A 57,671-nucleotide genomic window follows, 5' to 3' on the forward strand; every position below is an offset into this window, starting at 1 on the left:
TCAAGTATTCCAGATGGTAAAGGAACGATAATAATTGCTAAAATAGCAACTATTAAACCTACCATAGAAAGACTTTTAAATTTTACAAGTGGCTCTAAATAAGGAGCTACTAGGCTAAGCATAGTATTTTTTTGTTTTGCCATTATTTTAAAATCTGCTCTAAGGTAATATCAGTTAAAAAAGAATTTATTTTATCTTGTAAGTTGGTAATTATAGGATATATTTTACAAGTATCGTGCCTATTACTAGGACACTTATCATCTCCTGTGCATTCAAAAACTAAAGGCTCTTTTTTTTCAGCAGATATTATGACATCTTTTATATTTATTAAATTTGGTTCTTTTGCCAGAATAAAACCACCATTAATACCTTTATAAGATTTTAAAATATGCGCTCTTGCTAAATTTTGTAATATTTTTGCTAAAAAGCTTCTTGGTATATTTAATTCACTTGCTAAAGTATCTACATCTATTGGACTTTTATGTTTTGCAATGTAAATTAAACTAATTAAAGCATATTCACTAGCTCTTGTAAATAACATTGTTTTCCTTAAAATATTTTTATTTAAATCTTAACTTTTTTTATTTAATACATAGACTAAGCAATAATCATTCTTGATTAGGAGTTTAAAAAATATTTATTTTATACTAAAATTAAAAAGGAATTTAAACTCAAAAAATGAGTTTAAATTCTTAAAAATTATAAAGAATACACGCTTAATGATATTTCTTCTAAAGCCTTTAAATAAGCTTTTGCAATATCAAGATTTGTAAAGCTTGCAACCTTACTCTCACTTGCTGCGCGTCTTATTTTAAATCCATCACTAAGGCTATTTTTTGCATCTCTTGGGGTATTAATTACTAATGTAATTTCTCCATTAACAATTTTTGAAATTATGTCATCTTCATCGCCTAATTTATTAACACTAATTGCATTAATTCCGTGATTATTAAAATAAATTGCTGTATTTTTAGTAGCTAAGATTTTATAACCTAAGTTCATAAATCCACGAGCAAGCTCAAGTGAATCAGCCTTATTTTTATCATCAATACTAAATAATACTCCGCCAAATTCTTCTATCCTAACGCCACTTGCAACAAGACCTTTATAAAGTGCTTTATTAGCACTTGTGCTAGTTCCCATAACTTCTCCAGTGCTTTTCATCTCAGGCCCTAAAACTGTATCAACTAAAGATAATTTTGAGAAGCTAAATACAGGAACTTTTACATAATACATTCCTTGTATTTCTTCAAATTCTTTAGTAATTCCTTGCTCTTTTAGGCTTATTCCTAAAGCAGCTTTTAAAGCTATATTTGCTAGGTTTTTATTAATTACTTTACTTAAAAACGGCAATGTTCTTGAAGCTCTTGGATTTACTTCTAATACATAAAGTTTATTTTCAAAATATACAAATTGTATATTTAAAAGTCCTTTGATTTTTAAAGCAAGTGCAAGTTTTTTAGTGTAATTAATAATTTCTTCTTTTACCTCATCACTTATACTAACGCTAGGAGTTATTGCTGTGCTATCTCCACTATGCACACCTGCTCTTTCAATATGCTCTAAAATACTTGGTATATAAACATTTTCTCCATCACAAATAGCATCTACTTCAAGCTCTTTTCCACATAAATATTTATCAATTAATATAGGTTTATCAAGGCTTACTTCTGTTGCTTCTTGCATATATTTTTTAAGTTCTTCATCGTTAAATACAACTTGCATAGCTCTACCACCTAAAACAAACGATGGACGAACTAATACAGGATAGCCTATTAAATTAGCATTTTTGATAGCTTCATCAACGCTAATTGCGGTAATTCCTTTAGGTTGATTTAAACCCAAATCACTCATTAATTTTTCAAATAATTTTCTATCTTCAGCAGTATTTATGCTATCTAAACTTGTGCCTAAAATCTTAACTCCATTTGCTTCTAAAAACTCGGCTAAATTAATAGCAGTTTGACCACCAAAACTAACAATTACTCCTAAAGGTTTTTCAATATTAATAATTTCTAAAACTTCTTCATTGCTTAAAGGCTCAAAATAAAGCTTATTAGCTACGCTATAATCAGTTGATAATGTTTCAGGATTGTTATTAATTATTATTGCTTCATAGCCCATTTCTTTAATAGCCCAAATAGCATGCACGCTAGAATAATCAAACTCAATTCCTTGACCAATTCTAATAGGACCACTTCCTAAAACTATTATTTTTTGCTTATTGCTAATTTCATTTGTGTCTTTAAATTCTTTATTATAAGTTGAATAAAAACTTGGAATTAGATTTTTATAATCCATCGGCTGAACGCATTTATAAATAGGTCTTATATTATTTTTAGCTCTTAGTTCATACACTTCTTTTTGCTTGCATTCCCAACGATGTGCGATAATTTTATCAGCTAGTCCTATTTGCTTAGCTTTTGTAAGTGCTTGAATATCAAATTTTTTCTCTTTTAATTCGTGTTCTGTATCAATGATTTGCTTAAATGTGTCTATAAATAATCTTTGCATTTTAGTAAGATTCATAATCTCATCAACACTAATTCCACGCCTTAAAGCTTCTCCTATGAAAAATATTCTTTCATCTCCAGCTTTAATTAAACGCTTTTTGATTTTTTCATCTGTGTATGTTTCGCCGTTTTTAAGACCTAGATGACAAATTCCATATTCAAGTGATTTAATAGCTTTTAAAATACTTTCAGCTAGGCTAGTTCCTAAGCCCATTACTTCACCCGTTGCTTTCATTTGAGTGCCTAGATAACGATTAGCATCTTTAAACTTATCGAATGCAAATCTAGGAGCTTTAGTAACTATATAATCAAGATTTGGTTTATACTCAAGATAGCTTAAGCCACTTGCTTCATTTTTAATCTCATCTAAAGTTTTGCCTATTGCGATTTTTGCTGCGATTTTTGCTATAGGAAATGAAGTTGCTTTACTAGCTAAAGCACTTGAGCGTGAAACTCTAGGATTTACTTCAATAATAAAATATTCTTTTGTAATTGGGTTTAAAGCTATTTGAACATTACAACCACCTTCAATTTTTAATGCTCTTATTAATTTAATAGCAACATCTATCATTTGTTGTTTGATTTTTGGCTCAAGTGTTTGAGTTGGTGCAACAACCAATGAATCACCCGTATGAATTCCAACAGGGTCAATATTTTCCATATCGCAAATTAATATAGCATTATCAGCTCTATCTCTTATAACTTCATATTCAAGTTCTATAAATCCTGCTATTGATTTTTCAATTAAACATTGTCTAGTAGGAGAATAAATTAAGCCTTCGCTAGCTATTTTTTTAAGTTCAGCTTCATTTTCACAAATTCCGCCACCAGTTCCACCCATAGTAAATGCTGGACGAACAACAACAGGATAACCACATTCATTAGCAAAAGAAATTGCACTCTTTGTATTATTTACAATAACACTTGGTGGAACAGGTTCATTTAATTCATTCATTAATGCTCTAAATAATTCTCTATCTTCAGCCTTGTTAATAGTATCTAAGCTAGAACCTAATACTTTTATATTATATTCTTTTAAAATCCCTGCTTTATCTAATTCTATTGCCATATTTAAAGCAACTTGTCCGCCTAAGGTAGCCAAGATTGCATCAGGGCGAGTTTTTTTAATAACCTTTGTTACAAATTCTAAAGTAATTGGCTCTATATAAATCTCATCAGCAATATTTTTATCAGTCATAATAGTAGCTGGGTTTGAATTGATTAATATTACATATTTACCTTCTTCTTTAAGTGATAAACAAGCTTGAGTTCCTGCATAATCAAACTCTGCTGCTTGACCAATTATAATAGGACCACTTCCTATAACTAAAATTTTATTTACATCTTGCATTTTATTCTCCTTTAAAAATAATTTTTCCATCACAAATTGTAAGCTCTACTTTTGAGCTTAATACACTTCCTAAATAAGGCGTATTCTTGCCTAAACTAACAATTTCATCTTCTTTTAATTCCCAAGTTTTATCTAAATCAATTACTACAATATCAGCTATCGAACCAACTTTAAGCTCCCCTGCATTTTCTAAATTAAATATTTTTTTAGGATTAGTGCTAAAAGCGTTTAGAATTGTCTCAAGTTTTACTAAATTAGTTTTTACTAATTTTGTATAAAGCAATGAAAACGCAAACTCACTTCCTATAATTCCAAAATAAGCCTTATTAAATCCACCTTGCTTTTCGTCTTTTGAATGTGGTGCATGATCTGTTGCTATTACTTCAATTATGCCTTCATTTAAAGCATTTATTAAATAATCTCTATCAGCTTTGCTTCTTAAAGGCGGATTCATCTTCCACATTCCATTATCTTCTTTAATATCTTCATCACAAGAAATTAAATGATGTGGAGTTACTTCACAACTTATATTTACTCCAAGTTTTTTGCCAAACTCAACCATCGCAACACTTTCTTTAGCACTTATATGACATACATGATAATTTGAATTGCATTCTTTACAAAGTAGCATATCTCTTGCAACTTGCACGCTCTCGCTTGAACTTGAAATTCCTTTAATTCCTAATTTTTTAGACTGAACTCCATCGTGCATATGACCGCCTTCAACTAGGTCTAAATCTTCGCAATGTGCAATTACATATTTATTTAATTTCGCACATTCTTTCATTGCATCTTTCATAATTTTTGCATTTGCAACACCTCTTCCATCATCGCTAAACGCAAAAACAAAAGGGGCTAATTGGCTAAAATTAACTAAGCTTTGACCTTTTTCTTCCATAGTAATAGCTCCATAAGGAAGAACTTTCATACAAGAATCTTTTTGAATTAAATCTAATTCAAGTTTTAAATTCTCTAAAGTATCAGGCACAGGTTTTAGATTTGGCATAGCACAAGCTGTAGTAATTCCACCTTTTGCATTCGCCATTGAGCCTGTTTTTATACTCTCTTTATGTGAATATCCTGGCTCTCTTAAATGCTGATGAATATCAACAAAACCCGCACTAACAAGCTTACCTTTAACATCAATTATTTCTCCACTATAATCAATATTAGGAGCTATTTTTACTATTTTTTTACCTTCAATTAAAATATCGGTTTTAACAAATTTATTATCTATAAATGCATTACAATTTTTAAGAAGCATTTTAAATCCTTTCATACACATAATCAAGTATTGCCATTCTAGCAAATACACCATTACTCATTTGGGCAAAAATCTTTGATTTTTCACATTCAACCAAACAACTATCAATCTCTACTCCACGATTAATTGGGGCTGGGTGCATTATGATTGCATCATTTTTTAATCTTTTATAATTATTAGTTGTAAGTGCAAAAGATTTTCTATATTTTTCTAAATCTAATTCGTTTTTATCGTGTCTTTCGTGTTGAATGCGTAAAAGCATACAAACATCAACCTCATCTATAATTTCATCTAATTTATAGTATTCATTATAAGAATTATCTTGATAAATAGGAGGTGCAGCTAAAAATACTTTAGCTCCAAGTCTTTCAAGCGCATCTTTGTTTGATTTTGCTACACGAGAATTTTTTATATCTCCAACTATTGCTATTTTTAAACCATTAAAAGTATTAAAATGCTCATAAATCGTTACTAAATCAAGCAAACATTGAGATGGGTGTGCTCCACTTCCATCACCTGCATTAACCACTTTAGCATTAAGTCCTACTAAATCATCAAAATAATTATTTTGTTTATGTCTAATTACTAAAACGCTAGTTCCAAGACTTTCAAAAGTCTTGCAAGTATCATATAAACTCTCGCCTTTATTTACACTTGAACTACTAGCAGAAAAATTAAGCACTCTAAAGCCAAGCTTAAGCTCAGCAACTTCAAAACTTGTCCTTGTTCTTGTAGAATCTTCAAAAAATAAATTAGCTATGATTTGATTTTCATAATTTTTAAAAAAGCCATCGTGTTGTTTGTAATACAAAGCTTTTTTTATAAGCGTATAAAAATCATCATTGCTAAGATTTTTAGTTGTTAAATAATCACGCATTGTCCTTCTCCCACGAGAGTAAGGCCTAACCGCCATTAGAAAACAATTTTAAATAAAGGGGATTGTATAAGTGAAGTTCAAAAAAATCTGTCAATAATAATATTTTAAACTTAAAATAAAATTAATTTTTATAAATTTTAGTAAAATATATTTTAGGAATTTAAATTCCTAAAATATTTAATTCTCTCTAAAGAATTTTTGTGCCATTTGATTGGCTTTTGCTTTATCACGACCTTTTTTAAAGCTTTTATAAATTCCACTTACATAGTTTTCAAAAGTTTCTTGAGAATCAAGAGCTTTTTCATCTTTTTCTATCTTGGTATAAATACCATTCTCATCAAGCGTGTAAGCTAATTGATTATCACTTAATTGAAGTCTTAAAATCTCTGCTAATTTAGCGTGCAAACTCTCATTTAATATAGGTGTCATTAGTTCAAGCCTACGCTCAAGATTTCTTGGCATCATATCAGCACTGCTTATATAATATTGTGGAGTTGCGTGTTTAAAATAAAAAATCCTAGCGTGTTCAAGATATTTTCCAACTATACTTCTTACTCTTATATTTTCGCTAAAGCCTTTAAGATTTGGTTTAAGACAACAAATCCCACGAACTATTAAATCAATGCTTACACCTTTGTTTGACGCTTCATAAAGTGCTTTTATAATGTCTTCATCAACAAGCGAGTTCATCTTCATTATAATTTCACCCTTTTTACCTGCTAGGCTTTCAGTTTTTATCATTTTTAAAATCTGCTCTTTTATCTGAAACGGGCTCATTGATAGAGTTTTTAAGCGTTTATTTTTGCAATAGCCTGTAAGTATGTTAAAAAACGCTGTAATATCAGTATTTGCTATATCAAAATTAGATGTAAAAAAGCTAATATCAGTATATACTTTAGCAGTTGCTGCGTTATAATTACCCGTGCCTAAATGTGCGTAGAATTTAAGCGTACCATCGTCTAATTGGCGAATTACTTGAGTAATTTTTGCATGCACTTTAAACCCTGCTATTCCATATACTACATGAGCTCCTGCGTTTTCTAATTCTTTTGCCCAATAAAGGTTATTTTCTTCATCAAAACGAGCCTTTAATTCAACCATAACCGTAACTTGCTTTCCATCATTAGCGGCGTCCATTAAAGCCTTAATAATTTGCGAGTTTTTTTCTAAGCGATATAGGGTCATTCTAATTGATATTACTTTTGAATCCTTACTAGCTTCTTTGATAAAACTTGCAACTGGGTCAAAACTCTCATAAGGCTGATAACATAAAATATCTTGCTTATCAATTACTTCAAATACACTTACATTCTCATCAAATGGTGGCAAAATCTTAGGCACATAAGAAGCATTACATAAATGACTTAATTGCTTATTATTTACAATTTGTAGCATTGATGATAGGGCTAATGGGGTTTTGTATTCGTAAATATCTTTATTAAATACTTTTAAATGTATGCTTAAAAAGTTTTTAATCTCTTCACTAGCACCACTTTCAATTTGAATTCTAACATAAGCACCTTTTCTTCTAAGTTTTAAGCCTTGCTCAAGTAGCATCATAAAATCATCTGCTTCTTCTTCCTCAATTATAATATCAGCATTTCTAGTTACTCTAAAAGCTGCACTTTCTACCATAGTAAAACCTGGAAAAATATCTTCTAAATGCTCTTTTACCACGCTTTCAATAGGAACGAAAAGCCCCCTATCAGCTTCAAAAAATCTAGGCAATACTCTAGGAATTCTAACCATAGCGAATTTATCGTGCTTTTCATCTTCGCTTTTTAACTTAACAGCTAGTGAGAAAGATAGGTTATTAAGTGGTGGAAATGGGTGCGTTGAATCTACTGCAATAGGAACAATTACTGGCATTATGGTGCTAAAGAAATATTCTTTAGCTTTGCCTTTTTGATTTCTTGTTAAATCATTATAAGTTTTAAGCTCCACACCCACTTTTGCTAATTCGCTCATTATAGAAAAATAATTTTGTTCTAAAGTGTCTTTTTCTGCGTGTAAATATTCACGAATAGCGTTTAATTGCTCTAATGGTGGTAGTTCATTTTGTGGCACTACTCCTGCTGCAAAAAGTTGCTTAAGTCCAGCAACTCTAATCATATAAAACTCATCTAAATTCGTGCAATATATACTAATAAATCTTAATTTTTCTAATAAGGGTATTTTTTTATTGCACTGATCAAGCACCCTTGAATTAAACTTAAGCCACGATAATTCTCTATTAAAAACCAATTCCTTCTTCATTAATTATCCTTAATTTATAAAACCACTTGCTACTACTAAATCACCTTGATAAAATACTGCTAATTGTCCTTTTGCTAAAGCATATACGCTTTCTTCTAATAAAACCTTTTTTTCATTTTTTAGCAATTTACAAGGCACTTCTTTAGTGTTATATCTGATTTTTACCTTGCAATCAATCTCATCAAAATCACAAAAAGCATTTACATTTTTTAATTGAAATTCTTTTACAAATAATTCTTCTTTTGAACCTACTATTATTACATTTTCTTTTGCATCAATTTCTAATACATAATGTGGAGTTAATGCACCTTTTACACTAAAACCACGCCTTTTACCAATAGTATAGTGCATATAGCCTTCGTGCTCTCCTACAACTTCGCCCTTAGTATTTTTTACTAAGCCTTTTTGATTAACTTTTACATAATCTTTTAAAATATCGGTGTAATTTGTGGTTACAAAACATATTTCAGAGCTTTCTTTTTGTTCGCTGATTGATTTTAACATAGGGATTTTTAGTGCTTGTTCTTTTATGTCTTTTTTAAATTTATCCCCTAGTGGAAAAAGCACATCATTTAAGCTTTCTTTATTTACATTTGCTAGAAAATATGTTTGGTCTTTGCTTAAATCTACGGCTTTTTTAAGCATATTGTTTTCTATTTGAGCGTAATGTCCTGTCGCTAACTTTGCATTTTTGCTTTTAGCATAGTCTAACAATGCTCCTAGTTTTATTTTTTGATTGCATAAAGCACAAGGATTTGGAGTAAGTCCATCTTCATAAGTCTTAATAAATGGATTAAAAACTGCTTTGCTAAATTCATCAGTAAAATCAATAATATCATAAGAAATTCCTAAAAAATCAGCCACTCTTTGTCCATTTTCTATATTTTTTTCGTGATAGTTTAAACGATTGTGTAATTTCATATAAACACCACTTACATTAAAACCTTTTTCTTTAAGCATAAGAGCTGTATAAGAGCTATCAACCCCACCACTCATTGCTAAAACTACATTCATATAATTTCCTTTCCATCTAAATACATATTTTTTATTTTATTCGTTCTTAAAATTATTTGAGCTAATACATTATCCTTATCATAGCCAAAATCATCTAGTAAGATAAAATCTGCCTTAGCACCATTACTTAAAGGCTTTAAGCCATTTAAAAATAAATGAGAATTATCAAAACAAGCCGCCTTATAAATTATGTAAGCTAATTCGTTTAATTCAAATTCATTATGAGTAAATATAAAAGCTCTTAGCTCATCAAACATATTTAAACTATTATTTGAGCTAAGCCCATCTGTGCCTATGCTAAGATTTAAATCATTTGCTAAAAGATTTTTAAGTTTAATTGCACGAGAGCCTAAAAATCTATTTGATTTAGGACAAGTCGTAATTATATGATGAGATTTAAAAATACTAAAATCATCAACATAATTACAATGAGTAAAAATAGCTCTTAAATCATCAAATCCACTTAAAAAATCCTTAGCAATTAAACTAGGATTAAATCTAGCTAAATAATTGCTTAAAGCGTTACTTTTGCCTTGCAAATACTCCTTTTCATAAGCACTTTCTAAAAAATGTGTGCTGATTAATAAATCATTTTTCTTAGCAAAATTAAGTGCATATTCATAAGTCTTATCGCAAATTGAATAAGGACTATGCAATGATATATGATTATTAAGGTTTGAAAATCTTGAAAATCTCTCTTCAAAACTCTTAATATTATTTTTTAAAGCTTCATCATTAGCACCTAAAATCTCGTGAAAAATAATGCTTTTTATCTTGCTATTTGATAGGATTTCTAGATTTGCTCCAAAACTTGAAATTTCGCCTAGATACCCTACCCCGCTTTGCATTAGAATTTCAATTTGTATATTAATCTCTTTACTTAATAAATCCTTATTTATTACTTCACGATTTTTGATAATGCTCTCAAGCCATTTTGCAAAATCTCCATAATAAAGCTTAGATAGACAAAACTCTAAATGTGAATGCAAATTGCATAATACTGGGCTTAAAATATATTCGCTTTTATCAATTATTTGAGCGTTTTTGTATTCACTTAAAGCCTTGTTAAAATCACATATTTTAATAATCTCTTCATTAAATACTAAAGCTTTATTGGTTTGTAAAAATTCATCTTGGCTAAAGTCTAAAATAGCCTTAGTTTTCATAATTTTAATCATTTTTTTCCTTTATGAAATATTACGAAACTTTTTTTAATAAATGTTGTTAAAAATAGCAAATCGGATAATAAAAATCCTTTTTAGATAAAAATTTAATCCATAATTTAAATTCTTTTGATTAAAAATATGTATTAAAGCTTGATAAAATCACCAATTTTAAAGTATTGCTCATAATATTCAGATAATTTTAAAACCCCTTCATTACCCATTACTAAGGCACTATCATTATGAATTTTAAGGGCAGAACCATATGGCAGAGCAAAAACAGAAGAATTTTGATTTAGCTTAAAGTATTCATAAAGCTTCATTGAATATTCCCTATCTTGAGGGATATATTCAGTGATTATTTGGTATTTTAAAATACCTAAAGCTTGCAAATTACTAGGATACAATATAGGTAAATCATTACAAGTTTTAATATCTTCTGATAATACACTAGCCCCAGCACCCCAACCAGCATAGGTTATAGAATTTTCTATTTTATCTTTTAAAATATCTAATAAATTTAGCTTTTGTAATCTATGTAAAAGAACAAATAAATTACCGCCACTTACTAATATCCCATCGCTATCGTTTAATATATTAATAGGGTCATTGTGTATAGAAACTATTTTTGAGTTTATTTTATTTTTAAGAGTTTTTTCGTATTCATCAAATCCATCAATTACTTGAGCATAAGGAACTAGAGCTATTTGTTTAGTTTTAGCAAAAAAATCATTTAATATACTAGCACACCAATCAAAAGAATCTAAGTTTTTATATCTATCACTGCTTAATAATAAAATATTTCTCATACTATTTTCCTTTTAAAACTCATATCTATAATTAATCATACTTGTATAATTTAAACTATCATAAAAATTATGATTTGAATTTTGCTTATCATAAATCAAAGCGAAACTCAAAGATTGATTATAATCTAATTTATAATCAAAAATACTAGAAATAACTATTTCATTATCTTTTCTTTTTGAATAATAAGATGAATCAACCTTTTTATAAATTGTATGATTATAACCAAAACTTGGCTTAAAACTAACTTTATTTAATATAGGAATAATAGCCCCGATTTTTATACCATAATTTTTAAAATCAGAATTAGCACTAAAACTATCTTTTGCATTTTCTAAATCATAATTTAAATTAAAATAATAAATATTATCATTATATGCAAAAACATTATTAAGACCTAAAGAATGATGGATAAAATTAGAATCTTTATCCATACTATCAGCAAATATTCCTTTAGATAAATCATAAGAAATTAAATATAAATAATTATCATTTACATTATTTTCATAATTAATACCCATATTTAAGCTATGCAAAAACGCAGCTCTTCTAAGTAATACAAAATCATAACTAGCATTTAGAGTAATTTTGTGATTATCCCTTACATAGCTTGGATTAATTGCTAATGTTAATACATTTAAATCAGGATAATTTTCGCTTTTATTTTTTAAATATTTTTTATTATTTAAACTCGCATAAAGCTCTGCAAAATAATTATTTCCTAAATCTAAATTATAAGCACCATCTATATTAAAATTAAAACTTAAAGAACCACTTGCTTTTTCATTTTTAAAATTTCTAATCTTCTCACCAACAAAATCAGTGAAATTATCATTGCCATAAAGCGGGTTTGTATCATAAGCAAAACCCAAATTAAGCCCTATAAAATAAGGCTTAGCAACTTCTTTTGTCAAATTATCTAAATTATTTAGCATATTATTAATTCTAACTTTTTGAGTAGAACTTAAATCCAAATTATTTAGCATATAATTTAATTCATCTCTCATAAGCTCTGGATTATTATTTTCATAATATAAATTAGCTATTGAAAATCTAGCTTCAATATTGTTTTCATTAATAATTAAAACCCTATCGTAAGCTGCAATTGCTTCTTTTGTATCTTTTAATTTTTCAGCACTTTTTGCCAAAATTAGGTTAAGTTTTTCGTCACTACAATCAATCTCACATTGAGCTTTAGCTAATTCTAAAGCTTTTTTATAATTTTTCTTATTAAACTCATCTATATAATTAGCAAAAGCAAGAGAGCTTATTAAAAATGATAAAATAATCTTTTTTATCATTTTTGAACTCCGTAAGTAGAATTTCTTTGCCTATTGTTTTGATAGTCTTTACCATTTAAATATCCCTTATTTGCATAATTTATTTTATTTTGTATGCAATAAGTATTGCCATTACATATTTTAATAATATCTTTAGATATTGAATTGGTATCTAAATCCCTTATTCTTTCATTATTGTATTTATAATTATTTTTATAATCTTGATAATTTTTATTTTGATAATATTCTTGTTTTGCTTTTATCATTTCTTCTTTAGAATTTAAAAACTCATTAAAACTTTCGCTATTTTTATAAGATTGTTTAGTATTTACTTGACTTTCTTTACCTGTATTAATAGTTTCAAATTCCTTAGGCACTATCTTTTCAATCTTAATAACCTTATCATTATCAAATCTTAATTGATTTCCTGCTTGAACTAAAGAAGTTTTATTACCTACTTTAACATCTATTGCACCTTCTAAACAACCTACTTTATCAACTTTTCCAAGACTTCCAACAAACACGGTTCCTCTAATTCCAATCGTTGCTGTTTTTGCTTGAAATTCAAAATTCTTTCTAGCTATTTTTGAAATATTTCCCGATATTACCTTAAAATGCCCATTATTTACTTCAAGACTTACTTTTGATTTTTTACCATCAATTACATAATCTTTAATATTTAAAGTTGTATTTTTACCTAGCGTAACTATTGTATTATCTATGAATTTAATTTGTAATTTTGCATTATTTTTTGTGATTATTTTGTCATTTTCTTCTAAAATATCATTTGTTTTTGCAATTCTTTCTTTGTTGTCACTTAAAATTACAACATCTCCTCTTAATGTAACTATTTTTCCAATATTTGCGAAAAGTGAGCTTGCTAAAAACACAATTAAAGCTATTTTGTTCATATTTTCTCCTATTTTTATAATTTGATTACATTAAAACTACTTGGTTTTAATTTTTCTAATTTGATAATTCCTAAATTTTTATAGTGTAATCTCTCTCCTTTTTTTAAATTATATTTTTTACCGCCTACTCCAACTTCAATTTCTCCTGAAACACAATCAACAAAACCATTATTAACATCTCCACTAAATCTAGTTCCACGAATGCCAATGGTCGCTGTATTTGCTTGGAAAGTAAAGTTTTGTCTAGCTAGCTTAGAAATCTCTCCACTTACTAAATCGTAGCTTCCTTTTTTAGCTTTCAAATTCACTTTAGAATTTGCTCCATTAATTAAATATTTATTGATTTGTAAAGTTGAGTTTTTACCTAAAGTAAGAGTAGTATTATCTATAAATTTTATTTGAACTTTTGCATTATTTTTAGTAAGAATAATATCGTTTTCTAATAGCTCATAATTTTTATGATTTACATTAATTGTTGATTGATTTCTTAAAACCTCAACATCTCCTACATAATTTACAATACTTCCAACATTAGCAACTAATGAAATTGAAAAAAACACCAATAAAAGCAAAATACGCATAATAAGTCCTTTTTTAAGATTTAATCAGTGATTTTATGATATTAACTTTAATTATAAATTAAAAATATATTAAATAAAAAATATAATCAAAAGTAAATTTTATTTATAAAATAATAAATTTATAAATAATTCATCACAATAATTTTTATCTTATTGTGATGAAAGAAGATTAGAAGTTATATCTATATACTAGGTTAAAGCTATAATCTATGTTTAGATTACCACCGAATGTTTTTTCAAATTCTAAGCCTATATTTGAACGATTATTTAGCTTATAAGAGCTTGATAAATTAACAAATACTCTTGAATCTCTTTTACCATTATTAATACTTATAGTATCTAAATCTTTTATAGTTTTCTTAGAATTATTTACCAAATCGCTAGCAAGTCCAACGCCTGCTCTAAGTGATAAATCATTTTTATTAAAACCTGTAAAGATAGCTGTTTTTAAATTAAGTGGGATAAAAGAATCTGATTGTAAATATAATTTTTTATCACTACTTGTTAATTCTTGCTTACTTACATAACCTGTTATTAATTCAATTTGTGGTTCTAAATAAAAATTATTAAAATCTTTTCTATATCCAATCTCAGCACTAGCTAAAAAAGTATAAGAATTATTTGGTTTTAAAGAATTTGTAACTTCGTTTTGATTTTTAACATATAAATTAAAATCATTTTTATAATTTATATATTTTGCTATTACATCAAAATACAATCCATTATCATATATAGTGCTAGAGTATGCTCCAAAACCATAACCTTTTATACTGCCATCTAAATTATCACTTAAACTATATTTACTAGCATTAAAAATAAGCCCTGTGTAATTTACATAATTATTGCCTTGATTTAATTTATCAGCACCTAATTGCATTTCATAAAACTTAGTCTTGTTTGCGTGTTCGTAAGAGCTTTGACCTGTATAAGCTCTAAACCAAATTCCAGCATTTGCATCTGTATTATTTCTTAATTCTCCCATTCTTTTTTGCAAGTTATTCCATTCTAACACATAGCTAAAAAATACTTGATTTAACGAGCTATCAATCATTTGCGTAACTTCTTTATTTTCTTGAACGAAGAAATAATCTTTAACACTAGGCTTATTTAAATCATCGTTAGGTTTAGGTTCTGGCTTTGTTTCTGGCACAATAGGGGTTGTATTTTCAATATCTTCTTTATTTACTTTTACTAAATACCAATTAGCTTTGCCATTTTCATTAACAAACTCAACATTAGGTGTATAAATACTGATATTTTCTTTATAATCAAGTGCTTTTAAATAATCATTATTAATAGTATTATTAGTATTTACAAGACTTGCTAATAAAAACTTATTAGTATTAGCTAAATCAGGTTTAATCATAAAAGTATTTTGCCCACCTAGTGTGCTTATACTTGATGTTAGAGTATTGTTTAAACTAAACATAAAATTAGTCTTGCTAGCATTTAAATTAGCTACATTTATATTTGCATCAATATTTGCATTATTTAGCTTTAAAATAGAATTATTATCTTCTGTGATTATAGAACCACTAAAATTAGAATTATTCATAATGCTAAGAGTTGAATTATTTTTTAATTTCACATTTGCAGTCACTTCAATATCTTTTGCAATTGAATTAAATTCATTAGCAAAAGAAGTAAATACTAAAGAGCTATTTATATGATTTGCATCATATTTATCAAGATAAATCAAATTCTCTCCTATACTAAGATTTGATTTATCTAAAGTAATATTACCTGATGTTAAATTGCTATGTTTTAATATTTTAAAGGTTGAATTATTTAGATTTATATTATTTATTTTGCTTGTTCTATTTTCGTATTCATCTTGAGTATTTGTATTAGGAGCAGTATTTACACCTAAAGAATTAGCTAAAGATTGATTTAGAAAATAAGAATGCTCTAAAGGATGACCTTGTAATATCGTAGTTCCACCATTTACACTTAATTCATCAGCTTTTATTTCTCCATCAAATACAAAAGTCTTAGAATTATTCAGTTTTAAATCAATATTATCGCTAATTTGTCCGTGATAAATACCTATATCATTAGTGTTATTTATACTTAGAGTTGATTTTTTAGAATTTGAATTAATAATCTTAGTTCTAAAATCATTTGCTTGAATTTTATCAAAACTTAAATCAACTCCATTTAAATCCAAATATCCACCATTAAAAACTAAATTAGCATTATTAATTTGATTTGCATTAGTTATTTTTAGCCCTGCATTGTTTAGAAGATAAATTGAACTAAACGCTTTATTGCTTGTATTTAAAATCGTTAGCCCTTCGCCACTTCTTAATCCACCTGCACTTTCTTTGCTAATTTCTAGCGTTCCTTTTCCCATTTTATGCAAATTATCATTAGCTGCTGTTTTTGCATTAAATTTAAGTGTCTTACCATCATCTATCACAACTCCACCCAATAAAACTTCTTCGCCATTTAAAGTAGAATTATCTTTAAAATAAAACACACTTGAGCCAAAATTCTCATTCTTATCTAAAGCAATACTTGCAGCTTTACTAAATACTAAATCTTTATTATTAGCACCATATTTATCTTTTATATTTTGATTAATTGTATTTGAATCATAATCACTACCACTTAAAGTAGCAGTAAAATCATTCTTAAAATCATTAATTATAAAACTATTTATAAGAGCATATTTTGTATAAGAGCATACATAATAGCCTTTTCCTGCATCATTACAATCACTTCTACTAACTACTCCTACTACTAGCCATTCTTTTTTCAGATTATCCCATACATAAATAGCACTTCCGCTATCTCCTGGAGCTGAAGTATTTGAAAAATCAAGCCTTATATCTTTATAATAATCCTTTGCACTTAAATGTAAATATCCTGTTTCTGTTTTGCTTTTATCTTCATCTACATATAAAACTCCACCTGTTAAAAACTCTGAAGGATTAGCTACTTTTTTAGGAAAAATATTTGTATTAATATTACCAATTTTTTGAATTCCACTACCAGTTCTTGCATATACGCTAAATCTTTCTGGATTATTTAAAATTTCACCTTTTCCTATATTATTATCATCTTTTTCACCGCTTGTTTTAATATATTCTTTATAAGCATCAATATCCCACTTACTAGAACTATTTTTATTAAAATACTTATCTTGATAAATTACGGTTTGGTCGTTTTTTAAATTTTCACTAACATTTGTGTTTTTAAAATAAAATTCTTTATCAATTAGCTTTGCACTTTCATTGATATTTAATTTACTCATTTTAATTACAGCAAAATCTTTTAAGTCATCAACTTGAACTAATTCACTACAAGAGTTATTCCATTTAAGATAATCTTTAAAATTTGTATCACTTGCTACTACTTTTGATTTTACTAAGCCAAATTCATATTCTTTATCTTTTTGTATTAAATCTTTTCTATATGTAGGACTAATCATATGAGCTGCAGTGATTGCAAAAGAGCCACCTATATTAGTAAGCTCGCCCATCAAATCTCCTGTAGTATTTGCTGCATTAAAACTTGGCATAGGAACTTTAAAATCAATAGTTTTTCCATAAATATCTGTAACTTCTATATTATTACCTACTTTAAATTTGCCTTTATTATTTCCAAAATCTAAATAATCTTGATAAGCAAAATTAGGATTTACAACACCTGCAAATAAATTAACACTAAGTAAAATGGCACTATATTTGATTTTCATAGTGGCTCCTTATATTAAAATTATGTTTTATAATAATATCAATATACTTTAAATTCTCTTTAAAGAATAATTTTTATTAAAGGAAAAAATATGAAATTATTAAGCATAGCTTTAGAAAATTCTGCAAATTCTCATCTAAAACATATATTAAAAAAATTAGATAATATAGAATTATACGGGATTTATGATATTAATTTAAAAAATGAAATTCCTATTTTAAATTCTAATAATTATTGTGATTTTACAGAATTTAATGCTATGGGTTTTGTGCAGATTTTGCCACTTATTTTAAAGGCAAAAAAAGCTATAAAAGATTTGGTTCAAATAGCACTTAATGATAAAATTGAAAAGATTTTATTAATTGATTCTCCTGCTTTTAATATACCATTTGCAAAAGCCTTAAGAAAAGCAGGTTTTAAAGGCAAAATTATTTATTTTATCTTGCCACAAGTTTGGGCTTGGAAAAAAGGTAGGATTAAGGTGGTTGAGAGTTTATGTGATGAATTAGTTGGGATTTTGCCTTTTGAAAATCAGTATTTTAAAAAATCTCATTATTTTGGAAATCCAAGTAATGAAGCATTGAAAGATTATTTTAAAGAAAACTCAAATTCTAAAAAATTAATAGCCTTTTTACCAGGTTCAAGAAAAAGCGAAATCAAATCTTTAATGCCGATTTTTAGGAATTTAAAACAAGATTTTAAAGACTATGAATGCGTAGTTTGTGTGCCAAATTTTTTAAAAGATAAATTATATTTATATGGGGATTTAAGCGGCTTTACTATCTCATATGATACTAAGGCTACTTTAAAAGAATGCGAGTTCGCTTATATTTGTAGTGGGACTGCAAGTCTTGAAGCAGGGCTTATTGGAAATGCTTTTTGTTTATGTTATAAGGCTAAAATGATTGATTATTTCATAGCAAAAACTTTAGTAAAAATCAAATTTATTGGACTTTGTAATATTATTTTTGATAAGCTCAATTTGGGCGAATTTCATAAAGAATTCATTCAAAATTTAGATAAGACAGAGTTATTAAAAGCATTTGAAAATGCAAATAAAGATGAATTTTTAGAAAAATCAAAAAAATTAAGAGAATTAACTAAAGGTGAAATAGCAAATAATTTAGCAAAATTAATCAAGGAGTAATAATATGGAAATGATGACACAAAAAGGATATGAAAAATTATTTAAAGAATTAGAGCATTTAAAGGTAGTTGAGCGTCCTAATGTGGTAAAAGAAATTGATATTGCAAGGTCTCACGGAGATTTAAAAGAAAACGCTGAATATCACGCAGCAAGAGAAAAACAAAGCTTTTTAGAAGGCAAAATCGCAGAACTTAGCGAAATTTTAGCAAATGCTAAGATAGTAAATCCAGCAGAATTTAATCACGATAAAGTAAGATTTGGTAGCACGGTTTTGATAATGGATTTAAATACAGAAGAAGAAAAAACATTTAGCATAGTAGGAAATAGTGAAAGCGATTTAGATAAAGGCTATATCAGTATAAACTCACCTATAGCAAAAGCTATGATAGGTAAAGTTGAAGGCGATGAGTTTAATGTAGTATTACCTAAAGGTAAAGCTAGTTATGAAATACTTGAAATTTATTATAAAGAGCTTGATATTTAATGCTTGTATTAAAAGAAGGAGCAATTTTTATAGCCGATGTGCATTATGATAGCACTAGGCTTGATTTTGTAGATTTTATAGATTTTTTAAAAAAGACTAATCCACCACAAGTAATACTTCTAGGAGATATTTTTAATCTTTTAATAGGTGGAATTTCAAGTTGTAAAAACGATAATTTAGATATTATAAAAGCATTAGATGATTTAGCTTTAAAAATAGAAATTATTTATTTTGAAGGAAATCATGATTTTAATTTAACTAAGCTTTTTAACAATGTAAAAATCATTAAAAATCAACCAATTTTAGCAACTTATAACGATAAGATTTTTGCTATATCTCACGGAGATATATTCTTGCCAATCATCACTAAAATAGCTCTAAGATTTTTAAGATTTAGCTTTGTAATTTTTATATTAAATTTATTAAATATTTTAAGTTTTGATAAAATTTATCAAAAGATTTGCAATCAACAAAAGGTAAAAAAGCTATATAAAAAATTAGATTTTTTTAAAAAATTAATGGAATTTAGAATTAAAAAATATAAAAGTTTTTTTGTAAAAAAAGGCGTAAATATTGATTATATAATAGAAGGACACTTTCATCAAGGAGATGAGTATTGCTTAGAAAATATAAAATACAAGAATTTAGAAGCTTTTGCAAATGACCGAAGTTTTTTTATACTAGAATATGGCTTTATAAAAAAATATAACTTACCCAGAAAGGAGTAAATATGGCAGAAGATAAAGTCTTAAAGGCTGATTCTAATGAAATGGAACTTGTAGATTTTCGTATCTATAAACAAGGACAACATAAAGTCTATGAAGGAATTTATGGAGTTAATGTTGCTAAAGTTAAAGAAATCATAAAAATACCTGCACTTACAGAATTACCAGGTGTTCCTGAATATATTGAAGGAGTATTTGATTTAAGAGGAGTTGTAATTCCTGTAATAAATTTAGCTAAATGGATGAATATAATTGAGCCAAAAGATATGGTATTAAAACCTAGAATTATTATTGCTGAATTTTCAAATATTATGATAGGTTTTATAGTTCATGAAGCAAAAAGAATTAGAAGAATTAATGCAAGTGATATTAGAGGTTCTGATTTTTCAACAAATACAGGCGGATTTGATAAAAGTCAAATAACAGGAATTGCTAAGATTGAAAATGATGAAGTTTTATTAATCTTAGACCTTGAAAGAATTGTTGAAGAGCTTGGAATTTACTCTCCAAAAATTGATATAGAAGAAAAAGAAATCAAAAAAATGACAGGAACAGCAGTTGTATTAGATGATAGCTCAACTGCTAGAAAATTGGTTCGCGATGCACTTGATAAAATGGGCTTTAAAGTAATTGAAGCAAAAGATGGTGTAGATGGACTTAATAAAATGAATGAACTTTATGAAGCATACAAAGGCGATATTGCTAATCAAGTAAAAGTTATTATTAGTGATGTTGAAATGCCACAAATGGACGGATTCCACTTCGCTTCAAGAGTTAGAGAAGATATTAGATTTAAAGGTATTCCAATTATCTTCAACTCATCTTTAAGTAATGAATTTTCAACTCTTAAGAGTAAAGATGTAGGTGGAGATGCCTTTTTAACCAAATTTGATGCTAATGTATTTTACAAAGAAGTATCAAGAGTAATTGAATCATATATTAAAAAGTAAGGAGCGTAGATATGGAAGATATGCAAGAGATATTAGAAGACTTCTTAGTAGAAGCTTTTGAATTAATTGAACAAATAGATCACGATTTAGTTGAGCTTGAGAGTAATCCTGAAGATTTAGAATTGCTAAACCGCATTTTCCGTGTTGCTCACACTGTTAAAGGAAGTTCAAGCTTTTTAAACTTTGATGTTTTAACAAAACTAACTCATCATATGGAAGATGTTTTAAACAAAGCTCGTCACGGCGAATTACTAATAACTCCTGATATTATGGATGTTGTGCTTGAATCAATTGATATGATGAAAGACTTATTACATTGTATTAAAGATAATGGCAATGATACAGCAATAAATATGGATATTAGCTCAATTTGTAGCCGTCTAACTGCAATTAGCGAGGGTAAAATTTTAAGCGAAGTTAAGGCTGAGCCAAAAAGTTTAAATGAAAAAATTGAAGAATTAATTGAAAAAGATTCAAATAGTAATGAAGAAGAAGTAGATGTAAATTCTTTAAGTGCTGATGAAGTAGAAGCTGAAATTGAAAGATTATTAAAACAAAGAAAAGCTGAAGATAAAGCAAGAAGAGAAGAGAAAAAACAACAAGAAGCAGTGGTAGAAACTAAAAAAGTTGAAAAAGTAGTTGAAACACCTGTTGAAAAGCCGGTAGAAAAAATCTCTGAAAGAGCTAGTGAAAAACAAGATACAAGAGAAGCTAGAAATGCAAAACAAGCACCTGTAGCTGCTGATAAAGGCAACTCATCAAATATGGAGCAAACTATTAGGGTTGAAGTAAAAAGACTTGATAACCTAATGAACTTAATAGGCGAACTTGTATTGGGTAAAAATAGACTTTTAAAAATCTATGATGATGTTGAAGAAAGATATGAAGGCGAAAAATTCATAGAAGAATTAAATCAAGTTGTAAATCAATTAAGCGTAGTAACAACTGATATTCAATTAGCTGTAATGAAAACAAGAATGCAACCAATTGCAAAAGTATTTAACAAATTCCCAAGGGTTGTTAGAGATTTAAGCCGTGATTTAGGAAAACAAATTGAGCTTGAACTTGAAGGTGAAGAAACAGAACTTGATAAATCAATCGTAGAAGAAATAGGCGATCCTATTATGCATATGATTAGAAATTCTTGCGATCACGGAGTTGAATCAGCAGAAGATAGAATTGCAGCAGGCAAACCAGAAAGAGGAACGGTTCAGCTAAAAGCATACAATGAAGGAAATCACATAGTAATTGAAATAGCTGATGATGGTAAAGGACTTAATGCTGAAGTATTAAAAACTAAAGGTATTGAAAAAGGAATTATTAGCGAAAGAGAAGCTGATAATATGAGCGATAAAGAAGCTTATGGTCTTATATTTAAACCAGGATTTTCAACTGCTAAACAAGTAACAAATGTAAGTGGTCGCGGTGTTGGAATGGATGTTGTTAAAACAAACATTGATAAGCTAAATGGTATTATTGAAGTAGATAGCGAGTTAGGAAAAGGAACGGTTATAAAACTAAAAATCCCATTAACACTAGCTATCATTCAATCACTACTTGTAAAAACTCAAGAAGAATTCTATGCAATTCCACTTGCTAGTGTTCTTGAAACGGTAAGAGTTGCTATTGATGATATTTATACAATTGAAGGCAAAAATGTTTTAAGACTTAGAGATGAAGTTTTATCACTTGTAAGACTTAGTGATTTATTTGGAGTAAAACAAGTACTTGAAAATAGCGAACAAGCTTATGTAGTTGTTGTCGGTGCAGCAGCTTCTAAACTTGGAATTATAGTAGATACTTTAATAGGTCAAGAAGAAGTTGTAATTAAATCTATGGGATATTATTTACAAAATATCACAGGAATTGCAGGCTCAACCATTCGTGGAGATGGTAATGTTACATTAATAGTTGATGTTGGTGCAATGATGGATATGGCAAAAGATGTTAAAGTAGATATTAAAGCTAATAACGACACAGGTTCAAAAGTTTCAAAAGATAAGCCAAGTGATTATGTAGTTTTAGCGGTTGATGATTCTCAAATTGATAGAGGAATTATGAAAAAAGCATTAGAGCCGCTTGGAATTAAAGTAATTGAAGCAAGCAATGGTGTAGAAGCTTTAAATATAATTAAAAGCGGAGAGCATTCAATAGATGGAATGCTAATTGATATTGAAATGCCAAGAATGGATGGTTACACACTAGCAGCAGAAATTAGAAAATATGCAAAATATAGAAATCTACCACTAATTGCTGTTACAAGTAGAACTAGCAAGAGTGATAGACTAAGAGGCGTAGAAGTAGGAATGACTGAGTATATTACAAAGCCTTATTCTTATGAATATTTAGAAAATGTAGTAAGAAAGAATTTAAAATTAGGATAATGTAATGGAAAGATTAAATCAAGTTTTAAATAGACAACAAGAACAAGTTAAAGGTGCTTCTGGTAGAGATGTAAAAGAAGAACAAATTAGACAATTAGTAGGATTTATGATTGATGAAGAAGAGTATGCAATTCCAATTCTAAGCATACAAGAAATCATAAAGCCTATTGAATACACTAGAGTTCCTAGCGTTCCTGATTATGTATTAGGAGTATTCAATATGCGTGGTAATGTAATTCCATTAATTGACCTTGCAAAGCGTTTTGGCTTGGGTAGTTCAAAACATACTCAACATACAAGATATATAGTTTTAAAAGGTGAAGAAGGAAATATCGGTTTTGTTATTGATAAATTAACAGAAGCTATCAAAATTAAAGAAAGTAATATTGACCAACCACCTGAAACTTTACTTAAAGAAAAAGGTATGATTGATGGAATTGGCAAGCAAGAAAATAGTATTTTAACTATATTAAAAGTTGAAGCTTTAATGAAAAGGGATTTTTAATGAGTGGATATAGCATTTGGTGTGATTTTATTGAAAATAGTTTTTTAGATAATGAATTTTTACAAATGCTAGCTAGTGGCACTATAAATGGTGCTACTAGTAATCCTAGTATATTTAAAAATACAATTACTACTTCAGCATATTATAAAGAAAGAATTAAGCAATTAAATATAAAAAATAAAGAAGAATTATTTTTAACTCTAGCCTTAGAAGACATTAAAAAAGCAGCTATTAAAATGAGCCATTTGTATGCAAAAGATAGCAATAATGGTTTTATTAGTTTTGAAATAAATCCACTAAATAGCAATAATGCAGGTCTTAGTATTGCAGAAGGTTTGAAAATTGCTAATTTGATAAATATGCCAAATTTAATGATAAAAGTGCCGGCAACTAATGCAGGATATGAAGTTATGAATACATTGGCAAGTTATGGAATTAGCATAAATGCTACACTAATTTTTTCTTACGAACAAGCAAAAAAATGTAATGACGCAATAGCACAAGGTATGAAAAAGTATAAAGCAAAAAATCCTAATGGAATAATTAATAAAGGTGTAGTTAGTATTTTTGTAAGCAGAGTTGATAGCTTATTAAATAATAGATTTAGCGTTAAAAACCAAATAGGAATTCAAAACGCAATTTATTCAGCATCTAAAGTTGGTAGTGAAAATATAAGAGCTTTATTTGCAAGTACAGGAACAAAAAGTAATGATTTAAGTAAAGATTATTATTTAAAAGAACTAGAATTTAATAACACTATAAATACAGCTCCAATTAATGCTATAAATGCCTATAAACCTAGTAAAACTATAAAGAATTTAAATCAAGAAATAATTTCAAATTCAAAAGATTTTATATTCTCAACTATAAACGAAATTGAGTATAATGCCGCTTGCAAAAAACTTTTAGAAGATGGATTAATCCAATTTGAAAAAGCATATATAGATATTTTAGAAAGTCTTTAAAGGTTATTAATGGAAATAGATTTAGAAAATATTCGTTGGGAATTAAGAGATAATTTAGATGGTTGGTTAAATACCTTAATTGAAGTTGGTGGAAGTGATTTGCACCTTAGCTCAAACCTAAATCCAAAAGGTAGAGTAAATGGAGAAATTAGCGAAATAGCACCTGATATTATATCAAGAGAAGATATGTTAGATTTATGTAAAGCCCTAACAAGGGGAGATTTTACAAGATTTGTAGATAATAAAAATATAGACTTTTCTTATGAGCCTAAAAATAAAGATAAATTTAAATATAAAGGTTCTTTTCGTGTGAATTTATTTTTTACAATGAATGGACCTAGTGCTGTTTTTAGAACAATCCCTGATACTATGCCAAGTTTTGAAGCATTAAAACTGCCAGAAGTTATTAAAGATATAACAACAACAGAAACAAGGGGATTAATATTAGTTACAGGACCAACTGGTAGTGGTAAAACGACTACACTTGCTTCAATCATTGAATATATTAATCAAAACTACCATAGACATATTATCACTATTGAAGACCCAATTGAATTTAAATATAAACCTGCAAAATCAATAGTAAATCAAAGAGCTATAGGACAAGATGCTTTAAGTTTTCAAGATGCACTAAGAGCAGCTTTAAGGGAAGACCCTGATATTATTCTAGTAGGTGAAATGAGAGATTTAGAAACCATTGAAGTAGCAATGCACGCAGCAGAAACAGGACACTTAGTTTTAAGCACACTTCACACAATTAATGCACAAGAAACATTAAATAGGGTTTTAGGAATGTTCCCTAAAGAAGAGCAAAACAGAATTAGAAGTTCATTTTCTGGAGTATTAAAGGCTGTTATTTCTCAAAGATTATGTAAAACCACAGATGGAAAAAGAACAGCTGCTATTGAAGTTTTAAGAGGAAATGAGCGTATAAAAAGACTTATTTTAGAAGGTAGGGAAAACTCAATAGGCGATGTATTAAAAGAAGGCACAATGAAAATGCAAAGTTTTGACCAACATTTGCTAATGCTATATAAATCAGGAAGAATTACAGAAGAAGAAGCGTATGATAAAGCAAGTAATGCAAATGACTTGAAAGTATTAATTGATGGTTATAAATTTGGAGAAGCTAAAAAATCATCATCTAATGTAAGCACTGGTTTTCAATTTAAACTTGCTTCTCAAGAAGAATAATATTTTTATTAAACTTTTTATAGTATTATTCACACTTATTTTTTTTGAAAGGACATTTTATGTTAGAAGGACAAATTAGACAGAGTATTGGTAGAAAGTCAGCTAAAGCTGCTAGACAAGATGGTATGCTAATTGCTAATATCTATGGCAAAGGCGTTGAAAATATCCATGCGGTATTTAAAACAAACGAATTTATTAAAGAAGTTCGTAAAAAAGACGGATTAATTTTCCCTGTTAGTGTTGATGGTAAAACTTATGAAGTTGTAATTGTTGATTATCAACACCATCCAGTAACTAGCGAAATTAAGCACGTTGATTTAAAAATAGCACTAAAAGGTGTTGAGAGCTTTTATATGGTTCCAGTAAAAGTTGTAGGAACTGCAAAAGGTCTTAAAAATAAAGGTGTATTAATTCAATCAAAACGCCGCTTAAAAGTAAAATGTAAAGCAGAAAATTTACCTAATTTCTTTGAATTAGATGTAACTGATTTAGATGTTGGTGATGCTTTATTAGTAAGAGATATTAAAGTTGCTGATAATGTAAAAATTATTGACGCTGGTCGTGTAGCTGTTGTTGGAGTTGAAAAAGCTAGATGATTTTAGTAGTAGGCTTAGGAAATCCTGGCGAGAAATATGCAAATACTCGCCACAACCTAGGCTTTATGTTAATTGATAAATTACTTAATTCTTCTTACACTAAACAAAGTTTAAACTGCAATGGAGAACTTTATAAAAAACAAAATATATTACTACTCAAACCACTAACCTACATGAATAATTCAGGAGAAAGTGTAAAGAAAGTCGTAGATTTTTATAAACCAGAAAGAATAATTGTATGCCACGATGAAATGGATATAAATTTTTCTAAGCTAAAAATTAAAAAAGGTGGTAGTTCTGGTGGTCATAATGGGTTAAAATCCATAGATAACTTTATAGGTAATGATTATGAAAGAATTAGATTAGGAATTGGAAAACCTGATTTAAAATATGAAGTTATTAATTATGTTCTTGATAATTTTAATGAAAATGAAAAAAAAGAATTAGAAAACTTCTTAAATTATTCAAAAGACGCTTTAGAATATCTTTTAGACAATGATATATTAAAAACTCAAAATAAATTTCATAATTAAACACTTTCAAATAATTAATAAAATCATTATTCTTAAATAATTAATAATACAAATATGTATTTAAATAGCCTAATATTTTAGTTATTGTAGTTTTGCCAAACTCATAAATAAATTACAATTTATAATAATCGTGGTATAGACTTAAAATAAATCATACTTAAAGCCTATGTAAAATATTTATTTAAAAATAAAATTTTTCAAAATAAGATAAATTAAATTACAAATATAAAATTATTTATCAACTAACTCCATTAATAAAACACTCATTAAATATTTATAAATGTTTAAAAAGTTAATTTTATGAATTTAAAAATATACTTATATGATTAAATCACAAAAAGATAATTTATAAAAAACTTAATATATTCAAAATCTACATATATTTCTAAAAATATAAAAGTAAAAAATTAACAAATTCTCTAATTTGAACTATTTATAAAACACTTAGAAAATAATTAATTTAGCTAGTTGATTATATCTAATAAGTTACTTTAATAACCTATAATCGCGACATTTTTTTAAAAAAAGGATTAAAGTGGCAGAGATAAAACTACAAGGACATACACTAAAATCATTTGACTTAAAAACAAAACCAATTATGCAAGAATACTTAAAGGATTTTGATGTTAATGTCAGTGATTATTCATTTTGTGCGAACTATATTTGGCTTTCTAAAGCTAGTGGATTTTATTCAATAATCAATAATACATTTTGCTTATTTGTTATGAATGGTGGAGAATTATCTATGTTATTACCACCACTAGGAAAACCTCAAGATTGTTATGATAGCATACCAGAATGCTTTAAGATTATGAATGAAAACAATACTTCTACATATTACTCTAAAATTGAATATGTTTGTGATAACTTCTTAGAAGGATTTATTACCCATACAAATGAAGGTGAAGTTATGTTTAGCTCACTAGATAATTATATAATAGAAAAAAAATTAGCAGATTATATATATGTAAGCGATGATTTAATAGAGCTTAGGGGTAATGCTTATCATACTAAAAGAACCGAAATTAATAAATTTAAAAGAGTATATCCAAATTATTTTTTACAGACATTAGATTGCAAAAAACATAGCGATGATATAAAAATGCTTTTTGATAAATGGGTAAGCGATAGGATTAAATATGTTCCAAAAGCAGAAGTAGATGCGTTTTTAGATGGAATTTATCAAGAAAGATTAGCGATTAAAAAATGCTTACAAGATTACGAGACATTAGGACTAGATGGCTTAGTAATTTATATTGATGATGAATTAAAAGGCTTTACAATAGGCGAAAAAATATGTAGCGATACAGCAAGTGTATTGATTGAAAAAACTGATTTTGAAACTTTAGGTTGTGCTCAATTTATATTTAGAGAGTTTTCAAAAATTTTAAAAGAAAAATATGATTGTAAATACATAAATGTGGGAGATGATATGGGCTTTGAAAACCTAAAAAAAGTTAAAATGTCGTATCGTCCAGAAAAAATCATACCAAAATACACAATATATCAAAAACTATGATTATAAAAGCTACTAAAACTCATTTAAAAGACCTTTTGCTAATTGAAGAAGAATGTTTTAAAAATGATTGTTTTAAGTTAAGTAAAAATAATTTCTTATATCACATAAAAAAAGAAAATATATTTATTTTTTTATGTGATAAAAAGGTAGCTGGATATATTATGAAGCTTACTTATAAAAATAGTATTAGAATATATTCTTTAGCGATAAAAGATGAATTTAAGGGTTTAAAAATAGGCACAAAATTATGCGAAGAACTAATTAATAATGCTAAAGTATTAAATAAAGAAAAGATATTTTTAGAAGTAAGAGTAAGCAATATAAATGCTATTAATTTATACAAAAAACTTCAATTTAAAGAAGAAAAAATCTTAAAAAATTATTATAGCAATGAAGATGGTATTAAAATGACGCTTATATTAAAGCCTAAAAATTAGGCTTTAAGTTTATTTTCTAATATGGGCGTTTCCTATGATTTGATATTTTGTAGTTGTTAATTCATTTAATCCCATAGGACCTCTTGCGTGAAGTTTTTGAGTGCTTATTCCTATTTCAGCCGCATAGCCAAATTCCGCACCATCGCTAAATCTAGTGCTAGCATTTACATATAAAACTGCTGAATCAATCTCATCTAAGAACTTATTAATATTAGTATAATCTTGAGAAATTATCGCTTCTGAATGATTTGTGCTGTATTTTTGAATGTGAAGTATAGCTTCATTAATATCATCTACTATTTTAATAGCTAGTATTAAATCTTCAAATTCTTCTTCCCAATCACTATCATTTGCCTTTTTATAATTTTTTAAAAATTTCTCACACTTAGCACAAACCCTAAGCTCTACATTAGGCATTTTGCTTTCTAATAAAGGCAAAATTTCGCTAGCTATATTTTTATTAATGAGTAAAGTCTCTACACTATTACATACCCCTGGTCTTTGCGTTTTAGCATTATTTATTATATTTATAGCATCATCTATTTTCGCATTATAATCAACATAAATATGACAATTCCCTACTCCTGTTTGAATACAAGGAATTAGACTATTATTTTTAACTTCATTAATCAAACTAGCACTACCTCTTGGAATTACCACATCTATATAATCATTCGCCCTTAAAAGTTCTTTTACTAAATCCCTGTTAGTATCACTTACAATCTGAACGAAATTCTCATCTAAATCAAATCTTTTTAATACCTTTTGAAAAATTGAAACTAAAAATAAATTAGTATTTAAAGCTTCCTTTCCACCCCTTAAAATCACTACATTAGAGCTCTTAAAACATAGTGCAAAAGCATCTACGCAAACATTAGGACGAGATTCAAAAATAATAGCAACTACTCCTAAAGGCACCTTAATTTGCTGCATTTTTAGACCATTTTCTAAAGTCTTTCCAAATACCACCCTACCCACTACATCATCAAGTAAAGCGACATTTCTTAAAGTGCTTATCATATTATTTATTCTATTTTCATTAAGTCTTAATCTATCTACAAAAGCACTTTTTAGATTTGAATTATCATTAATATCTTTAAGGTTTGCTTTTAATAAACCATCAATATTTGCAAGTATTTCATCAGCACAAGAATTTAAAACTTCTTTTTTAATACTTGAATTAAGCTTAGCTAATTTAGTCTTTGCATTTTTTGCGTTTTGGCATAAAATATCAATCATTTTTACTCCTTATCAAAAATAGTTCCTATATCAGCACCACTAATTAACTCGCTAATATTCATAGGATTAGAGCCATTTAAAATAGCCATTCTTACACCATTTTTAGCACAATTACTTGCAGCTTGTAATTTTGTCTTCATACCACCTATACTAAACTCACTACCTTTATCTCCGCCCATTTGCATAATCTCATCTGTGATTTTTTCTACATAAGAAATTCTTTTTGCATTAGGATTGTTCTTAGGATTTGCTGTATAAAATGCGTCTATATCACTTAAAATTATTAGCAAATCAGCCTTGATTAGACAAGCAACACTAGCTGAAAGGCTATCATTATCACTAAATTCAATCTCATAAGTTGAAATAGTATCATTAGCATTAATTATCGGGATAATTTCGTATTTTAATAAAGTATTTAAAGTGTTTTCAGTATTTTGTTTTCTTTGTTCTATTTCAAAATCATCTTTAGTTAGTAAAACTTGTGCTACAAATGAACTAAAATTAGCAAATGCGTTTTGATAAATATGCATAAGCTCTGCTTGACCTATTGCTGCTGCTGCTTGTTTTTCCATGGTAATTGTAGGTCTTTGCTTAAAGCCAAGTTTTTTTGAACCAACCCCAATCGCACCTGAAGTAACCAATACAACTTCTTTTCCTTGATTTTTCAAATCAGCTAAAACCCAAGCTAACTTATTAATTAATCCTAAGTTTAAATTACCATTTTCATAAGTTAGAGTTGATGTGCCAACTTTGATTACAATTCTTTTGCTATCTTTTAAATTAATTTTTAAATTCTCATTCATATTTTCCCCTTATTTAGAAGAATATTAAATACTTTAAATTAATGCTTAAATATAAAAATTACAAATGAGAATTTAAAATGATTAGAATATAAAATAATAATATTTTACCCCTAATATTAGGGGTAAATTTTAGTAAAATATTATATGAACTTTTTGACTTCCATGAACTCCAAAAACGGTTACAAGCTCAATATCAGATGTTCTACTAGGACCTGCAATATATAAAATATTAGTAGGTAAAATCTCATTTTCAGCTTTTATTCTAGCAAGACCACTAGCAAGTGAAGGCTCAATTTTTGTTTTATCAAGTAGCATAATGCAAAGCATTGGAGCAAGGCTTAGCATTCTTGGTTGATTTGCACTTGATTTTATACAAGCAACCCCATGTGAGCTAATAGCAAATTCTACATCAATTACTGAAAAATCACTATGAAAAACTTCACTTCTTAATTCTTCTACGCTTTTATCAAAACAAACTTTTTTACTTGCATTTATTTTTTCTACATCAGCACTTAGGCTTTTTGGATAAATTAAAGATGAATATCCATAAGAGCTTGTGATTTTGTTTATTTCATCATAAACATTGTCTAAGCCACTAACTTCATGAACTTCAAATTTGTTTTCACTCATTTTAGTTTTAGTTTCTTCTAAAGGATTATCGCTTTGTTTTATATGCACACTTGGGTCTATACTTTTATCATTTAACTCGTGTCTTACACCACATTCAATTGCATTTAAAATCTGATTTCTTGAGCGATTGCTTATCTCTTCAATTCTCTTATTCATAAGAAACTCCTTCTAAGTTTTCTAATTCTTTATAAATATTTCCTTTAAGTTCAGGTAAGTCTTTATAAGTAGCCCAATTTTTAAGCACAGGTAGGCTTGTTCCTAGACTTTGTAATAGCCAGTTAAACTTACTTGCGTTACCAATAGCAACTCTCCACATTTTTGGACTTGTAGCAATATCAGCAAACTTAGCAAATCCATAGCTTTCCATTGCACTATGCTCTAATTCATTTGCACCTAGTGGAGCATTGTCCCCAGCTTCACCTATCTTATCACGGCGTAATTTTCTAATCATACTATCAAGTGGGATTTTTACAGGGCAAACTTCAGAGCAACGACCACATAAAGAACATAAACTTAAAATATCTCCATGCTCTTTCATACCGAATAATTGCGGAGATATAACTTCTCCAATTGGCCCAGGATAAACAGCATCATAACTATGACCGCCGATTTTATCATACACAGGACAAAAGTTCATACAAGCACCACATCTAATGCAGCGTAATGCTTCATAATAATCTTCGTTACTTAAAATATTTGTTCTATGGTTGTTAAATAATATTATATGCACTTCTTTAGGGCCATCTAATTCATCAGCTTTTCTAGGACCTGTAATGATATTATTATATGCAGGAATAAATTGTCCTGTAGCAGATGGAGTTAATAATGTATCAGTTGTAGCTGCATCAGTAAAACTCTCTACTATTTTTTCAATTCCACAAATTGCTACATGAATAGTTGGAGCAGTTGTACACATTCTACCATTGCCTTCGTTTTCAATCAGCCAAATAGCACCTTCACTTGAAATTGCAAAATTTACCCCGCTAATTCCCATCTCTAAACCTTCAAATTCATTTCTTAAATGAGTTCTAGCAATTGCATTTAATTTTTCAGGCTCACTTTCTTTAGCTACGCCTAATTTTTCGCTAAATAACTCTCCTATTTCATAACGATTTTTATGAATTGCAGGAACAACTATATGAACAGGAGTTTCATTACCTAATTGTAAAATCAGCTCTCCTAAATCAGTCTCAATTGCATTTAAGCCTTTGTGTTCTAAATAGTGATTTAAGCCTATTTCTTCACTAGCCATTGATTTACCTTTTAAGACTTTACTGATTTTCTTTTCCATCATTAGCTCATAAATTATCTCACAAGCATCTTCTTTAGTATTTGCAAAATGCACTTTCATTCCATTTTTTGTAGCATTTTTTTCAAATTCTAATACCCTATCTTTTAAGGTATATAAAGCATTATTTTTAGCTTTTTGTGCTTTTGTTCTAAGCCCTTGCCAATCTTGAAATTTTGCATTTATTAGGTTTTTTCTTCTATCTTGTAAGGCGTGCATTGCAGAGCTTACATTTTCTCTCATTTGTTTATCAGCTAATTTAGTTTTAATTAATTCACTATGATTTTTCATATCTTTTCTCCTTGCATTCTAGCAGCTAAAAAGTCATATAAATGATAAGTTTTGATATCAAGACCCATTTTTGCAATAGTTCCACGAATGTTTAATAAACACCCACCATCAGCTGAAATTATAACCTTTGCTCCACTTTCAACTATATCATTTACTTTTGCAGTTGCCATAGCGTTTGAGATTTCAGGCTCTTTTACACTAAAAGTCCCACCAAATCCGCAGCATTCTTCTTCGTATTTAAGCTCAACTAATTCAACATTTTTAAGACTTCTTAATAAATTTTTAGAAGCTTCAATGCTTTTTTGCACTCTTAAAGCATGGCAATTGCTATGCCAAGTAACCTTAATAGGCTCTCCTTTATCTTCTATCTTAAATCCGATTTGTTCTAAATATTGACTAAGTTCTATTACTTTTGAGCTAAATTTTTTAATTTTTTCATAATTTGCGTCATCTTTAAAAAGCTCAACATAATCATGGCTCATCATACCACCGCAACTTCCACTAGGAATTACTACTGGTAAATCTTCACTAAATAATTCGGCATTATATAAAGCTACTTTTTTAGTATCTTTAAAATATCCTGTGTTATAACTTGGCTGACCGCAACAGGTTTGATCTTTTTTAAAAATCACTTCAACTCCAGCACTTCTTAAAAGCTTAATAGAGTTTAAAATAGTATTCTGCATAGCAGCACTTGCTAGACAGGTCGCATAAAAATATACTTTTTTTTGCATTTTTAACCCTTTTTAATAAAATGATAATTTATTATATAACTTTAAAAATATTAAAGGGTTAAAATGGTTTTTTATGCGATTATTTTTTTAAATGTGTTGATTTATTTACTTGAATTTTTATTTGGTAAATCTGTATTTATAAATAACTTTGCACTTTATTATGGAAGTGATTTTTATACATTTTTTACCTACTCGTTTTTGCACGGAGATTTTGAGCATATTTTTATGAATATGGTAATGCTTTTTATGCTATCTCAAATTCTTAGATTTTTAAATATCAAACACTTACTAATTGTATATTTTGTAGGTGCAATTATTTCATCTTTGGGGTATTATTATTTAATGATAAATATGGGATATTATAATTTCATTTTACTTGGAGCTAGTGGAGCTATTAGTGCTTTGATGGGTTATGCTGCAATTATTTTAAGACAAAATGGATTTTTAATAGCTATTGTAGTAACTAGTATAATTTCTGCTGTGATTTTTCAAAATATTGCTTGGCAGGCTCATATTTTTGGTGCTATTTTTGGCATAATCTATGCTTATGGAATTTATTTTTTAAGGAGATAGAATGAAAAATTTTTTAAAAGGTTTTAGCTTATGCTTTAGTTTATTTATATTCTTTATATTAGGATTAATATCTACTAAAATTTATGAGTATTTAATAAATAAAGATGAAATTGTTATTGAGCAAACAATAGAAGTAGAAAAAAGATTAAATTATGATTCTTATATTTCAAATCCAAAATTTACTATGACAAAACAACTTAGTATAAAAGAAAATCTAAATGAAAATGAAAAGAATGAAATAGAAGAATTGTTCTCTAAGGTATTAGAAAGAGTAAAAGAAAGTAATTTATGTGAAGGTGGAAGCTATATATTACAACCTAATATAGCCTATCAAGATGGAATGAATATTCCAAATGGTTATAAATTTGATTCTGCTTTAAGATGCGAGTTTAAAAAAGAAGAATATCAAAACTATAAGAATTTATTAAAAGATATAGATAACATACTAGCTAATAATGAGTATATTACAATTAATTCTCCTGCCTTAAATCTATCAGTTAGTAAAGAAGAAATAAGCATAATAAAACAAGAATTGTATGATGAAATATTTAAAAAAGCTATAAGTATAAAAGATAAATATTCTAATCTTACAAATAAAATTTGTGAAATAAAATCAATAAAACATTATGAATTAGCACAAAATCAAATATTAGGTGCTGATTATAAATACGATGATACACCAATAGAAAAAGATAGTGATTTTAAATTAAACGCTACTTTAGAATTAACTTGCAAATAAGGAAAAAATATGAGTGAAATTATAACTAAAGGCTTTGCAGCTTATGACGAAAATGCTAATTTTAAGCCAATTACTTTTAAAAGAAGTGCTTTAAGAGATGATGAGATATTGATTAAAACTATGTATTGTGGGATTTGCCATAGTGATATTCACGCTGCTAAAAACGAATGGAAAGCTACAAAATATCCTATAGTTCCAGGTCATGAAATAGTTGGCTTAGTAGTTGAAATCGGTAAAAATGTAAAAGAATTTGAAATAGGAAATTACGCAGGAATTGGTTGTTTGATTAATTCTTGTGGTGAATGTGATGCTTGTTTAAACTCAAATGAGCAATTTTGTCAAAAAGGTGCTGTTTGGACTTATAATAGCGTTGATTATTTTAATAATTCAGAAATTACTAAAGGCGGATATTCAAATTATATAAAAGTTCATAAAAACTATGCAATTAAAGTTCCTAATAATGCTCCACTAAAACTAATTGCTCCACTTTTTTGTGCTGGAATTACTACTTATTCTCCACTTAAATTCTCTAAAGTTAGTAAAGGTATGGATGTAGCAATCGCAGGATTTGGAGGCTTGGGTGTAATGGCTTTTAAATACGCAAAAGCAATGGGTGCAAATGTTAGTGTAATAGCTAGAAACGATACTAAAAAAGAAGCAGCTATTAAACTTGGAGCAAGTAATTATTATAATGATATTAATAAGGTTGATAAAAAATTTGATGTAATAATTAGCACAATTCCAAGTAAATACGATGTCTTAGCGTATGCGAGAACTTTAAAATACGGCGGAGAAATGGCAATCGTTGGCTTACCACCAATAAACGAACAAGTATCAATTAGTCTAAATGCCTTAATTAGAGTAAGTCATAAGAAAATTTATGGCTCATTAATAGGTGGCATTAAAGAAACTAAAGAAATGCTTGAATTTTCATTAAAACACTCAATTTATCCAGAAGTTAAAATTATAAAACCTAATGAAATCAATAAAGCTTATGATGACTTATTGAATAATTCAAATTCTTTTAGATATGTAATTGATTTTAATGAATAAAAATCTAATTTTAAGCCTAATATCTTTAGGCTTAATATCATTTTTAAGCGTATTAATTGAAACTTCTTTAAATGTAACTTTTGCTTATTTAATACAAACTTTTAATATTGATATTAATAAAGCTTCTTTACTTACTTCTATGTTTTTACTAGCAATCACACTTACAATGCCACTAAGCTCATATTTAGTAAATCAAATAAATACTAAAAAACTTTTTATTTTTACTAATTTATTATTTTTAATAAGCCTAATAATTTGCTCAAGTGCAGGTGAGTTTTATATTTTAGTTTTTGCTAGATTTTTACAAGGAATTGCTGCAGGTATTGCTCTACCGCTTATGTTTAATATGGTAATTTTTAAAGCTAGTGAAAAATACTTCGGATTTTTAATGGGATTTTGTATATTTTTAGTAGCGACTGCACCTGGTTTTGGGCCAATTTATGGTGGATTTATTATGAAATATTTTCAGTTTAAAGATATTTTTATATTTTTAATACCTTTTTTGGTTTTTGCCTTTGTTTTAGGAATTAAAAATATTCCAAATCTTGGAACAAAATATAAATTAGACTTAAAAGAATATATATTAATTGTATTGCTAGTAATTAGTGTTGCTATAAGTATTAAATATATTTATATTTTATTTTTTAGTATTTTAATTATTTTTATGCTAAATAAAAGCAAAATTATTGCAAGTGCTAAGAATTTGCAATTTTTCTCATCTACTTTAATTGTATTTTTAATGCAATTTTTTGCTTTAAGCTACTCATTAATACTACCGAATTATTTAATTATGAATAAAAATTATGATAATTTTGAAGCTAGTAAAGTAATGCTTTTAGGCTCATTAATTGCTGCTATTTTATCTCCAATAAGCGGATATTTAAGCGATAAATTTGGCTCTTTTAAATTAAGTTTGCTAGGTATTTTTATCATAATAATTGCAAATATTTTATTATTAAATATTGAAGAAAAAACTTTATTAAATCTTTCAATATGTTATTTAATTTATGCTTTCGCACAAGGCTTATCTATGAGTGCTTTAATTTCTTACTCTATAAAAATTTCTAAAGATAAAACAAATGCAAATAATTATATAAATACTTTTCAACAAAGTTTTGGAAGCTATGCTGTGATGATAATATCTATAATTTTTAATAATAATTACGAAATTGGCTTTTTAAATTCTATAAAATTAATATTATTTTTAGCATTTTTACAATTAATCTTAATTTATTTTGCTTTTAGAAAAAAAATCTAGCAATGGGTTTTTAATCATTGCTAGATTTTTTATTATATAAACTTATATAAAGAATGTAAGTGATATAAAATAAGTTGAAAGCTTTATGTGCTCGTTATTTAAGCTTGATTTTTGTAAAATGTAAGTGCTTTACAAAGTGTATAAAATAAGAGTTTTTGCTTTACATTTCATAAAATGCTTTTAAAAAACCTTTACAACATACTTTACAAAATCTTTATAAAAGCCCATTAAATCGGCTTTGAAATACTTTTAAAATCTTTGTAAATAAATATATGCAAAAAATATTGTGGGGACATTTGGGGGATATTTTGTCCCCCATAAATAAAATTATAGCAACATTTTAAGCCAATTTTTTATATTAATCTTGACCATTTCTAACGAATGCAGGTTCGTTAAAATCTCTAGTTTTATAATCTACTTTTATTGTTCCGCCACTTACTTTTTGCATTTCAGGTTGAACTATTTTATAGCTTAACTCTTCTTCACGCTTTTTGCTCTCTTGCTCAATTTTAGCTTTTTGTGCTCTTGTTTCATCAAAACCTGTAGCTATAATAGTAACTTCAACAGCATCAGCTGGCAAGCTAGTATCTAATACATGTCCGCAGAATACATTTAAATCTTCGTTACTAGAATTTGAAATCTCTTCCATTGTCTCAACAAGTTGGAAGAAAGGAATATTTTCACCATAGCTAAAAAATACTATCATAGCTTTAGCATCTTGTAGGTTAGTTGTATAATTTTCTAATAATGGAGAATCAATTGCATTTGCATACGCTTCTTTAATAGCATTTTCACCTTCAGCTCTTCCCATTCCCATAAGTGCTGTTCCACGATGGCTCATAACAGAAGTAACATCTGCAAAATCTATATTAGTATCAGCTTCAATTAATAACATTTTAATTATACCGGTTACAGCATTTACTAAAACATCATTAGCAAATTTGTTAGCTTCTCTAGTATTTAAAGTTTTTGGAACTACTAATTTTAACTTATCATTTTGGATTAATATAACGCAATCACTTTCTTTTTTTAGCTCTTCTAATCCTTTTTCAGCAGCTTTAATTCTAGCTTTTTCATAACTAAATGGGAATGTAGCAACAGAAACAACAAGTATGCCTAAAGATTTTGCAATTTTAGCAATAACTGGACCTGCACCAGTGCCAGTTCCACCGCCTAGACCTTCGGCGATAAATAATAATTCTGTTCCTGCTAAGCGTTCTTTAATTTCATCTTCAACTTCTTCAGCTGAAATTCTACCTATTTCAGGATTTGCACCAGCTCCACGACCATTTGTCTTCTTTGGTCCTAATTGTATTTTAATGTTTGCTTTTGACCTATTTATATCTTGAATATCAGTATTTGCAATCATAATATCTACATTAGAAATATCAACTTTTAAAGAACTAGCACAAGTTTCTACAATATGATTTATCATATTTCCACCTGCTCCACCAACACCAATTACTTTTATCTTAACGCCGCAATCCATTTCACTCTCCATTACTTTAAAATCTATATTATCACCTAAAATATCAAAATCCATTTCTTAAAATATCCTTTCTATATAAGCACAAACTTTCTTCCAAGATTTAGCAAAAACGCCTTCAGATTTTTCTTCATTAGAACTAATCTTTAATGACTCTAATACTTCATCTTTGTCATTTTTTTCAATCTTAAGCAATTTTTGTTCCTTAACATCTATATTTGTGTAATAAGAAGTATTGTTTTTAGTTTCTATTTCTTTATCTACCGAAAAATCTATGATTTTTTCTAATTCTGTGGTTTTTTGTCTAGTTAATAAAACACCACTAGAATTAAGCTCGTATTTAGTATGAAAACCACAAGAATACATACATAGGCCTAATAAACATGTATATTCAGGCATAGTAAAAATCTCATTATCCCCATAAAATACGCTATTTTTTTCTATAACGGTTCTTACGGCTTTATTGTTAAATTTAGGAGTTGCTCTTTCAGCCATATTGTCTATTTTGAAACAACCTCCAGTTAAAACTACTCTTGAGAAAAATTTCTCATAAGGACTATCATCTATGCTAGCATATATACATTCAAGCATTTCTGTAAGTCTCATATTTACACACTTTGAAACTGATTCAACAGATACTCTATCAAGAGTTTGAGAACCGGTTTTGTAATATTCTACATGAGTGCTATTTTCTTCATCTTTAAATAAAGAAAATTGTAATTTAATCTTATCTGCAACCTCATTGCTAGCGGTAAGATATTTAGCAATATCGCTTGTAATATGCCAAGAACCAAAAGGAAAATAATACATCCATATAATTGAATTATAAGCATATATTGCAATATCGCATACTTGCGAACCACAATCAATGATAGCAACACCATTTTCTCTTTCATCGTTATTTAAACAATAAATTGAATTAGCATATATAGAAGATACTAAAACATAGTTTTTTATATCAGCATTTGATAATATTTGCTTTATATTTTCATAATCATTTTTATTCATAGTAATAATATTAGCTTCCAACCTAAAGCTTGAAGCCATCATACCAAGTGGATCTTCAATATTATCAGTATTATTCGCTCTAAATCTATAAGGCAGTATATGAATTGGAATTTGATCGCTATGAATATCTGCAGATGTTCTAGCAGCATTAATTGCTTTTTCTATATCTTTAATTGTAATTGCCGAGCCATTAGCATCTAGCCTTATGTCAGCATATCCAGTTACAGAATTTGTATAAGCTCCACTAACAGAAACAGCAATTTTATCTATATTAATACTTAAATTTTCCTTAACCTTATTTACTGCTTTTTTAATGGAATTACTTGCGTCATTAATGCTTGTAATTTTTCCAGATTTAATTCCGTAAGTTTGTGTATTAGCAACACTAACTACTTTAATACCTTCCCCATCAAAACTAACAATAGCTACTTTTATTAAACTAGAACCAAGATCAATAGCTAAAATATTCAAAATTCACTACCTTTATAATAATTTTTAATTTCATAACGCTTATCTAATTCTTTTATTAAATCATCAAGCATAAGAGTAAAATTAATATTTTTCAACTCATTACTTAAATCAGTATTATTCTTTTCACTTGTATTATCAACTAATTTTTGAGAAAGTATTTCATATACTAATACTTTATCATTTAAAAGCACATAAGATTTTTTAGTATTTTTTAAAAATAACTCGCTCACAAATGTAAAAAATTCTGTATCCGTTAGATCGGTATTATTTTTAGAAACTTTAGATATAAAACCTATATTTTTTCCATTAATTTTATCTTTTTTTAATTCTTCTTCACCTGTATTTGACAATAATTCTTTAAATTTTAATTCTCTTAAATCTTCTTCTACCATCATTTTAGCTTTTTCAAATTCTAAAGCAGTTGGCTGATTTATTTTATCAAGTCTTACTATGTAATATTTATTATCCATAATAAAAGGCTTACTCATTTCACCTACTTTTAAATCTTTATTTTGTAAAACTAATTCAGAATAAGCATTTTGATTTGTAGTTGATTGGAATTTAATTTCATTATTTTTTAACTTAATGTAATCAAGTTTAGCTTCTTTTTCTAACAAACTTAAAGCAAAATCTATCTTAACATCATTTAATGCTAGTTCATATTCTTTAATTTTGCCTTCTTCATCTTTATAATTAAATTTATTATTTTCCCAATAAGCTTTCATATCACTTTCAATTAAATTGTCTAAATTAGGATTTAATGTATATACAGAATAATCATATGATAGTTCAGTTTTATATTCATCTTTATGTTCTTGCCAATAAGACTTTAATTCATCTTCGCTTAATTTGATTTTATCTTCTTCTTTAGACAAATCTATAATTTTTAAATTTATCTCATCTTGCATATTTAAACTAGCATTTGCGATTTCTAATTCTTCTTTATTTGCTGGAACTGCTAGTAATTTTAATAATTTAGAAATTTCTAATTTATTTTTGATTTGATTAGCAAAATCTGCTTCACTCATTCTTAAATTTTTCAAATATGTTAAATATTTACTTTTATCAAATGTTTTATCTTCTTCACTTTTATTAAATAACTCATAGCTAGCTATTGTTTTTACAACTTCTTCTTCACTAGCATAAAATCCCAAATCATAAGCATAATTTAATAATAATTTTTCTCTTATTAATTCCACTAATGCTTGTTTATCCAGTCCTAACTTTAACGCTTGTTCTTCTGTTAATTCACCATTAGATAATTGATTTTGAATATAAAATAATTCGCTATATTTATCATTAAATTCTTTATGTGTTACGCCTAAATTTCCTACTTTTGCTACATATTTGCTTCTTGAACTATTTAAATCTACACTACCCCAACCAACAGTTCCTGCACCAACAAATGCTATAACGCTAATCCAAATTGTAACAACTAAATATTTTTTATGACGCTGCATCCAAGTAATCATTATTTATCCTAATTTCAAGTGTTTTTAAAGAAAAATCCTATCTTATAAGCATTAACAAAGATTTAATTTATAAAGAAATTTTAGCCTGCAAATCTATATCAAAAATTTTAGAAAATAAACCATTAAAATCTCTATCAAAAATCAATAATCCAAAATTCTTTATCATTAAAAAATTAGATTTATTTTTTCTTAATTTATCTATTAAAACATTCATATCTTGCAAAATTAATTCATTTTCTATAAAAATATTTTGATTTTGATATTTCAAGCTTGAACCATTGCATATTTTCATTATATCTTTAGTGCAAACTACGGCTATCACTTTAGCTTGTGAAAAAGAATTATATATTTTTGAATGTAATTTTACATATTTACAAGCATCATATTGCTTATAATTTTCATTTAATAATAATTTAATAAAGAATGAATTATCATCATTAAATATTGTATTTTTGTTTATTAAAAACGCATTATCTTCAAATCTTGAAGATATAGAACCATTAAGTCCATATATAAAGTCTTTTTCATACATTATTTTTGCGTATTTTTTGATTTCAGCAAACATTATTATATCCTTGTTAAAAAGTTTTATTTATTATATATACAATATTAAATTACAAGGTAAGCATTTGCAAATTCATATTCCCGTTTTAAAAGATGAAGTAGTTAAATTATTTAAAGATTTAGATAATGGTTATTATCTTGACGCGACTTTGGGCTATGCAGGACACGCTAGTGCTATATTAAAAAATAATAATAAACTAAATCTAATAGCGTGCGACCAAGATATAGAAGCCATCAATTATTCTAAAGAAAAATTAAAAGAATTTAATGTAGATATTCAAATTTATAAAACAAATTATGAAAATATATTTTCTTTCATTAATAACAAAAATGAAATTAAAGGTGTATTAGCAGATATTGGAGTATCTAGTTTGCAATTAGATAAAGATGATAGGGGTTTTTCTTTTGATTCTAATGAATTAGATATGAGAATGGATAAAAATAAAGATTTTGATGCAAAAACTCTAATTAATACCTATACTAGCAAGCAACTAAGTGAAATTTTTAAAAATTACGCAGAATTACCAGAAAAACTAGCTTCTGATATAGCTTCAAATATTATCAAAAATAGACCTATTAACTCTTGCAAAGAACTTAGTAAAATAATAGGAAATGCAAAGTTAAACAATCGTAGTGTAAGCCTAAAAACTTTAATATTTCAAGCAATTAGAATTGAAGTAAATGATGAATTAGGAGTGCTTAAAAGATTTTTAGAGCAACTAAAAGAATTTAAAAATTGTCTAATTTGTATAATTACTTTTCATTCTTTAGAAGATAAAATAGTAAAAGACACTTTTAAAAAATGGGCAAATAATTGCATTTGTGATGAATTTGCAATTAGATGTGAATGTGGTAATAACCATTCCTTAGGAAAAATTATTACTAAAAAACCAATTGAACCTAGCAAAGAAGAAATAAAATATAATTCTAGGTCAAGTTGTGCAAAACTTAGAGCGTTTTATTTAAAATAATGAAAAACATAAGAACAAGTACAGAAGAAAAAGAAGAATTACTAATAAATAAATACCAAGATTATTCTATTTTAGGTTTTAACAAAAGGCTAATATTATTATTTTTTATAATAATGATTATATCAATTAGCTTAGTTTGGGTTAGACTTCAACTCTATGAATCAAGTAAAGTTTATGCTCAATTAAAAGACAAAAGAGAAGTATTAAGCGAAGAAAATAAAGAGCTTAAAAGAAAAATAGAAGCTTTACAATTTAAAAATAAAATTACAAATTATTTTGAAGTGCAATATGGAACTAAATAAACAATATTTTATTAATTCGTATCAAAAATTAAAAGTGTATTTTCATAAATACGACCCTAGTAATTTTTCATTACTATACGCTATGAAAGCTTGCGTTGGACTTGCTATTTGCTTAATCATAAGCTATTTTACAATTCACGAAAACTATACTATTTTTAGTGTTTTATCTTGTGTTTTTATATTTTATATGAACAATCTTAATTCGGTAGGAACTAAGAAAATATTATATTTGCTAGCTTTTACTTTTTTTGGTTGTTTTTTTGCTCTAGTAGTTCCTTATTTAATCAAACTTGATTTTTTTATGGCAATTCCTAGTTTTATTTGGATTTTCGCTGTTATTTTTGCAGGTGCAATTTCACAAGACGCACTAAAAGTTGGCATATATGCAACCTTACTTGTTATGGCTATGTTAATTAGTGCTAGTCTAAATAATTTTGATTCTTTAGAAGTATTTTATGCGACATTAATTGGCTCTTGCGTAGCAACTATTTTTAGAACTTTTGCATTTTATACTTATGGTGGATTTACTAGAAGAAGTTTTATAATGCTTTTAAATGATTTGATTTATATGAGTGAAAATATGACAAATAGCAAATATGAAATGTGGCAAAATTTATTCGTAACAAGGATAAATGAATTTAAAAGACTTTTTGAAAGCAAATCAGTAAATATAAAAGACTCAAGCCTTATAAGACACCAAGAAATGGCTATGTTTTATTTGCTAAAGTGTGAAGAAATAGCACTTGCTTTATTTTCGTTAAGGACATTTTTTAAACAAAATTCAAAAAATGCTCATATAAAAAATATTCAAAATGAAATTATTTTTAATCTTGAAGAATTAAAAAAGATATTTAAAGATGAAAAAGTCAATCTCAAATCATTTTGTCTTGATAGATTAAAACAATTAAATACCTTACCAATATTATGCACCTTAGTAGAAGTTCTTTATTATAAATTTGAATTATTTAAACAAGGTGGAGCAAAACAATTAACATTAAAACCAAAAGATAAAAAAATCACAATTAAAACTATTTTAGAAAAGTTTCATTTTGATAATAAGTATTTTAAATTCTCAATAAAAGTTGCATTAGCAACTTCGTTTTCGTTATTTTTAGCATTATTTTTCAAAATTGACCACGGAATTTGGATAGCGATGGGTGTTTTTACAATGTTTAAAGAAACCATCAATTCAACTACAATTAATAATAAAGAAACCATTTATGCAGCACTCATAGGCTTTGCATTAGGACTTTTGATTATCTTTTCAATACATTCAAAATTAATTTTTGTAGTGCTATTTTTATCATATTTTGCTTGTATATATTTTAAGCATTTTCCATATTTTATAGCAACTATTTTTATTATGTTAAATCTTGCTATTTTATTTGCAAGTTTAGGGCTTGATTATGAAAGATTACTTGTATATAGATTGATTGATTTTATTGTAGCATTTTTTATAGTTTATACCTTTTCGTATCTTTGGCCTAGCAAAAGCGAAGATGATATAAAACCTACTTTAAAAGACGCAATAAATAATCTTAAAAACTTCTTAAGTGCTGTTATTAAAAAAGAAGATTATTTAAATTATGAAAATAAAATTTTATTAAATATTAAAAGCCTTAAAAACCTTTTATACGAAAGCAGAAACAAACATAATAAAATTGAACAAATTAGACTACTAGAAGCAGTTTTGGAAATGAATAACTTATGTATATCATTAAATGAGTATTTATATTCAAAATATAATAAAATCCAATTAAAAGAACAATCAGATATTGGAATTTTAATCACTAGATTTAAAATGATGGAAAATATAAGCAATGACTTGCCTTATTATTTTTATGATGAAATAGATGATAAAATTCTAACAAACGATGAGAGAATTAAGTATTTTATAAACCAAATCTCAAAACGCCAAGATATAGTATATAAATACCTAATTGATAACTAAAATCACTCTAATTCAACTTGCTCTAATAATAATTCATCGCCACTTTTAATCTCAACATTATTACTAGAGCAATTTTTGCAACAAAACTCATTTTTATTTTGAATAAAACTACAATTACAATCTTTGCAAAAAAGTTCAAGTTCTTTTAAAACTACTTCTAATTTAGCATTGAAATAGCTTGAATTATTATCGCTAGTAAAAGCATTGAAAGCTTCTTTAAAATAATGCTCTTCAACCCCACTAAGCCTACCTATACCAACTCTTACTCTAGTAATTTTTGTAGCTTTATTATTTATTCTAATTCTTTCACACTCATCTAAAAGATTATTAACAATTGCCATTTCATGCATTAGCAAATCCTTGGCAATAATTCGCCTTTTGGCATTTGTAAAATCCTACTTCCACCATAGCTATTATTAAGCTTTACTGATGGGCTTTTTGACTTATGTACTACACCTATTATATTTGCAAAATCATTGTATTTTTTTAATTCTTTTAATACATTTTGTGCATCTTCTTTAGAACAAATACAAACAAATGTTCCTTCATTAGCTAATTCTAAAGCATCAAATCCTAATAATTCACAAAGCCCTAAAACCCCATCACTTATACTAATATCACTTTCATTGATTATAAATTCCAAGCCACTTGATTTTGCTAATTCATTTAACACGCTAGATAAACCACCACGAGTAGCGTCTCTTAGACATTTTATATCGTATTTTAAAATATCTTTTACTTCATTATATAAGCATTTTGCATCACTCATAATATCGTAGTTAAAACCAAATCTAGCAGCCATTACACAAGCTCCATGCCTTCCTAAATCACCACTTACTATAATAGCGTCGCCTTCTTTTATATTTTTTGTGCTAATTTTATTATTATTAATAAATCCATTTGCATCGCCTATACAAGTTGTATTTATATATATCTTATCAGCCTTACCCTTAGGAACTACCTTTAAATCCCCGCACTTAATTCCTACTTCAAATTCTTTTGCAGTATTTGATAAATCATTTAATATTTTTGCTAAATCATCAAGTAAAAAACCTTCTTCTAAAATAAGACCTAAAGTAAGATATTTAGGCTTTGCTCCCATCATCAAAACATCATTTATAGAACCACAAGCTGCGATTTTACCTATATTTGCACCATTGATAAAAATTGGGTCAAGCACAAAAGAATCAGTTGAAAAAGCAATTTTAGAAAAACCATCACAAACAGCAGCATCTTCGCTAAGTCCTTGAGAATTATCAGCTTGAATATGTTTTAAAATAAAATTATTTAAAAACTCATTCATCTCATCTCCGCCACCACCATAGCTTAATAAAACTTGCTTTTGCATAATACTTCCTTTAATTTCCTATTGTGTAATCTCTTACTAATCTAATTTTTGCTACTTTTGATAAAGCTTCTCCTGTCTCAACACTAATTCTTGCTAAAACGGTGTTTTTATCAAATTTTAACGCCTTAGAACTATCAACTTTTGTATATTCTATCGTTATTTTATACTTAGGATCAGAACTACTAGGATAATAGTAATTCTCAGTTACTTTTGCGTTTGACATAACACCTAAATTAGTTGTAGGATCACCTGATTCAAACCATCTACTTAATGCCTTTGCTCTAGCCCCGTCCATTATAAGTTCAACTTGCTCTTTAAGATAAGCTCTAGCTGCAAATGATACGGTGCTTTTTGATGATTGTAGGGTCAAAACTCCAACAACGCTTACTAAAATAATAAATATAATAGCAGTTATCATACTAAAACCTGATTTTTTCATATTATTACCCCACTTTTGCAAACTTTAAGGCTTGTCTTTTTAGTAATAAAACTACCTGGCAAATCATTTACTTCTAAGCATAATTTAATTTTAGTAACGCCGTTATTATTACTAATAATAAAATCACTAACATTATTTACAAGTGTTACTTTATCAATGCTATTTGTTGAGAAATTTGGTCTTTTATCTTTAAAATCATAACTATAATATTTTAATTCACCATCTTCAAACTTAATACCTTCAATCTTATCAACTAATACATATACATTACTAATTGTAAAAATCTTATCACTTAGTTTTAGTTCAATTTTTGCATAATCTTCTTTCTTACCACTACCAACATTTCTTTCAGCTATTTCTAAATCATACAAATCTTTTTCCATAAAAGAAGTTGAAGTTGCTATATTATCCCCTAAAAAATATACGCCTAACTTATCTCCTAAAGAATACGAATTAATAATTTTAGTATTAATACCTTTTTGTTTATGAGAAAAACAATTAAAATAATTTGTTCCATCATAGCAACTTGCTTTATCATTTACAGCTGCTTGAACAACACTTTTAGTTTCATTAAGCCCGTCCCATTTATTATGCTTTTTATCAATAATAGCAATTCTAGCCCATTCAAAAATCTTAAAATCTTTCTTTAAAGAATCATCTTCAATATTAAAAACAAACTTACAATCAGTTACAGAATTTACACATTCAGAATTTTCAGCTTTTTTAAGTCTAAAGCTATTTTTAATGGCATTGTTTAGGTGTGTTGTTAAAAAGTCCATAGTAGCTTGAGATTTAAGCTCAAGTTCATTTAATGCTCTAACTCTTTGTTCGTTATCGTAAGAAAATTTAATAATCTCTATTCCAAGCCCTGCAATTATTCCTAAAATAACAATAACAACAATTAATTCTATTATCGTAAAAGCCTTTTTCATCTACTTCCTTATAAACTTAAATAATTTTTTAATTTTGCTTCATTAGTGCTATCCCAAGTGGTATCACTAGTCTTCATTGCATATTGACTATAAATACTATCTAATCTTCCAAATTTATTAAAAAATACATCAAATGATACAACAGGATTGTCAGTCCCATCTAAAATCTGCATTTGACCTACATACATTGTGCTAGTCCCGCCTATATCTCCACATATACTATTTGTTGATATAGCACAATCAGTAGGGGTTTTAAAACCAAATTTATAAGATGAATCTACTCTTAAAGATTCGCCTTTTTTTGTACGATCGTCTATTAAATACTGACCATATACATAATTTATATTTTGACCTAAAACATTAGAAAAGCTTACATTTTTTTGATTATTTATAGAAATATTATTGATATTTGCAACTGCTTTTACTAATGGATTAACATATGGAGTAGCATAATATCTTGAATTAATATTAATTTGATTTAGCTCATCAACTTTATAAGTTATCTTACCTTGTAAAGCAGGAGTTAATATATATTGAGATAATAAGCTATTGATTTTGTATTCATCATAAGCTATATTAGAATTATCATAAGGTAGATTTCTAATAAGTCCATAAAGTTCTTTTACTACATAAAAATATTCTTGTTTATAACCTACCTCATCGCCTTCTAAACTAGCATTAACTATTTTTGGAATAGCTGCTAAGCTAATTCCAATTACAACCATAGAAAATATAAGCTCAATTAATGAAAAGCCTTTTTTCATCCACGAACCCTTTCGTATTCTTTCATATATTCGCCTAAAATTTTAACTTTTTCTAAACTAGCACTATTGTAAATACTAGCTCTTAATCCGCCAAGTTTTTTATGACCTTTTAAACCTAGCATATTGTGTTCTTTAGCAGCTTTACTCCAAAATTCTAAGTCTAATTCATCATTTCCTGTAGTAAAGCAAACATTCATAACTGATCTATCATCATTATTTACATAAGCTTTGTAAAAATTACTATTATCAATAATATCATAAAGATATTTAGCTTTTATTTCATTTTCTTGATTAATTGCATCAAGTCCGCCTTTAGCTTTAATCCATTTCATAATTTTTGCATATACATAAATAGCAAATGTAGGCGGAGTATTAAATAAAGAATTATTATCTGCATAAGTGTTGTAATTAAACATTTTAGGCATAGTTTTATTTTTACTGCGTTCTAATAAGTCTTTTCTAATAATTAAACATGCAAATCCTGCTATACCAGCATTTTTTTGAACTCCACCATATAAAACACCTATATTTGAAAAATCTAATTTCTTAGAAAAAAAGTCCGAACTAGCATCAACAATCAAAGGAGAATTTGAAATAGGAAGTTGCTTATATTGAGTTCCATGCACCGTGTTGTTTGAACAAATATAAGTATAAGAACTATCATTGTTTAAAGCAATTTTTGGAATATAATTATATTTACTATCTTTTGAACTAGCTACGATTTTTGCATTTACTCCAGCTAAGATAGCTTCTTCGCAAGCTTTTTGCGTCCATACATCAGTATCAATGTATTCACAAGGCTTATTATCTAGGCTAAAATTCATAGCTAATAAGCTAAATTGCATAGTAGCACCACCTTGAACGAAAATTACTTCATAATCATCATTTATTCCATAAAGCTCTTTTGCATCTTTAATAGCGTCATTGTGCATTTGTTCATAATAACTTGAGCGATGACTAATTTCCATAATAGAAAAGCCGTTATTTTTATAACTTAATAATTCTTCTTGAATTTCTTTTAAAACCTCTAATGGTAATTCAGATGGTCCTGCACTAAAATTGTATTGTCTCATTTTTACTCCTTTATAATCTTTGCTATTTTTACACAATCAATTGATTTTAGCGTGATTTCATCGCCTTCTTTTAAAGCACTAAGTTTTATGCCTTTATTATCTTTCATAACTCTAGCATACTCTTTAATGCTTTCTAAGAATGATTGATGAGTGCTTAAAATCTTTTGATAATTGTTTATTTTTACATATTTTTCTTTAAATTTAGGTTTAAAGCTGTTATTTAATAGTATTTTTTGATTTTCTAGTTTGTCTTTTGCTAGTTTTATTTTAAAATCAATGATGTTTTTACTCTTTATAAAATCATTTAAAGATTGATTTTTATTTAAAATAGCCTTATTAAATGATTGCTTTGCTAGTTTTTCATATTGATTTAGGCTAAATTGCATACTTGAAATATTGCTTTTAAGCTTTGTAATATTTATCTTATTTTCATAAACATTATAAAGCTTTTCTTTATTTTCTAAGGCTTTATGAAAATTATTATTTAAAATAGTTTTTTGATTATTTAAAATTAGCTCATTTTGTTTTAAAATATTTTTTAGCTTATTTTGAAATAAAGTCTTTTTATTTAAAAGATTATTTTTATATGAATTAAATTTAAAATTCACTTCTTTTTTAGAAAATTTACTTGCTAAATATAAATAATTTTGCTCTTTTTTATCCAAATGTTTTTTAATAGTTGAATTAAAATAATTTTGCAAATTATCTAAATCTAGCATTCTATCAAACTTATTATAAACCAAGCTTTGCATAGCCGCAGTTGGGGTCGCATAATACTTACTAGCTGCTAAATCACTTAAATGAGTATCTATTTCGTGTCCTAAACCTGTAATTATTGGGATTTTAGATGCTACGATTTGTCTTACTAAAGCTTCATCGTTAAAGCAAAATAAATCTTCTTTACTACCACCGCCACGAGCTATTAATATAATATCAAAATCAAATTCATTAGCCTTTTTAATACACTCAATTACTCTTTTACTAGCATTTTCTCCTTGCATTAAACTATCAAAAAACACTAATTTTATTAAATAAGCTTCGTTGTTTTCATAAACTCTTAAAATATCTTTAGCAGCAGCTGAATTAATAGCTGTAATTACTGCAATTTTTTTAATATTTTTTGGAATTTGTTTTTTATAAATATCTAAAAACAAGCCTTCATCTTTTAATTTCTTATAAAGCTCATTAAAAGCTGCTTGTAATTTACCCAATCCATCGGCTAATTCATAATCAGTGCAGTTTAGTTGATACTTTCCACTAGCAGGATATATGGTAAGTTTTCCAATGGCTATTATTTTATTGCCTACTATTAAATTAGCCTTACCTTTGTTATAGCTTGAAAACATAGTGCAATCAAGGCTTGATAACTCATCTTTAATAGTAAAATACCAATGCCCTGAAGTATGATTTGTAATCTTACTAACTTCTCCTTGAATTGCGATATTTAAAAAAGTATTTTCTAAATTATTTTTAGCAAGATTATTAATTTCGCTTACACTAAAATATGTTTTTTCTAGTTTATTTGCTAACATTTTTACTCGCTATAAACAATGAACTAACTCCAAAACTATAAGTTTTGAAAAGTTTTAAATCAAAATTATGTTCTTTTAATTTATCTTTAAATTCATCATTTGAGTAAAAATCATCAATAGAATTAGGTAAATATTCATAAGCTGCTTTGTTTTTGCTTAAAATTCCACCTATTATAGGTAATATTTTTTTTAGATAAAAATCACGGAAAAATCCTATTATACCGCCCTTTTCTCTTTTAAAAAACTCTAATACTAAAAGCGTTCCATTAGGCTTTAGCACTCTTTTAAATTCTTCTAATGCTTCATCTTTTTCAACCACATTTCTAAAACCATAACTAATAGTAATTAAATCTATGCTTTCATTATCTAATGGTAAATTATTTGCATAGCCTAATTTAAAATCAATTTCTAAATGACGCTTTTTAGCCACTTCTAGCATTCCACTACTTGGGTCAATCCCTACAACCTTTGCATTTGGAATTTTACTTAGCAAAACACACATATCGCCTGTCCCACAAGCAATATCAGCTATATTTAAATTAGAATTTAAATTAAGAAAATCTTTAACCTTACTAATCGCATCAAATCTCCATTTTGCATCGATACCAAAACTTAAAACCTTATTAGCTTTATCATAGCTTGGAGCTATTTCATTAAACATTTCTACTATTTTTTCTTGTTTTTGCATATTTATCCTAAATAATAAGTTCTAGCTATTTTACTAATTTTTCTAGCTATTTTTTTAACACTTTTATTTTTTGCTAATTTTTCTTGAAAATCTAATTTTTTATGAGTTTTAAAAAAGCTTAAAAATTCAAGCAATATTATTAATTTTTCGCAACTTTCATTAAATCTTAATACTTTTATAGCTTCTTTTCTTAAAACTTTTGAAAAGATTTTTACAAAATTAACCTTAGCACAATTTGTAGTATAAAAATTATTTTCATCTAAAATAATACAAGATAAATTATCGTAAAAATTATCATTTTTATTGATAGTTTTTATTATATTTTCTTCGTAAATAAAAGAGAATAAATTAAGAATTTCTTTTATTATCTCTTGCTTAGAATTAATACTTAAATAAAACAAATATATCCTTAAAGCAAGTCCTATGCTAATGCTTAAATCCCTTGATTTAAGCCCATAAGTTAAAAATATTTTTAATCTTTCATATTCACTAAAACTAAGTCCATCTTGAGAATTTTCATCAAATAAAGTGCAGATATAAAAATTATTAAATTGTTCTATCATCTTGCCTTGAGTGATGGCTCTTTTGTATTTTAAACTTTTGCTTTTTACTTCATTTAAGCTAAGCTCACTCGTATGATATTCTATGTCAGCTCTTGATAAATTAGCTTTTAAAAAATGTAAATTACTATCAATTATATCAAGTTTATAAAGACTATTTTCAAATAAACAAAAACTATCTTTAAGCTTTTTAAACTCTAAATTACTCTCTAAGGTAAAAAAGAGAAAGTGTTTTAAAATACTCACCTAAACTCCTTTTTTATCTTATTTTAACTTATATTATTTGCAATTTGAACAAGTAGCCAAAAACGCTGTAATTTTAATACTTTCTATAGGATTATCTAACTTAGTTTGTAAAGTTTGTTGATATTTATCAAGTCCAGCCTTAACTTTATCTAAATCAAAAACACTTTTACAATTATTACAAACCAAATGAATATGTTCGTATTCATATATATCGTATTTTGATTTATCATTAGGGATTGAAATCTCAACTACTAAACCCTCATCAATCATAGTGCTAAGATTTTTATAAACAGTAGCAAGTGAAATTGCAGGATATTCAACCTTTATTTGCTCGTATAATTCATCAATACTAGGGTGTTCGTGTTTTGATAAAACTTTTAAAATGCTTATTCTTTGCGGAGTTGCTTTTAGCTTTCTATCCTTTAAAATCTCTAAAAACTTCATATTTACCTTTACCAAATAATATTTTTTATTAAATGCGAAAGAATACTATAAATAACTTAATATTTCTAGTCATTAATTAAGTTATTTTAAATTTGTAATATTTTTGTAAGGAGAAAAAATGAAAGCGAAAATCATTTATTGTAATGCTTGAAAATATGAACCACAAGCTGCAAGGGTTGCAGATGAATTAATTGGTGAATTTCAAGGAATAGAAGTAGAATTTGAAATAGGAAATAAAGGCGATTTTATAGTTATTTGTGATAATGAGAAAATATATTCAAAAAATGAATTAATAGGTTGTGATAGCAAAAGATTTCCACATATTAATGAGATTAATTCACTTATTAAAGCCTATAGATAATTAAAGAATTTAATTTTAAATTCTTTAATTACAAATCAATTCTTACTAATTTATAATCAGGGTCAAACCTAAATGATAATAAATTTTCATATATTCCAAAAAGTATCATAAAGGTTACAAAAGAGCTTCCACCATAGCTAAAAAACGGCAGTGGCACTCCAACAACAGGAGCAAACCCTATAGTCATAGATACATTAACCCCAACATAAATAAATATTAATATGGATAGAGCTGATGTGAAAGTTTTAGCAAAATAATCTTTTTTAAGCTTTTTATTAAAGCTTAGCAAATGTAAAATCAGTAATAAATATAATCCTAAAAGCAAACAAGCACCTAAAAATCCGTATCTTTCAATAGTATATGCAAAAATAAAATCACTCGTGCTAATTGGTAAGAATTTAAAATGAGTTTGAGTAGCATCATCTTTGCTTTTACCATTTATTCCACCACTTCCTATTGCTATCATACTTTGTCTTACTTGATAGCTTGGTTTTTCACTTAAAAAATCGGTAATTCTTTTCTTTTGGTAATCATTTAAATTATCATAGACAATAGGAGCTATTGGCATACAAATTCCAAGCAATAATGCCCCTGTTAAAATAATTTTGTGATGAATGCCCACTAAAAATAATGTAACATAGCCAACTATTAAAATAATTAAAGCAGAACCTAAGTCAGGCTCACTTTTAATAAGAACAAAAGGTAAAATTATATAAAAACTAATTTTGCAAAAATCTTTAAATCTATATCCATCATCAGGTGGAGGATTGTGTCTAATTAAATAAGCAAGCATTAATAAAAATGCAGGTTTAAAAATCTCACTAGGCTGAATCGTAAATCTTGTAAAAGGAATTTCAAGCCATCTAGTAGCTCCTAATTTAGTAGCACCTAAAACATCAACTAATAATAATAAACCTATACAAAACCAGTAAAAAAAAGGAATAAGCCATTCAATTTTTTTAATTGGTAATAAAAAAAATATAAAAAAAGCAAAAAACCCTACAATCACATATATAATTTGTTTATGCGCTAAAACTTCATTCGCCTCATTCATTAATAAAAATGAAAAAATTATTATTGGAAATACGAGCAATGGCAATATAAAATCAAAGTGGGTTAAAATTTTACCATCTAGTTTTATCAATTTACAACCTTTTGCTAAATTTGTTTATGAATATGATTTAAAAAGGTTAATATTGAGTAAGATTGTAGCAAGTGAAATTGAAAGAATTGATATATATTTAGCTAAAGTTTTAGGACAAAGTCGCTCACAAATTTCTAATCTAATAAAAAATCAAAATGTATTAGTAAATAATAAAGTAATTAAAAGCTCATATAAACTAAATATAAATGATGAAATAGAGATTAATTACCCTGATATAAAAGATATAAATATTAAATATGAAGCTAATTTTGATGTAGAAATTCTGTATGAAGATGAGTATATGCTAGTAGTAAATAAGCCAAATAATGTAGCAACTCATGGCTGCTCTTCTTTAAAAGAAGCATCATTAGTAGAATGGCTACTTGAGAGAAATTATAAACTAGCTGATATCAACGGCAAAATAAGAGCAGGAATAGTGCATAGACTTGATAAAGATACTAGCGGAGTTATGCTAGTAGCTAAAAGCAATGAAGCATATTTTAGCTTAGCAAATCAGATTAAAAATAGAGAAGTAAATAGAATTTATCTAGCAGTTACAAACCACACAATAAATCAAAATCATATAGAAAAATATATAAAAAGAAATGAGAATAATAGATTAAAAATGCAATCTTTAAGCAAAGATGAATGTATTAAAAAATACGGCTTAAATGAAGATAGATGGGGCAAATGGGCTAGAACTCATTTTATAAATCTTGCAAATACAAATGATAAAGCTTTAATTTCAGCAAAATTAGAAAGTGGTAGAACTCATCAAATAAGAACCCATCTAGCAAGTGTAAATAGATATATTTTAGGAGATAGTATTTATGCTGATGAGAGCAGTAAAAATAAAGCAAATAGATTAATGCTACATTCATTTTATATAAATTACACCCACCCAATAACAAATAATTTTATGGAATTTTATTCAAGTAATTGTTTGAGTTTTAATGAAGCTATTAAAGATTTTAAAGATATAAAACTTGACTTAAATCTAGCTCATAATTTATTAAATCAATTTAGTAATAATTTGGAATAGGATATGCTTATAAATCATTATTCATACTTAGTATAATTAAATCTTTACACGAAAGGCAAAATATGAAGAAAATTATTAAAATAAGTTTATTTACAGCTTTTATTATAGGCTTTAATGCGTGCTCTAGCACAACAGGTCTTAGTGAAATTGCTCCGATTGATAATCTTACTATGGTAAATAATATAAGAACTCTTCAAGGTATGAGAGAAATAGGATTTGAGTGGGACCCTATATATGATCAAAATATAGATGGTTATAAGATTTATAGAAAAGAGCTAAATGATGAAAATGCAAAAGACAAACTAATCGCTACTATAAATGATAGATATGCAACTCATTATTCTGATAATAATTTAAATCCTGATACTAGCTACGCTTATACTTTCGTAACTTTTAATAAAGAAGGTAATTCAAAACTATCTACTATAAATGTAAAAACTATAGGAAAAATTGAACCAGTTACATTCATTCAAGCAATAGCAGGACTTCCTAATAAAATCAAAATAATTTGGAGACCGCATACTGATTCAAGAGTTGTAAAATATAATATTTATAAACAAGACGCTAATTCTGATAAGTGGTATAAAGTAGCAACTATTAATAATCGCTTAAGTGCTGAATATTTAGACGAAGTTAAAGCAAATCTATATGCTAAATACAAAGTAACTGCACTAACTTATAACGGAGTTGAAAGTGATGCTAGTGCTGAAGTTGAAGCAATTAGTAAAGTTTTACCACCACAAATTGTAAATATCAATGTAACTACAAACCTACCTAAAAAAATAATTCTTACTTGGGACGCTCCTAAATATGAAGACTTTTCTCATTATAAAATATATTATTCAAAAGCATCTTTATTACCATTTTTTGAGCTAGCTACAACTACAGAAAATAGCTATGAGGATAATATAGGAGATGATGGAGTAAGCAGATATTATTATGTAACTATGATAGATAAAGACGGACTTGAGAGTGCAAAAACTGGCGTAAATGTAGTTGGAATGAGCCTTGATAAACCTAAAACTCCTGCTCTTACAGGATTTGAATTACAAAATGAAAATACACTAAAAATAAAATGGATTAGCACGGATAATCGTATAAGAACCTATA

The 57,671-nt window shown here is 27.2% G+C and carries 54 protein-coding genes and 1 pseudogene (2 of these 55 running past the window's edge); 22 read left to right on the forward strand and 33 right to left on the reverse strand.

Annotation, left to right across the window (positions count from 1 at the left end):
• The 13 genes from flhA to AVBRAN12647_RS00610 form a co-directional block, all read right to left on the reverse strand.
• Nucleotides 1-143: the start of a flagellar biosynthesis protein FlhA gene (flhA, locus tag AVBRAN12647_RS00550; protein ID WP_336614527.1), read on the reverse strand. It extends 2,035 nt beyond the left edge of the window; the window shows 143 of its 2,178 coding nt (coding positions 1-143); the start codon lies at nucleotides 141-143; the stop codon falls past the left edge of the window.
• On the reverse strand, nucleotides 143-541 hold the full coding sequence (locus tag AVBRAN12647_RS00555) for an Rrf2 family transcriptional regulator (protein WP_214116657.1): 399 nt from the start codon (nucleotides 539-541) through the stop codon (nucleotides 143-145). The genes flhA and AVBRAN12647_RS00555 overlap by 1 nt, the downstream gene beginning before the upstream one ends.
• A 158-nt stretch (nucleotides 542-699) precedes the next feature.
• Nucleotides 700-3,864, reverse strand: a complete 3,165-nt coding sequence (gene carB / locus AVBRAN12647_RS00560; RefSeq protein ID WP_214116655.1) for a carbamoyl-phosphate synthase large subunit — start codon at nucleotides 3,862-3,864, stop codon at nucleotides 700-702.
• Between the two features lies 1 nt (nucleotide 3,865).
• Nucleotides 3,866-5,128, reverse strand: coding sequence for a dihydroorotase (locus AVBRAN12647_RS00565; protein WP_214149730.1), 1,263 nt, complete (start codon nucleotides 5,126-5,128; stop codon nucleotides 3,866-3,868).
• Nucleotide 5,129: 1 nt separating this feature from the next.
• Nucleotides 5,130-6,005, reverse strand: a complete 876-nt coding sequence (locus AVBRAN12647_RS00570; RefSeq protein WP_336614528.1) for an aspartate carbamoyltransferase catalytic subunit — start codon at nucleotides 6,003-6,005, stop codon at nucleotides 5,130-5,132.
• Between the two features lie 177 nt (nucleotides 6,006-6,182).
• Nucleotides 6,183-8,261 carry an RNA degradosome polyphosphate kinase gene (locus AVBRAN12647_RS00575; protein ID WP_214149729.1) on the reverse strand — a complete coding sequence of 693 codons (2,079 nt, stop codon included), beginning with the start codon at nucleotides 8,259-8,261 and terminating at the stop codon, nucleotides 6,183-6,185.
• 9 nt (nucleotides 8,262-8,270) lie between these two features.
• Nucleotides 8,271-9,275: a tRNA 2-thiouridine(34) synthase MnmA gene (gene mnmA, locus AVBRAN12647_RS00580; protein ID WP_214149728.1), complete on the reverse strand. Its 1,005-nt coding sequence runs from the start codon at nucleotides 9,273-9,275 to the stop codon at nucleotides 8,271-8,273.
• Nucleotides 9,272-10,453, reverse strand: a complete 1,182-nt coding sequence (gene mqnF / locus AVBRAN12647_RS00585; protein ID WP_336614529.1) for an aminofutalosine deaminase family hydrolase — start codon at nucleotides 10,451-10,453, stop codon at nucleotides 9,272-9,274. The genes mnmA and mqnF overlap by 4 nt, the downstream gene beginning before the upstream one ends.
• Before the next feature lie 131 nt (nucleotides 10,454-10,584).
• Nucleotides 10,585-11,247: a Type 1 glutamine amidotransferase-like domain-containing protein gene (locus AVBRAN12647_RS00590; RefSeq protein ID WP_214116644.1), complete on the reverse strand. Its 663-nt coding sequence runs from the start codon at nucleotides 11,245-11,247 to the stop codon at nucleotides 10,585-10,587.
• A gap of 12 nt (nucleotides 11,248-11,259) precedes the next feature.
• Nucleotides 11,260-12,546 carry a porin family protein gene (locus AVBRAN12647_RS00595; protein ID WP_336608476.1) on the reverse strand — a complete coding sequence of 429 codons (1,287 nt, stop codon included), beginning with the start codon at nucleotides 12,544-12,546 and terminating at the stop codon, nucleotides 11,260-11,262.
• Nucleotides 12,543-13,436, reverse strand: a complete 894-nt coding sequence (locus AVBRAN12647_RS00600) for a FecR family protein (RefSeq protein ID WP_239802741.1) — start codon at nucleotides 13,434-13,436, stop codon at nucleotides 12,543-12,545. Before AVBRAN12647_RS00600 ends, AVBRAN12647_RS00595 begins: the two co-directional genes overlap by 4 nt.
• A 14-nt stretch (nucleotides 13,437-13,450) precedes the next feature.
• Nucleotides 13,451-14,017 carry a FecR family protein gene (locus AVBRAN12647_RS00605; RefSeq protein WP_336613812.1) on the reverse strand — a complete coding sequence of 189 codons (567 nt, stop codon included), beginning with the start codon at nucleotides 14,015-14,017 and terminating at the stop codon, nucleotides 13,451-13,453.
• A gap of 169 nt (nucleotides 14,018-14,186) precedes the next feature.
• A complete protein-coding gene (locus AVBRAN12647_RS00610) occupies nucleotides 14,187-17,717 on the reverse strand; it encodes an autotransporter outer membrane beta-barrel domain-containing protein (protein ID WP_336614530.1) in 3,531 nt (1,176 codons plus the stop codon).
• A gap of 90 nt (nucleotides 17,718-17,807) precedes the next feature.
• Here AVBRAN12647_RS00610 and AVBRAN12647_RS00615 point away from each other — a divergent pair, with 90 nt between their 5' ends.
• The 12 genes from AVBRAN12647_RS00615 (at nucleotide 17,808) to rimI (ending at nucleotide 29,155) form a co-directional block, all read left to right on the forward strand.
• Nucleotides 17,808-18,863, forward strand: a complete 1,056-nt coding sequence (locus tag AVBRAN12647_RS00615; protein ID WP_336609233.1) for a lipid-A-disaccharide synthase — start codon at nucleotides 17,808-17,810, stop codon at nucleotides 18,861-18,863.
• 4 nt (nucleotides 18,864-18,867) lie between these two features.
• A complete protein-coding gene (greA, locus tag AVBRAN12647_RS00620; RefSeq protein ID WP_239802743.1) occupies nucleotides 18,868-19,347 on the forward strand; it encodes a transcription elongation factor GreA in 480 nt (159 codons plus the stop codon).
• The gene (locus tag AVBRAN12647_RS00625; RefSeq protein ID WP_336614531.1) at nucleotides 19,347-20,075 is read left to right on the forward strand and encodes a UDP-2,3-diacylglucosamine diphosphatase; all 729 of its coding nucleotides are present in this window, start codon (nucleotides 19,347-19,349) and stop codon (nucleotides 20,073-20,075) included. The genes greA and AVBRAN12647_RS00625 overlap by 1 nt, the downstream gene beginning before the upstream one ends.
• A gap of 2 nt (nucleotides 20,076-20,077) precedes the next feature.
• Nucleotides 20,078-21,022, forward strand: coding sequence for a chemotaxis protein (locus AVBRAN12647_RS00630; protein ID WP_214120312.1), 945 nt, complete (start codon nucleotides 20,078-20,080; stop codon nucleotides 21,020-21,022).
• A gap of 11 nt (nucleotides 21,023-21,033) precedes the next feature.
• A complete protein-coding gene (locus AVBRAN12647_RS00635; protein ID WP_336612265.1) occupies nucleotides 21,034-23,406 on the forward strand; it encodes a hybrid sensor histidine kinase/response regulator in 2,373 nt (790 codons plus the stop codon).
• A 4-nt stretch (nucleotides 23,407-23,410) separates the two neighbouring features.
• Nucleotides 23,411-23,911: a chemotaxis protein CheW gene (locus tag AVBRAN12647_RS00640; protein ID WP_214116625.1), complete on the forward strand. Its 501-nt coding sequence runs from the start codon at nucleotides 23,411-23,413 to the stop codon at nucleotides 23,909-23,911.
• Nucleotides 23,911-24,876, forward strand: coding sequence for a transaldolase (locus tag AVBRAN12647_RS00645; RefSeq protein WP_336614532.1), 966 nt, complete (start codon nucleotides 23,911-23,913; stop codon nucleotides 24,874-24,876). The genes AVBRAN12647_RS00640 and AVBRAN12647_RS00645 overlap by 1 nt, the downstream gene beginning before the upstream one ends.
• Nucleotides 24,877-24,885: 9 nt before the next feature.
• Nucleotides 24,886-26,070, forward strand: a complete 1,185-nt coding sequence (locus AVBRAN12647_RS00650) for a type IV pilus twitching motility protein PilT (RefSeq protein ID WP_214116621.1) — start codon at nucleotides 24,886-24,888, stop codon at nucleotides 26,068-26,070.
• Nucleotides 26,071-26,129: 59 nt separating this feature from the next.
• Nucleotides 26,130-26,666 carry a 50S ribosomal protein L25/general stress protein Ctc gene (locus tag AVBRAN12647_RS00655; protein ID WP_214116615.1) on the forward strand — a complete coding sequence of 179 codons (537 nt, stop codon included), beginning with the start codon at nucleotides 26,130-26,132 and terminating at the stop codon, nucleotides 26,664-26,666.
• Nucleotides 26,663-27,199 carry an aminoacyl-tRNA hydrolase gene (gene pth, locus AVBRAN12647_RS00660; protein ID WP_214116613.1) on the forward strand — a complete coding sequence of 179 codons (537 nt, stop codon included), beginning with the start codon at nucleotides 26,663-26,665 and terminating at the stop codon, nucleotides 27,197-27,199. The genes AVBRAN12647_RS00655 and pth overlap by 4 nt, the downstream gene beginning before the upstream one ends.
• Nucleotides 27,200-27,734: 535 nt before the next feature.
• Nucleotides 27,735-28,718, forward strand: coding sequence for a DUF2156 domain-containing protein (locus AVBRAN12647_RS00665; protein WP_336614533.1), 984 nt, complete (start codon nucleotides 27,735-27,737; stop codon nucleotides 28,716-28,718).
• On the forward strand, nucleotides 28,715-29,155 hold the full coding sequence (rimI, locus tag AVBRAN12647_RS00670) for a ribosomal protein S18-alanine N-acetyltransferase (RefSeq protein WP_214116611.1): 441 nt from the start codon (nucleotides 28,715-28,717) through the stop codon (nucleotides 29,153-29,155). The genes AVBRAN12647_RS00665 and rimI overlap by 4 nt, the downstream gene beginning before the upstream one ends.
• A gap of 9 nt (nucleotides 29,156-29,164) precedes the next feature.
• On the opposite strand, the gene AVBRAN12647_RS00675 is transcribed toward rimI, so the two are convergent.
• The 5 genes from AVBRAN12647_RS00675 to AVBRAN12647_RS00695 all read right to left on the reverse strand — a co-directional run bounded on the left by AVBRAN12647_RS00675 (nucleotide 29,165) and on the right by AVBRAN12647_RS00695 (nucleotide 34,140).
• A complete protein-coding gene (locus AVBRAN12647_RS00675) occupies nucleotides 29,165-30,394 on the reverse strand; it encodes a glutamate-5-semialdehyde dehydrogenase (protein WP_214150423.1) in 1,230 nt (409 codons plus the stop codon).
• A gap of 2 nt (nucleotides 30,395-30,396) precedes the next feature.
• On the reverse strand, nucleotides 30,397-31,197 hold the full coding sequence (gene proB, locus AVBRAN12647_RS00680) for a glutamate 5-kinase (protein ID WP_214116606.1): 801 nt from the start codon (nucleotides 31,195-31,197) through the stop codon (nucleotides 30,397-30,399).
• A 129-nt stretch (nucleotides 31,198-31,326) separates the two neighbouring features.
• Nucleotides 31,327-31,983, reverse strand: a complete 657-nt coding sequence (locus AVBRAN12647_RS00685; RefSeq protein ID WP_214116603.1) for a LutC/YkgG family protein — start codon at nucleotides 31,981-31,983, stop codon at nucleotides 31,327-31,329.
• A complete protein-coding gene (locus AVBRAN12647_RS00690) occupies nucleotides 31,976-33,406 on the reverse strand; it encodes a LutB/LldF family L-lactate oxidation iron-sulfur protein (protein WP_239802751.1) in 1,431 nt (476 codons plus the stop codon). The genes AVBRAN12647_RS00685 and AVBRAN12647_RS00690 overlap by 8 nt, the downstream gene beginning before the upstream one ends.
• Nucleotides 33,403-34,140 carry a (Fe-S)-binding protein gene (locus AVBRAN12647_RS00695; protein ID WP_214116599.1) on the reverse strand — a complete coding sequence of 246 codons (738 nt, stop codon included), beginning with the start codon at nucleotides 34,138-34,140 and terminating at the stop codon, nucleotides 33,403-33,405. The genes AVBRAN12647_RS00690 and AVBRAN12647_RS00695 overlap by 4 nt, the downstream gene beginning before the upstream one ends.
• A gap of 63 nt (nucleotides 34,141-34,203) precedes the next feature.
• Here AVBRAN12647_RS00695 and AVBRAN12647_RS00700 point away from each other — a divergent pair, with 63 nt between their 5' ends.
• The 4 genes from AVBRAN12647_RS00700 to AVBRAN12647_RS00715 are packed head-to-tail and all read left to right on the forward strand — an operon-like array spanning nucleotide 34,204 to nucleotide 37,763.
• Nucleotides 34,204-34,713, forward strand: coding sequence for a rhomboid family intramembrane serine protease (locus tag AVBRAN12647_RS00700; RefSeq protein WP_214116597.1), 510 nt, complete (start codon nucleotides 34,204-34,206; stop codon nucleotides 34,711-34,713).
• Between the two features lies 1 nt (nucleotide 34,714).
• On the forward strand, nucleotides 34,715-35,452 hold the full coding sequence (locus AVBRAN12647_RS00705; protein WP_214116595.1) for a hypothetical protein: 738 nt from the start codon (nucleotides 34,715-34,717) through the stop codon (nucleotides 35,450-35,452).
• 9 nt (nucleotides 35,453-35,461) lie between these two features.
• Nucleotides 35,462-36,505 carry an NAD(P)-dependent alcohol dehydrogenase gene (locus tag AVBRAN12647_RS00710; RefSeq protein ID WP_239802754.1) on the forward strand — a complete coding sequence of 348 codons (1,044 nt, stop codon included), beginning with the start codon at nucleotides 35,462-35,464 and terminating at the stop codon, nucleotides 36,503-36,505.
• Entirely contained in the window at nucleotides 36,498-37,763 is a 1,266-nt protein-coding gene (locus AVBRAN12647_RS00715) for an MFS transporter (protein ID WP_336614534.1), read from the forward strand. Before AVBRAN12647_RS00710 ends, AVBRAN12647_RS00715 begins: the two co-directional genes overlap by 8 nt.
• 358 nt (nucleotides 37,764-38,121) lie before the next feature.
• Here AVBRAN12647_RS00715 and ftsZ read toward each other — a convergent pair whose 3' ends face one another.
• The 4 genes from ftsZ to AVBRAN12647_RS00735 all read right to left on the reverse strand — a co-directional run bounded on the left by ftsZ (nucleotide 38,122) and on the right by AVBRAN12647_RS00735 (nucleotide 42,765).
• Complete coding sequence (gene ftsZ / locus AVBRAN12647_RS00720; protein ID WP_214116589.1) at nucleotides 38,122-39,306, reverse strand: cell division protein FtsZ; 1,185 nt, start codon at nucleotides 39,304-39,306, stop codon at nucleotides 38,122-38,124.
• A gap of 3 nt (nucleotides 39,307-39,309) precedes the next feature.
• The gene (gene ftsA, locus AVBRAN12647_RS00725) at nucleotides 39,310-40,728 is read right to left on the reverse strand and encodes a cell division protein FtsA (RefSeq protein WP_214116587.1); all 1,419 of its coding nucleotides are present in this window, start codon (nucleotides 40,726-40,728) and stop codon (nucleotides 39,310-39,312) included.
• Nucleotides 40,725-42,200 carry a peptidylprolyl isomerase gene (locus AVBRAN12647_RS00730; protein WP_336609225.1) on the reverse strand — a complete coding sequence of 492 codons (1,476 nt, stop codon included), beginning with the start codon at nucleotides 42,198-42,200 and terminating at the stop codon, nucleotides 40,725-40,727. Before AVBRAN12647_RS00730 ends, ftsA begins: the two co-directional genes overlap by 4 nt.
• A gap of 67 nt (nucleotides 42,201-42,267) precedes the next feature.
• Entirely contained in the window at nucleotides 42,268-42,765 is a 498-nt protein-coding gene (locus AVBRAN12647_RS00735; protein ID WP_214116582.1) for a hypothetical protein, read from the reverse strand.
• 64 nt (nucleotides 42,766-42,829) lie between these two features.
• Here AVBRAN12647_RS00735 and rsmH point away from each other — a divergent pair, with 64 nt between their 5' ends.
• From rsmH to AVBRAN12647_RS00750, 3 genes are read left to right on the forward strand one after another with little or no spacing between them, the layout of a single operon-like run.
• Nucleotides 42,830-43,735, forward strand: coding sequence for a 16S rRNA (cytosine(1402)-N(4))-methyltransferase RsmH (rsmH, locus tag AVBRAN12647_RS00740; RefSeq protein WP_336613820.1), 906 nt, complete (start codon nucleotides 42,830-42,832; stop codon nucleotides 43,733-43,735).
• Complete coding sequence (locus AVBRAN12647_RS00745) at nucleotides 43,735-44,037, forward strand: hypothetical protein (RefSeq protein ID WP_214116578.1); 303 nt, start codon at nucleotides 43,735-43,737, stop codon at nucleotides 44,035-44,037. Before rsmH ends, AVBRAN12647_RS00745 begins: the two co-directional genes overlap by 1 nt.
• A complete protein-coding gene (locus AVBRAN12647_RS00750) occupies nucleotides 44,024-45,988 on the forward strand; it encodes an FUSC family protein (RefSeq protein WP_336614535.1) in 1,965 nt (654 codons plus the stop codon). The genes AVBRAN12647_RS00745 and AVBRAN12647_RS00750 overlap by 14 nt, the downstream gene beginning before the upstream one ends.
• A 2-nt stretch (nucleotides 45,989-45,990) precedes the next feature.
• Here AVBRAN12647_RS00750 and AVBRAN12647_RS00755 read toward each other — a convergent pair whose 3' ends face one another.
• From AVBRAN12647_RS00755 to AVBRAN12647_RS00800, 10 genes are read right to left on the reverse strand one after another with little or no spacing between them, the layout of a single operon-like run.
• Entirely contained in the window at nucleotides 45,991-46,338 is a 348-nt protein-coding gene (locus tag AVBRAN12647_RS00755; RefSeq protein ID WP_336614536.1) for a hydrogenase maturation nickel metallochaperone HypA/HybF, read from the reverse strand.
• Nucleotides 46,338-47,336, reverse strand: a complete 999-nt coding sequence (gene hypE, locus AVBRAN12647_RS00760; RefSeq protein WP_336614537.1) for a hydrogenase expression/formation protein HypE — start codon at nucleotides 47,334-47,336, stop codon at nucleotides 46,338-46,340. The genes AVBRAN12647_RS00755 and hypE overlap by 1 nt, the downstream gene beginning before the upstream one ends.
• A 10-nt stretch (nucleotides 47,337-47,346) precedes the next feature.
• The gene (locus AVBRAN12647_RS00765) at nucleotides 47,347-47,775 is read right to left on the reverse strand and encodes a hypothetical protein (RefSeq protein WP_336614538.1); all 429 of its coding nucleotides are present in this window, start codon (nucleotides 47,773-47,775) and stop codon (nucleotides 47,347-47,349) included.
• Nucleotides 47,772-48,707 carry a prepilin-type N-terminal cleavage/methylation domain-containing protein gene (locus tag AVBRAN12647_RS00770; protein WP_336614539.1) on the reverse strand — a complete coding sequence of 312 codons (936 nt, stop codon included), beginning with the start codon at nucleotides 48,705-48,707 and terminating at the stop codon, nucleotides 47,772-47,774. The genes AVBRAN12647_RS00765 and AVBRAN12647_RS00770 overlap by 4 nt, the downstream gene beginning before the upstream one ends.
• Before the next feature lie 8 nt (nucleotides 48,708-48,715).
• The gene (locus AVBRAN12647_RS00775; protein ID WP_336608491.1) at nucleotides 48,716-49,471 is read right to left on the reverse strand and encodes a type II secretion system protein; all 756 of its coding nucleotides are present in this window, start codon (nucleotides 49,469-49,471) and stop codon (nucleotides 48,716-48,718) included.
• Nucleotides 49,468-50,544: a 3-phosphoserine/phosphohydroxythreonine transaminase gene (serC, locus tag AVBRAN12647_RS00780; RefSeq protein ID WP_214116563.1), complete on the reverse strand. Its 1,077-nt coding sequence runs from the start codon at nucleotides 50,542-50,544 to the stop codon at nucleotides 49,468-49,470. Before serC ends, AVBRAN12647_RS00775 begins: the two co-directional genes overlap by 4 nt.
• 2 nt (nucleotides 50,545-50,546) lie before the next feature.
• A complete protein-coding gene (gene xseA, locus AVBRAN12647_RS00785; RefSeq protein ID WP_336614540.1) occupies nucleotides 50,547-52,076 on the reverse strand; it encodes an exodeoxyribonuclease VII large subunit in 1,530 nt (509 codons plus the stop codon).
• Nucleotides 52,063-52,764, reverse strand: coding sequence for a bifunctional demethylmenaquinone methyltransferase/2-methoxy-6-polyprenyl-1,4-benzoquinol methylase UbiE (gene ubiE, locus AVBRAN12647_RS00790; protein ID WP_336612250.1), 702 nt, complete (start codon nucleotides 52,762-52,764; stop codon nucleotides 52,063-52,065). Before ubiE ends, xseA begins: the two co-directional genes overlap by 14 nt.
• A 2-nt stretch (nucleotides 52,765-52,766) precedes the next feature.
• Nucleotides 52,767-53,570, reverse strand: a complete 804-nt coding sequence (locus tag AVBRAN12647_RS00795; protein WP_214116557.1) for a hypothetical protein — start codon at nucleotides 53,568-53,570, stop codon at nucleotides 52,767-52,769.
• A 33-nt stretch (nucleotides 53,571-53,603) separates the two neighbouring features.
• Nucleotides 53,604-54,014 carry a Fur family transcriptional regulator gene (locus tag AVBRAN12647_RS00800; protein WP_214116554.1) on the reverse strand — a complete coding sequence of 137 codons (411 nt, stop codon included), beginning with the start codon at nucleotides 54,012-54,014 and terminating at the stop codon, nucleotides 53,604-53,606.
• A gap of 163 nt (nucleotides 54,015-54,177) precedes the next feature.
• Between AVBRAN12647_RS00800 and AVBRAN12647_RS00805 the strand changes: the two are divergent.
• Nucleotides 54,178-54,375, forward strand: a pseudogene (locus AVBRAN12647_RS00805) (Rdx family protein); the annotation flags it as partial.
• A gap of 28 nt (nucleotides 54,376-54,403) precedes the next feature.
• Here AVBRAN12647_RS00805 and AVBRAN12647_RS00810 read toward each other — a convergent pair.
• On the reverse strand, nucleotides 54,404-55,519 hold the full coding sequence (locus AVBRAN12647_RS00810; RefSeq protein WP_214116552.1) for an FtsW/RodA/SpoVE family cell cycle protein: 1,116 nt from the start codon (nucleotides 55,517-55,519) through the stop codon (nucleotides 54,404-54,406).
• Nucleotides 55,520-55,571: 52 nt separating this feature from the next.
• Here AVBRAN12647_RS00810 and AVBRAN12647_RS00815 point away from each other — a divergent pair, with 52 nt between their 5' ends.
• The gene (locus tag AVBRAN12647_RS00815; RefSeq protein ID WP_214120132.1) at nucleotides 55,572-56,561 is read left to right on the forward strand and encodes an RluA family pseudouridine synthase; all 990 of its coding nucleotides are present in this window, start codon (nucleotides 55,572-55,574) and stop codon (nucleotides 56,559-56,561) included.
• Nucleotides 56,562-56,623: 62 nt separating this feature from the next.
• Nucleotides 56,624-57,671 carry the 5' portion of a fibronectin type III domain-containing protein gene (locus AVBRAN12647_RS00820; RefSeq protein WP_336614541.1) on the forward strand. 152 nt of this gene lie beyond the right edge of the window, so only the first 1,048 of its 1,200 coding nucleotides appear in the window; it begins with the start codon at nucleotides 56,624-56,626; its stop codon lies off the right edge, out of view.

The organism is Campylobacter sp. RM12647 (genome assembly GCF_020138135.1).
Taxonomy (GTDB): domain Bacteria; phylum Campylobacterota; class Campylobacteria; order Campylobacterales; family Campylobacteraceae; genus Campylobacter_E.

What these genes read in the sequence shown, in the direction of transcription:
- AVBRAN12647_RS00555 (WP_214116657.1), bottom strand. Translation starts at nt 541, where the DNA reads ATGTTATTTACAAGAGCTAGTGAATATGCTTTAATTAGTTTAATTTAC.
- carB (WP_214116655.1), bottom strand. Translation starts at nt 3,864, where the DNA reads ATGCAAGATGTAAATAAAATTTTAGTTATAGGAAGTGGTCCTATTATA.
- AVBRAN12647_RS00565 (WP_214149730.1), bottom strand. Translation starts at nt 5,128, where the DNA reads ATGCTTCTTAAAAATTGTAATGCATTTATAGATAATAAATTTGTTAAA.
- AVBRAN12647_RS00570 (WP_336614528.1), bottom strand. Translation starts at nt 6,005, where the DNA reads ATGCGTGATTATTTAACAACTAAAAATCTTAGCAATGATGATTTTTAT.
- AVBRAN12647_RS00575 (WP_214149729.1), bottom strand. Translation starts at nt 8,261, where the DNA reads ATGAAGAAGGAATTGGTTTTTAATAGAGAATTATCGTGGCTTAAGTTT.
- mnmA (WP_214149728.1), bottom strand. Translation starts at nt 9,275, where the DNA reads ATGAATGTAGTTTTAGCAATGAGTGGTGGGGTTGATAGCTCTTATACA.
- mqnF (WP_336614529.1), bottom strand. Translation starts at nt 10,453, where the DNA reads ATGATTAAAATTATGAAAACTAAGGCTATTTTAGACTTTAGCCAAGAT.
- AVBRAN12647_RS00590 (WP_214116644.1), bottom strand. Translation starts at nt 11,247, where the DNA reads ATGAGAAATATTTTATTATTAAGCAGTGATAGATATAAAAACTTAGAT.
- AVBRAN12647_RS00595 (WP_336608476.1), bottom strand. Translation starts at nt 12,546, where the DNA reads ATGATAAAAAAGATTATTTTATCATTTTTAATAAGCTCTCTTGCTTTT.
- AVBRAN12647_RS00600 (WP_239802741.1), bottom strand. Translation starts at nt 13,436, where the DNA reads ATGAACAAAATAGCTTTAATTGTGTTTTTAGCAAGCTCACTTTTCGCA.
- AVBRAN12647_RS00605 (WP_336613812.1), bottom strand. Translation starts at nt 14,017, where the DNA reads ATGCGTATTTTGCTTTTATTGGTGTTTTTTTCAATTTCATTAGTTGCT.
- AVBRAN12647_RS00610 (WP_336614530.1), bottom strand. Translation starts at nt 17,717, where the DNA reads ATGAAAATCAAATATAGTGCCATTTTACTTAGTGTTAATTTATTTGCA.
- AVBRAN12647_RS00615 (WP_336609233.1), top strand. Translation starts at nt 17,808, where the DNA reads ATGAAATTATTAAGCATAGCTTTAGAAAATTCTGCAAATTCTCATCTA.
- greA (WP_239802743.1), top strand. Translation starts at nt 18,868, where the DNA reads ATGGAAATGATGACACAAAAAGGATATGAAAAATTATTTAAAGAATTA.
- AVBRAN12647_RS00625 (WP_336614531.1), top strand. Translation starts at nt 19,347, where the DNA reads ATGCTTGTATTAAAAGAAGGAGCAATTTTTATAGCCGATGTGCATTAT.
- AVBRAN12647_RS00630 (WP_214120312.1), top strand. Translation starts at nt 20,078, where the DNA reads ATGGCAGAAGATAAAGTCTTAAAGGCTGATTCTAATGAAATGGAACTT.
- AVBRAN12647_RS00635 (WP_336612265.1), top strand. Translation starts at nt 21,034, where the DNA reads ATGGAAGATATGCAAGAGATATTAGAAGACTTCTTAGTAGAAGCTTTT.
- AVBRAN12647_RS00640 (WP_214116625.1), top strand. Translation starts at nt 23,411, where the DNA reads ATGGAAAGATTAAATCAAGTTTTAAATAGACAACAAGAACAAGTTAAA.
- AVBRAN12647_RS00645 (WP_336614532.1), top strand. Translation starts at nt 23,911, where the DNA reads ATGAGTGGATATAGCATTTGGTGTGATTTTATTGAAAATAGTTTTTTA.
- AVBRAN12647_RS00650 (WP_214116621.1), top strand. Translation starts at nt 24,886, where the DNA reads ATGGAAATAGATTTAGAAAATATTCGTTGGGAATTAAGAGATAATTTA.
- AVBRAN12647_RS00655 (WP_214116615.1), top strand. Translation starts at nt 26,130, where the DNA reads ATGTTAGAAGGACAAATTAGACAGAGTATTGGTAGAAAGTCAGCTAAA.
- pth (WP_214116613.1), top strand. Translation starts at nt 26,663, where the DNA reads ATGATTTTAGTAGTAGGCTTAGGAAATCCTGGCGAGAAATATGCAAAT.
- rimI (WP_214116611.1), top strand. Translation starts at nt 28,715, where the DNA reads ATGATTATAAAAGCTACTAAAACTCATTTAAAAGACCTTTTGCTAATT.
- AVBRAN12647_RS00675 (WP_214150423.1), bottom strand. Translation starts at nt 30,394, where the DNA reads ATGATTGATATTTTATGCCAAAACGCAAAAAATGCAAAGACTAAATTA.
- proB (WP_214116606.1), bottom strand. Translation starts at nt 31,197, where the DNA reads ATGAATGAGAATTTAAAAATTAATTTAAAAGATAGCAAAAGAATTGTA.
- AVBRAN12647_RS00685 (WP_214116603.1), bottom strand. Translation starts at nt 31,983, where the DNA reads ATGAATAAGAGAATTGAAGAGATAAGCAATCGCTCAAGAAATCAGATT.
- AVBRAN12647_RS00690 (WP_239802751.1), bottom strand. Translation starts at nt 33,406, where the DNA reads ATGAAAAATCATAGTGAATTAATTAAAACTAAATTAGCTGATAAACAA.
- AVBRAN12647_RS00695 (WP_214116599.1), bottom strand. Translation starts at nt 34,140, where the DNA reads ATGCAAAAAAAAGTATATTTTTATGCGACCTGTCTAGCAAGTGCTGCT.
- AVBRAN12647_RS00700 (WP_214116597.1), top strand. Translation starts at nt 34,204, where the DNA reads ATGGTTTTTTATGCGATTATTTTTTTAAATGTGTTGATTTATTTACTT.
- AVBRAN12647_RS00705 (WP_214116595.1), top strand. Translation starts at nt 34,715, where the DNA reads ATGAAAAATTTTTTAAAAGGTTTTAGCTTATGCTTTAGTTTATTTATA.
- AVBRAN12647_RS00710 (WP_239802754.1), top strand. Translation starts at nt 35,462, where the DNA reads ATGAGTGAAATTATAACTAAAGGCTTTGCAGCTTATGACGAAAATGCT.
- AVBRAN12647_RS00715 (WP_336614534.1), top strand. Translation starts at nt 36,498, where the DNA reads ATGAATAAAAATCTAATTTTAAGCCTAATATCTTTAGGCTTAATATCA.
- ftsZ (WP_214116589.1), bottom strand. Translation starts at nt 39,306, where the DNA reads ATGGATTTTGATATTTTAGGTGATAATATAGATTTTAAAGTAATGGAG.
- AVBRAN12647_RS00730 (WP_336609225.1), bottom strand. Translation starts at nt 42,200, where the DNA reads ATGATTACTTGGATGCAGCGTCATAAAAAATATTTAGTTGTTACAATT.
- AVBRAN12647_RS00735 (WP_214116582.1), bottom strand. Translation starts at nt 42,765, where the DNA reads ATGTTTGCTGAAATCAAAAAATACGCAAAAATAATGTATGAAAAAGAC.
- AVBRAN12647_RS00745 (WP_214116578.1), top strand. Translation starts at nt 43,735, where the DNA reads ATGAAAAACATAAGAACAAGTACAGAAGAAAAAGAAGAATTACTAATA.
- AVBRAN12647_RS00750 (WP_336614535.1), top strand. Translation starts at nt 44,024, where the DNA reads ATGGAACTAAATAAACAATATTTTATTAATTCGTATCAAAAATTAAAA.
- AVBRAN12647_RS00755 (WP_336614536.1), bottom strand. Translation starts at nt 46,338, where the DNA reads ATGCATGAAATGGCAATTGTTAATAATCTTTTAGATGAGTGTGAAAGA.
- hypE (WP_336614537.1), bottom strand. Translation starts at nt 47,336, where the DNA reads ATGCAAAAGCAAGTTTTATTAAGCTATGGTGGTGGCGGAGATGAGATG.
- AVBRAN12647_RS00765 (WP_336614538.1), bottom strand. Translation starts at nt 47,775, where the DNA reads ATGAAAAAATCAGGTTTTAGTATGATAACTGCTATTATATTTATTATT.
- AVBRAN12647_RS00770 (WP_336614539.1), bottom strand. Translation starts at nt 48,707, where the DNA reads ATGAAAAAGGCTTTTACGATAATAGAATTAATTGTTGTTATTGTTATT.
- AVBRAN12647_RS00775 (WP_336608491.1), bottom strand. Translation starts at nt 49,471, where the DNA reads ATGAAAAAAGGCTTTTCATTAATTGAGCTTATATTTTCTATGGTTGTA.
- serC (WP_214116563.1), bottom strand. Translation starts at nt 50,544, where the DNA reads ATGAGACAATACAATTTTAGTGCAGGACCATCTGAATTACCATTAGAG.
- xseA (WP_336614540.1), bottom strand. Translation starts at nt 52,076, where the DNA reads ATGTTAGCAAATAAACTAGAAAAAACATATTTTAGTGTAAGCGAAATT.
- ubiE (WP_336612250.1), bottom strand. Translation starts at nt 52,764, where the DNA reads ATGCAAAAACAAGAAAAAATAGTAGAAATGTTTAATGAAATAGCTCCA.
- AVBRAN12647_RS00800 (WP_214116554.1), bottom strand. Translation starts at nt 54,014, where the DNA reads ATGAAGTTTTTAGAGATTTTAAAGGATAGAAAGCTAAAAGCAACTCCG.